Below are 42413 nucleotides of genomic sequence, written 5' to 3' on the forward strand. Positions count from 1 at the left end.
GACGCAGAGCGACACGATTCGCTTGGTCGGCAGCGACAGAGGTGTATAGGAGACAGCCCAACCGCCCTCCACGTCCTGGTCATCGGCTATGTCTGGCCCGAACCCCGCTCCTCGGCCGCCGGCGGGCACATGATGCAGCTGCTGGAGTGTTTTCTGGAGCGCGGCTGGCACATCACCTTCAGCAGCCCCGCAGCCATCGGCGAACACAAGGCCGACCTCGCGAGCCTGGGCATCGCCGAGCAGGCCATCGAGCTGAACAACGCCAGTTTCGACCGTTTCATCGCCGACCTTGCCCCCGACGTGGTGTTGTTCGATCGCTTCATGATGGAGGAGCAGTTCGGCTGGCGCGTCGAGAAGCATTGCCCGGCGGCCCTGCGCGTGCTCGAGACCTCCGACCTGCAGAGCCTGCGCGATGCCCGTCATCAGTTGCTGCGCCGGCGCCTGGCCGAGGGCCTGGACAGCAACGACTTTCGCGCGCTGTTCAACACCTCGGGCCCCGACCTGTATCGCCAGATGGCCGGTGCCGACCTGGCCCAGCGCGAACTGGCGGCGATCTACCGCAGCGACCTGAGCCTGATGATCTCGGATGTCGAGATAGACCTGCTGGTCAATGGCTTCGGCGTGCCCGAGGCGTTGCTGCACTGGTGCCCGCTGATGCTGGCGCCGCCCACCGAAGCCTTCAGGCCGTTCGCGGAACGCGAGCACTTTCTAAGCATCGGCAACTTCCGCCACGCGCCGAACTGGGATGCGGTGCTGTGGATGAAGCACAGCCTGTGGCCGATGATCCGCCGTCGCCTGCCCAAGGCGCAGTTGCACATCTATGGCGCCTACACGCCGCCCAAGGCGACCGCGCTGCACAATGCTGCCGAAGGGTTTCACGTGATGAACTGGGCTGAGGACGCCCTGCAGGTGATGAGCGGCGCACGGGTGTGCCTGGCCCCGCTGCGCTTTGGCGCCGGCATCAAGGGCAAGCTGACCGATGCGATGCTGTGCGGCACGCCCAGCGTGACCACCCCGATTGGCGCCGAGGCCATGCACGGCGACCTGCCCTGGCCAGGCCTGGTGGCCGACACCGCCGAAGGGTTGGCCGATGCCGCGGCGCGGCTCTACAGCGAGCAACCGCGCTGGGAGCAGGCCCAGCGCGACGGGCGCCAGCTGCTGAGCGCCCGCTACGACAGGCGCTGGCACGGCCAGGCCCTGGTGCAGCGCATCGAACACACGCTGGCGCACCTGGATGAACAGCGCCTGTACAACTTCACCGGGGCCATGCTACGCCACCATCACCACAAGAGCACCCAGTACATGGCCCAGTGGATCGAGGCCAAGAACCGGCCTAGCGGCGGCGCAGCAGATACGTGTCCATGATCCAGCCCTTGCGCGCGCGGGCCTGCTCGCGCTGCGCCAGGATCTGCGCCTTGACCTGCATCAGCGGCCCCTCGATCAGCAGCTCGTCAGCAGTGCCCAGGTAGGCGCCCCAATAGATGTGCAGGTGCGGATCGTCCAGTTCGGCAAAGGCGCATTGCCCGTCCAGCATCACCACCACGTTGTCGATGCCTGACTCATCAGCCAGACGTCGGCCCGGCAGGATATGCAGCGGCTCGCCGATACGGTTCAGTGCAATGCGGTGAGCGGCCGCCAGGGCCTGGACGCTGCTGATGCCGGGGATGACTTCAAGGCTGAACGCCGGCTGCGCCACCCGCTCCAGAATGCGCAGGGTGCTGTCGTAAAGCGTCGGCTCGCCCCACAGCAGGAACGCGCCGCATTGCCCCTCGGCAAGCTCGTCGTGCAGCAGGCGCCCATACAGCGCAGCGCGCTGGCGGTGCCAGTCCTCCACGGCACCGACGTAGTCTGCAGCCGCCGCGTCGCGTTGCGGGTCTTCGACCTGCACCAGGCGATAGGGCCGGTTGACGTGGCGCTCCAGCAGCTCCTTGCGCAGGCGCAGCAGGTCGTCCTTGGCGGCGCCCTTGTCCAGCACGAAGAACACGTCGGCGCGGTTCAGGCTGTCGATGGCTTCGAGGGTGATCTGCCGGGGGTTGCCCGGGCCTATTCCAATCAGCAGCAGGTGTTTCATCGCAAGCTCTCCCAGGGGCGCGCGGCCATTGTCCGCCGGCCCGCGCCACTTGGCAAAGCCTGCGCCTACAGTACCGAGAAGTTGTAGCTGACGATCACCCGGGTCTCATCCATGTCGCGGGCGAATTTCTCGTAGTTGCTGCGGTAGGTGGAGTTGCGCAGGCGCACGCTGACGTCCTTGAAGGTGCCGCTCTGCACCTGGTACTTGAGTTCGCTGTCGCGCTCCCATTCCTTGCCCTGTGCCGGGCTGCCCGGCACCTTGACGTGATCGCCGCTGATGTAGCGGGTCAGGAAGCTCAGGCCTTCGAGCCCTACTGCCTTGAAGTCGTAGTCGTAGCGCACCTGCCAGGACCGCTCCTGGGCCGCAGCGAAGTCGTTGACCTGGGCGTAGTTGACCAGGTAGGGGTTGCTGCCATCGAGGTACGGCATGGCGTTCTCGCCGTACATGCGCTGCCAGCCGGCGCTGAGCTTGTGCCCGCCCAGGCTGTAGCCAAGCATGGCGCTGAAGGCACGGTGGTCGATGTCGCCGGCACGGGCACGACCGATGTCGTCGCTCTTGATCAGGCGCAGGTCGGCCGAGAGGCGGCCCACGCTCAAGGGCTGGCTGGCCACCAGCCCGAGGAAATGCTGGCGATAGATGTTTTCGAGCTTGGCCACCTGGTACTGCGCGCTCAGGCGTTCGTTGAAGCGGTACTCCAGCCCGGCCGTGTCGAAGTGGTCGGCGCGGGTGTCGCAGGCATAGCGCTTGTTCTTGCAGTGCACGCGGATGTCTTGCTGGTCGGTCGAATCGCGGGCAGTGTACTTGTCGAGCCGCGCGGCGCTGAAGGTGAGGTTGTCGACCTCTCTGGACGTCAGCATCGCGCCATGGAACATGGTGGGCAACAGGCGCCCGTCGTTGTACTTGAGCAGCGGCATGTCCGGCAGCATGGCACCGTACTTCAATACGGTCTGCGAATAACGCACCTTGCCGGCCACACCCAGTTTTGCGTACTGATCGGCCGAATGGCGCGGGTTGTGGCCGCTGGAAGGCAGCAGCCCGCTGTTGCTGTCGGCCGGGCTGGAATCGAGTTTGAAACCCAGCATGCCCAGCGCATCGATACCAAAGCCCACGGTGCCCTGGGTATACCCGGACTGCGCGTTGAGTATGAAACCCTGCGCCCACTCTTCACGTTTCGACGCGCCCTGGGAGGAGGCGGTGTGACCGTCACGAAAGTCACGATTGAAATACACATTGCGCGCCTCGATGTTGACACTGCTGTCTTGCAGGAAACCACTGGCCTGGGCCGAAACAGTAACGAAGGACAACAACGCGCCGACCACCGGGCGTTGGGCAATGAAGGGAGTTGGGGCACGCATGAAAAGCAGTATCCAGAACGAAGGGCAAGGTATCCATCAGCCCCGGCGGGGCTGGGCAAGGGCCGCTGCACACAACTAGGCAGCGACCGCTTATTGTCTCCAAAGCGCTCTGGCACGGGCCATTGGACCATGGTCTAGAACAGATGCCGATGCGGTAATTAATTCTTTAGTGTGGCGAGCACTGTGCAATAAGAAAGTTCCGTAGTGTGTTGTCGTAAAAGTTTGATGTTTATCGCAGGGCGATTGACTACACTCTTTTTACTGTGTTGTTTGTTTTCTACCCGGTGACGCGGCATCAATAGCGGCCTCAAGCGGTTGCGCCGCGCACGGCCCTTACCGACCAACAGGAGAGATGACAGTGTCCAGACTTGCAGAGTTTCGTGCTGCCGAAAAAGCCCTTCAGGAACAGCTTGCTCAACTGGAGGCACTGAAAAAAGACGCCGGCCTCAAACGGGAAATCGAATTCGAGCAGAAACTTGTCAGCCTGATGAAAACCTATGACAAGGGCTTGCGCGACATCATCAATATTCTCGACCCGGCGGCCACTACGCGCCGGCCTGCCAGCGCGCCGAAACAACGCCGTGCGCGCGTGGTGAAAGTCTATGAAAATCCGCATACCGGCGAGCTGATCGAAACCAAGGGCGGCAATCACCACGGCCTCAAGGCATGGAAGCAGGAGTACGGCGCACAGACAGTCGACAGCTGGTTGCGCAAGTGAAACAGTACTTCACACTTTTTTCACATGTACTGGCTCAGGATGAAGACTGCTAAAGGATTAGCGCCCCATACGCCCGCTTCGGCGGGCTTCTAATTCTTGCGCCCCGTCAGGCCTGGCCGACGGGGCGCAAACCGTTTGCGCAATCGCTTCAGTTCCGTATCATTGCTCCCTGACTGTTTTGCTGGCGCGCCAAGCGCCGGCCCTATCTGCGGAGTGCCCATGAGCCTGCAAAACCTCGACACCCTCCCCGGCGTCACCGCGCAACCGGATGCCGCGACCCACAACTTCGTGTTCAACCACACCATGCTGCGGGTCAAGGACGTCGCCAAGTCCCTGGGCTTCTACACCCGCGTTCTGGGCTTCAGCCTCGTGGAAAAACGCGACTTCCCGGAAGCCGAATTCAGCCTGTACTTCCTGGCGCTGGTGGACAAGGCGCAGATTCCGGCCGACCCGGCCAAGCGTACCGAGTGGATGAAGTCGATCCCGGGCATCCTCGAGCTGACCCACAACCACGGCACCGAAAACGATCCCGCGTTCGCCTACCACAACGGCAACACCGACCCGCGCGGTTTCGGCCATATCTGCATTGCCGTACCGGACATCCGCGCGGCCTGCGAGCGTTTCGAGCAACTGGGCGTGAACTTCCAGAAGCGCCTGAGCGACGGGCGCATGAAGCACCTGGCCTTCATCAAGGACCCGGACGATTACTGGGTAGAGATCATCCAGCCGACCGAGTTCTGACAGCGGCCCCGGGGGCGCGCTCGTCGGCGCGCCGCCCCGGCGCACCTGGCTGTGGTATACCGGAGCTGATACCGGTTGAAGCCACCACAGCGAGGTAGCGCTCATGCACACCCTTGAATGTGTCCACCGCAACTACACGGTCACGGCAAACGTGGTTCCGCATGCCGGCATTCCCCTGCCGTTCGAAGTCGGATGCCGCATCACCTCCCCAGACAAGCACAGCACCCGGCGATTGTGTGCCCACGCGCCGCTGTTTCTGGCCGACCTGGAAAACGCCCAGCGCGCGTCGATTGCACTGGGCAAGTCGCTGGTCGACCAGCAACTGGACAAGGGCCGGTCGCTGTTCGAATAGGCCACGCAAAAGCCCTGACAGGCTGACCTGTCAGGGCTTTTGCGTTGTTGCACCGTCACAGGCCGGCAAGGCCGGCGATGCGCCTCAGGCCGGAGCGCTGGTACGGATCAGGTGGTCGAACGCTGCCAGCGACGCCTTGGCCCCCTCACCCACCGCGATCACGATCTGTTTGTAGGGCACCGTGGTCACGTCACCAGCGGCAAACACGCCCGGCACGCTGGTCTGGCCCCGCGCATCGACAATGATCTCGCCACGGGGCGACAGTTCGAGGGTGCCCTTGAGCCAATCGGTGTTGGGCAGCAGGCCGATCTGGACGAAGATCCCTTCCAGCGCGATGTCATGCTGCACGTCGCTGTTGCGGTCCTTGTAGCGCAGCCCGTTGACCTTCTGGCCGTCGCCCAGCACTTCGGTGGTCAAGGCGCTGGTGATCACGGTCACGTTGGCCAGGCTGTGCAGCTTGCGCTGCAGCACCGCGTCGGCACGCAACTGGCTGTCGAACTCGATCAGCGTGACATGGGCGACGATGCCGGCCAGGTCGATGGCCGCCTCCACACCGGAGTTGCCACCACCGATCACCGCCACACGCTTGCCCTTGAACAGCGGGCCGTCGCAGTGCGGGCAGTAGGCCACGCCACGGCTGCGGTACTCCTTTTCGCCCGGCACGTTCATCTCGCGCCAGCGTGCGCCGGTGGCCAGGATCACGGTCTTGGCCTTGAGCGTGGCACCGTTGGCCATGCGCACCTGGTGCAGCGCGCCGTCCTGGCCCGGCACCAGCGCATCGGCGCGCTGCAGGTTCATGATGTCGACGTCGTACTGCTTGACATGCTCTTCCAGCGCCGTGGCCAGCTTCGGCCCTTCGGTCTCCTGCACGGAGATGAAGTTCTCGATGGCCATGGTGTCCAGCACCTGCCCGCCGAAGCGCTCGGCAGCCACGCCGGTGCGAATGCCTTTGCGGGCCGCGTAGATCGCTGCTGCCGCGCCTGCCGGCCCACCACCGACCACCAGCACGTCGAAGGCGTCCTTGGCGTTGAGTTTCTCGGCCTGGCGCTCGCTGGTGCCGGTGTCGAGCTTGGCGACGATCTCCTCCAGACCCATGCGGCCCTGGCCGAACACCTCGCCATTGAGGTAGACGCTGGGCACTGCCATCACCTGGCGTGCCTCGACTTCGGCCTGGAACAGCGCGCCGTCGATGGCCACATGGCGCACGCTGGGGTTGAGTACCGCCATCAGGTTCAGCGCCTGCACCACGTCCGGGCAGTTCTGGCACGACAGCGAGAAGTAGGTTTCGAAGTTGAACTCACCCTTGAGCCCGGCGACCTGTTCGATCAGCTCGGCGCTCGCCTTGGAGGGGTGGCCACCGACTTGCAGCAGCGCCAGCACCAGCGAGGTGAATTCGTGGCCCATGGGGATGCCGGCAAAGCGCAGGCTGATATCGCCCCCCGGGCGATTGAGCGAGAACGACGGGCGACGGGCGTCGGCACCGTCCTCGCGCAAGGTAATCAGATCCGACAGGCTGGCGATTTCCCGCAGCAGGTCGTGCATTTCACGGGACTTCGCGCCGTCGTCGAGGGAGGCAACGATCTCGATCGGCTGGGTGACCCGCTCCAGGTAGGCTTTCAACTGAGTTTTAAGCGTGGCGTCCAACATACGGGCGATTCCTTTTCAAACGGTAGAAAAAACAACGCCCGGGCAGAGTCGCCCGGGCGTTTTGCGGGGCGGGACAGACTTCAGGTGCGGTGGCCCGCCCTCGGCTGGTTCACGGTCTTAGATCTTGCCGACCAGGTCCAGCGATGGCGCCAGGGTAGCTTCGCCTTCTTTCCACTTGGCCGGGCAGACTTCGCCTGGGTGGGCAGCGACGTACTGGGCAGCCTTGACCTTGCGCAGCAGCTCGCTGGCATCACGGCCTACACCGCCGTCGTTGAGTTCGACGATCTTGATCTGGCCTTCAGGGTTGATCACGAAGGTACCGCGGTCGGCCAGGCCGGCTTCTTCGATCAGCACGTCGAAGTTGCGCGAGATGACGTGGGTCGGGTCACCGATCAGCGGATACTGGATCTTGCCGATGGTTTCCGAGGTGTCGTGCCAGGCTTTGTGGGTGAAGTGGGTGTCGGTCGACACACCGTAGATTTCCACGCCCAGCTTCTTGAATTCAGCGTAGTTGTCGGCCAGGTCGCCCAGTTCGGTCGGGCAGACGAAGGTGAAGTCGGCCGGGTAGAAGAACACCACGGACCACTTGCCCTTCAGGTCGGCTTCGGAAACAGGGACGAATTCGCCGTTGTGGTAGGCAGTAGCGTTGAACGGTTTGACCTGGCTGTTGATGATAGGCATCGGTGACTCTCCTCAGGGTTGAAAAACTTGATGGGAGAATCCTAACCATTCATCGCCGATAGCGCTCATTGGCAAAGCTGATGCTGGTGATTGGTTTTGGCTATAAAGCTCAGTACAGATAGACGATTTATGTTGATGCGATCGCGGGCCAAGCCCGCTCCCACAAAGACCGTTGCAATCGCTGTGGGAGGGGGCTGGACCCGCGCTGGAAGCACCGCTTAGCGCGTAGGCGTACGCAGGGTCACGAACTCCTCCGCGGCTGTCGGGTGCACACCGATGGTTTCGTCGAACTGCTGCTTGGTCGCCCCGGCCTTGAGCGCGATGCCCAGGCCCTGGATGATCTCGCCGGCATCCGGCCCGACCATGTGACAGCCCAGCACGCGGTCGGTGTCGGCATCGACCACCAGTTTCATCAGGGTCTTCTCCTGCACGTCGGTGAGGGTCAGCTTCATTGGCCGGAAGCGGCTTTCGAAGATCTGCACCTTGTGCCCCGCCTCCAGCGCCTGCTCCTCGGTCAGGCCCACGGTGCCGATCGGCGGCTGACTGAACACCGCCGTCGGGATGTTCCGGTAATCCACCGGGCGATACTGCTCCGGCTTGAACAGGCGCCGCGCCACGGCCATGCCTTCGGCCAGGGCCACCGGAGTGAGCTGCACGCGGCCGATCACATCGCCAATGGCCAGGATCGAAGGCTCGTCGGTCTGGTACTGGTCATCGACCTGCACGTAGCCGCGCTTGTCCAGTTGCACTTCGGTGTTCTCAAGCCCCAGGTTGTCGAGCATGGGGCGCCGGCCGGTGGCGTAGAACACGCAGTCGGCAATCAGCTCGCGACCATCCTTGAGGGTCGCCTTGAGGCTGCCATCGGGCTGCTGGTCGATACGCTGGATGTCGCTGTTGAACTGCAGGTCGAGACCGCGTTTTTCCAGCTCTTCCTTCAGGTGCGTGCGCACTGCGCCATCGAAGCCGCGCAGGAACAGGTCGCCCCGGTAGAGCAAGCTGGTCTTGGCGCCCAGCCCCTGGAAGATTCCGGCGAACTCCACCGCGATGTAACCACCCCCCACCACCAGCACACGCTTGGGCAAGGTCTTGAGGTAGAACGCCTCGTTGGAACTGATGGCCAGCTCGCGCCCGGGGATGTCCGGAATCTGTGGCCAGCCGCCGGTGGCGATCAGGATGTTCTTCGCGCTGTAGCGCGTGCCGTCCACCTCGACCTCATGGGGCCCGGTGAGGCGGCCGTGGCCTTCGAGCAGGGTCACGCCACTGTTGACCAGCAGGTTGCGGTAGATGCCGTTGAGCCGCTCGATTTCACGGTTCTTGTTGGCGATCAGCTGTGCCCAGTCGAACTGTGCATCTTCCAGCGACCAGCCGTAGCCTGCCGCCTGCTCGAAGTCATCGGCAAAGTGCGCGCCGTACACCAGCAGTTTTTTCGGCACGCAGCCGACGTTGACACACGTGCCGCCCAGGTAGCGGCTTTCGACCACCGCCACTTTTGCGCCGAAACCGGCAGCAAAACGTGCTGCACGCACACCGCCGGAACCGGCGCCAATCACGAACAGATCAAAATCGTAGGCCATATCAGTCTCCTTGGCAGGCCGCCAGCATACCGCCAGCCAGGCCCATAAACAAAAAAGCCACCCGAAGGTGGCTTTGTGACGCAACCGACCGAGTGAACTCAGTAGGCCTTGCCGGTCTTGTAGAAATTTTCGAAGCAGAAGTTGGTCGCGTCGATGTAACCCTCGGCGCCACCGCAGTCGAAACGCTTGCCCTTGAACTTGTAGGCAATCACGCAGCCGTCCTGGGCCTGCTTCATCAGGGCGTCGGTGATCTGGATTTCACCGCCCTTGCCCGGCTCGGTCTCTTCGATCAGCTTGAAGATGTCCGGGGTCATGATGTAGCGGCCGATGATCGCCAGGTTCGACGGGGCGTCTTCCGGCTTTGGCTTCTCGACCATGTTGCGTACACGGTACAGGTCGTCGCCGATCAGGTCGCCGGCGATCACACCGTACTTGCTGGTTTCCTGCGGGTCGACTTCCATGATCGCAACGATGGTGCAGCGGTACTGCTTGTACAGCTTGACCATCTGCTTGAGCACGCCGTCACCATCGAGGTTGACGCACAGGTCGTCGGCCAGCACCACGGCAAACGGCTCGTCACCGATCAGCGGGCGACCGGTCAGGATCGCGTGGCCCAGGCCTTTCATTTCGGTCTGGCGGGTGTAGGAGAACGAGCACTCGTCGAGCAGGCGACGAATACCGACCAGGTACTTTTCCTTGTCGGTGCCCTTGATCTGGTTTTCCAGCTCGTAGCTGATGTCGAAATGGTCTTCCAGAGCGCGCTTGCCGCGGCCGGTGACAATGGAGATTTCGTTCAACCCAGCGTCCAGCGCTTCTTCAACGCCGTACTGGATCAGTGGCTTGTTCACCACTGGCAGCATTTCCTTTGGCATGGCTTTGGTTGCTGGCAGGAAGCGGGTGCCGTAACCGGCTGCCGGGAACAAGCATTTCTTGATCATAAACGTCCTTAACAAGGGGCTGTGCAGTACGAAATTCGGCGCAGTCTAATCAGGCGGCGATGCGCTTACAATGCCCCCGTGGCCCGGCCGAATGAATGATAGAGAAAAACTCAGTGTAGATAGTTCCCGCAGGTTGCAAATAATCCGCGTATCCAGGCCCGCAGGCAGGCCTGGATACGCGGATGGGCGAGCGTTCTAGCCGCCTGTGCCCTGCCCGATCAGCACCCCATCGACCTTCTGGCCGTAGAGGTTGACGCCGTCATTGGCGTGGAACTTGAGCCGGGTTTTTTCCACCGAGCCTTCGACCAGGCGCGGGTCCTGAGGGCGCTCATGCGCGTTGATGAAGGCCGCCACGTCCCAGGCCTGCTGGTCGGTCAGCGTGCCTGGCTTGCCCAGCGGCATGTTGTGCTTGATGAACGAGGCCGCCGTGTTGATGCGGTGCATGCCGGCACCCCAGTTGTAGGAGTCCTTGCCCCACAGCGGTGGCATCACATAGTCCTTGGCCACCTTCTGGCCCTGGCCGCTGTCGCCGTGGCAGATGGCGCACTGCTGCTGATACACCTGGGCACCGCGCTTGATGTCATAGCCCTGCGCAGGCTTGTCGACCTCCGGGTAGCCACGCCCCGGTGTCTCGACGCCGATCGGTGCCTTGCTCGCCAGCCAGTAGGCATACACCGACAACGCCGTCATCTCGGGGCTGTCGGCCGCCGGCGGCTTGCCGTTCATGCTGAACTGGAAGCAGCCCTGGATACGCTCGGCAAAGGTGTTGACCTTGTCGTTTTTCTTGCGATAGGCAGGGTACATCGGGTAAGCCCCCCACAGCGGCGCCGAATGCGCCAGCCGCCCCTGATCCAGGTGGCAGTTGCTGCAGTTCAGGCCGTTGCCCACATACTCGGGGGCCAGGCGCTTGGTGTCGACGAACAGCGCATAGCCGTCGCGCACCATCTTGCCGAAGGCGTTGTCGGGCAACTCGCTTTCGGCGGGGGGCTTGAAGCTGGCCGGCGTGCTGGCCGGCGCCACCTTCAGTTGCGACTGGTCTTCCATGGCGATCGGGGCCGCCTGAACGCCGCCCATGAACAGGGTCAGGGTAGTGAGTAGCAAGCGATTCATTGAGCGGCCTCCTGGCTGGCGCGGGTGGCAAAGTATTCAGCCAGCGCCTTGACCTCGGTATCGGTCAGGGCTTTGGCGACACCGACCATCAACTGATTAGGGTCGTTGCTGCGCCGGCCGTCGCGCCATGCGTCAAGTTGCCCGGCCAGGTGGCTGGCAGGCTGGTGGGCCAATGGCGGAAAGTGCTCGCCTACCCCCACACCGCCCGGCCCGTGACATTGCACGCACCCGGGGATGCCTCGGCTCCAGTCGCCGTAAAGCGCCAGCGACTCGACCGGGTCGGTTGCCATCTGCTGGCGACGGGTATCAGGGGGGGGCGGTACTGGCATTGCCGCCAGCGTGGCGCTGATGGCGCTGATCTCGGCGTCGCTCAGGGCCTTGGCCAGCGGCTCCATGATCGGCTGCTTGCGGCTGCCGTCACGAAAGTCCTTGAGCTGTTTGCTCACATAGGCGGCCGGCAGGCCAGCCAGGCGTGGGAAGCCGGCGGCGGCCATGCCCAGGCCATCGGGGCCATGGCAGCTCATGCAGGCCATGGCAGAGGGGTTCTCCCCTCCCTGGGTGAATATTTTCTGGCCATCGGCGGCAGTGGCGGCTTGCATTGAAAGCAACAGCAGGCTGCCTATCAGGATTCGATCCAGTGGGATCATCACGGACTCCATTTTTCTTGTTATAAGCTTAGACTTATAAAATATAAGCCTACCGATACTAGGCCTATCCGGCCAGCGCTACAACGCGGGCAGGCACAGAAAAATGCAGGGACAACCACTGAATCGTTTAAACGCGGCTCACGCAATCACTTGGAGATGCACACGCTCACAGCCGCTTTGACATCCCCCGGGCGCAGGGGAAAATTGCTCAACCGCTCATGCAACTTGACCGCGCTGCCACTCGAGCGCTCGCTGATCTCCAGCACTGCAGCCGGGGACTTGTCCGAGAGCTTCTGCGGAACCACCACGCGCAGGCCGCTACCCCGCTCCTCGATGGTCAGCGGGCCACGGCTATCGGCCAGTTTTTGCTGAACGCAGGTGGCAAACTCGCGTGGCGACTTGCCCGAGATCACGCTCATGGTCTCGGGGCTCTGTTCGATTTCGGCTACATTGGCACAACCGGTCAGCGCAACTGCCAGCGCTGGTACAACCCATTTCATCGGTACCCCTCCATAAAAAACCGTTGGACCATGGCCAGGCCGATTTGCTCCCTGGATTGGCAGTTTTATCTCTGGCCTTGGCACTCAGCCCCACAGTGTAACCCGACATCGTGCTATCGTTTTGATTTGCCAAAAGATCCCTTGCGGAGAGCGACATGAAATTCGTACACCAGCGCGAGCACCTCAATGAAGACGACATCGTCGTCATCCACTGCTCCCAGCGCTGCAATATCCGCCTGATGAACGATGCCAACTTCCGCAGCTTCAAGAATGGCGGCCGCCATACCTATCACGGCGGCGCCTTCGTCGACTTCCCGGCGAAGATCACCGTGCCCAGCGACGGCTTCTGGAACATCACCATCGACACCGTCGGCCCGCGTGCCCTGTCGGCGGTAAGCAAGCCGACCTTCACCCACACGATCAAGATCATCCGCCGTTCGTCGTCGAAGCTGAGATAACCCCATGAGCGAAAACATCAAGTACGTCATCAAGTACAACCTCGACGGCGAGCGTCGTTTCGACTTCGCCGTGCTCAGCAGCACGGCACCACAGCAGGTCGAGGAAGCCTTGCGCAAACTGCACGGCGAAGACTTCAGCAAGATCACCGACATCAAGGTAAGCAAGGCGCTGTAACCCACGCCCACACAAGGAGCCCCGCGATGAGCCAATGGCCGGACCCACGTATCCTCGACCTGCTCGGTATCGAGTTGCCCATCATCCAGGCACCGATGGCGGGCGCCACGGGGTCGGCCATGGCCATCGCGGTCAGTAACGCCGGGGGGCTGGGCTCGCTGCCATGCGCGATGCTCACCCCCGAGCAGATACGCCAGGAGATCGCGACTTTCAGCCAGGCCAGTCGCGGCCCGCTCAACCTCAATTTCTTCTGCCATCGGCCACCCGCCACCGATGGCGAACGTGCAATCCGCTGGAAGCAGGCACTCAAGCCGTACTACGAAGAAGTGGGTGCCGACTTCGGCGCCACCACCCCGGTCTCCAATCGCGCGCCCTTCGACGAGGCGGGCTGTGCCTTGGTGGAAAACTGCAAGCCTGCAGTGGTGAGCTTTCACTTCGGCCTGCCTGCGCCCGAGCTGCTGGCGCGGGTCAAGGCCAGCGGGGCCAAGGTACTGTCCAGTGCCACCACGGTCGAGGAAGCACGCTGGCTCGAAGCCCATGGCTGCGACGCGATCATCGCCATGGGCTATGAAGCAGGTGGGCACCGCGGCATGTTCCTGAGCGATGACCTCACCACCCAGATCGGCACCCTGGCGCTGGTGCCCCAGGTGGCCGATGCGGTCAAGGTGCCGGTGATCGCGGCTGGCGGCATCGGCGATGCCCGCGGTGTTGTGGCGGCCTTCGCACTGGGCGCCTCGGCCGTTCAGGTGGGCACCGCCTACCTGTTCTGCCCCGAGGCCAAGGTGTCGGCCGCGCATCGCCAGGCACTGCACAGCGCACAGGCCAGCGATACCGCGCTCACCAACCTGTTTACCGGGCGCCCGGCACGCGGCATCAATACCCGCATCATGCGTGAGTTGGGCCCGATGAGCCCCCTGGCCCCTGCCTTCCCCCTGGCCGGCGGCGCCTTGATGCCCCTTCGCGCCATCAGCGAGCCGCAGGGCAACAGCGATTTCAGCAACCTGTGGGCCGGCCAGGCGCTGCGCCTTGGCCAAGCCCTGCCGGCAGCCGAGCTGACGCGCCAACTGGCAGAAAAGGCGCTGGCATTGATGTCACGGTAAAACAGATCTTTCCGTTTGTCGGGCAATCGCTATATATTCCAATGCATAACGATTACCTCATGCACATGGAGCTGTTTGATGAGAATGCGCGCCCCTCGTTTTGCCCTGACCGCCGTATTCGGCATGCTGACCCTCAACAGCGCCTGGGCCGATGAAGTCCAGGTGGCCGTCGCGGCCAACTTCACCGCGCCCATCCAGGCTATTGCCAAGGATTTCGAAAAGGACACCGGCCACAAGCTGATCGCCTCCTTCGGCGCTACCGGGCAGTTCTACGCGCAGATCAAGAATGGCGCGCCCTTCGAGGTATTCCTGTCGGCCGACGACACCACCCCCGAAAAACTCGAGAACGAAGGCGAAACCGTCAAGGGCTCGCGCTTTACCTACGCCATCGGCACCCTCGCGCTGTGGTCGCCCAAAGCGGGCTATGTGGATGACAAGGGCGAAGTCCTGAAGAAAAACGACTACAAGCACCTGTCCATCGCCAACCCCAAGGCCGCGCCCTACGGCCTGGCCGCCACGCAGGTACTGGCCAAGCTGAACCTGACCGAGGCCACCAATGGCAAGTTGGTCGAAGGCCAGAACATCACCCAGGCGTTCCAGTTCGTTTCCACCGGCAACGCCGAGCTGGGCTTCGTGGCCCTGTCGCAGATCTACAAGGACGGCAAGGTCAGCAACGGCTCGGCCTGGATCGTGCCAGCCGACCTGCACGACCCGATCAAGCAGGACGCTGTGATTCTCAACAAGGGCAAGGACAACGCCGCCGCCAAGGCGCTGGTCGATTACCTCAAGGGCCCCAAGGCCGCTGAAGTGATCAAGTCGTACGGCTACGAACTCTGATGCCACTGGACGCCGGCGACCTGGGCGCCATCTGGCTGACGTTCAAGCTGGCGTCGCTGACTACCCTGATCCTGCTGCTGATCGGCACCCCGATCGCCTGGTGGCTGGCGCGCACGCGCTCCTGGCTGCGCGGGCCGATCGGGGCGATCGTGGCCCTGCCCCTGGTGTTGCCGCCCACGGTGATCGGCTTCTATCTGCTGATCGCCCTGGGCCCCCACGGCTGGCTTGGCCAGGCCACCCAGGCGCTGGGCCTGGGCACCGTGGTGTTCAGTTTCACAGGCCTGGTGATCGGGTCGGTGGTGTACTCGATGCCGTTCGTGGTGCAACCGCTGCAAAACGCCTTCAGCGCCATTGGCGAACGCCCGCTGGAGGTGGCTGCCACCTTGCGCGCCAGCCCGTGGGACTGCTTTTTCAGCGTGGTGCTGCCCCTGGCCCGCCCTGGCTTCATTACCGCGAGCATCCTGGGCTTTGCCCACACCGTCGGCGAGTTCGGCGTGGTGCTGATGATCGGCGGCAATATTCCCGACAAGACCCGCGTGGTTTCCGTGCAGATCTTCGACCATGTCGAGGCCATGGAGTACATGCAGGCCCACTGGCTGGCCGGCGCCATGCTGGTGTTCTCGTTCCTGGTGCTGCTGGCGCTGTACGCCAGCCGCCGCGGCAAGCCGGCCTGGAGCTGACCGATGAGTGCATTGATCCAGGCCCGGTTGCAGGTGGCCTTCGACGATTTCCGGCTGGATGTCGACCTGCAACTGCCCGGGCGCGGTGTCAGCGCCCTGTTCGGCCATTCGGGCTCGGGCAAGACCACCTGCCTGCGCTGCCTGGCAGGCCTGGAGCGGGCCGACCAGGCCTACATCGAGGTCAATGGCGAGGTCTGGCAGGATTCCGCACGCCAGTATTTCATGCCGCCCCACCAGCGCCCCATCGGCTATGTGTTCCAGGAAGCCAGCCTGTTCCCCCACCTGAGCGTGAAGAACAACCTGATCTTCGGCTGGCGACGCATCGCCCAGCACCAGCGCCAGGTCGGCCTGGAGCACGCCTGCGAGCTGCTGGGCATCAGCCACCTGCTCGCGCGCAAGCCGGACACCCTGTCGGGCGGTGAACGACAGCGCGTGGGGATCGCCCGTGCGCTGCTCACCAGCCCCAAGGTACTGCTGATGGACGAACCCCTGGCAGCCCTGGACGGCCCGCGCAAACGCGAGATCCTGCCGTATCTGGAGCGCCTGCACGACCAGTTGCAGATCCCGCTGATCTACGTCAGCCATGCGCAGGACGAAGTGGCGCGCCTGGCCGATCACCTGGTACTGCTCGAACAGGGCAAGGTGCAGGCCAGCGGGCCGATCAGCCAGACCCTGGCCCGCCTGGACCTGCCGCTGGCCCTGCAGGAGGACGCCGGGGTGGTCATCGAGGGCGAGGTGGACGCCCACGACGCGGCCTACCAGTTGCTGGACCTGAAACTGCCGGGCAGCGACCTCAGGTTGCGCCTCACCCACGAGGCGCTGGCCCCGGGGGCGCGCCTGCGGGTCAAGGTCCAGGCACGCGACGTGAGCCTGAGCCTGGCCGACGACAGCCGTTCGAGCATTCTCAACCGCCTGCCGGTGCGCGTGTGCGCGCTGCGCGCCGGTGACAACCCGGCGCAGATGCTGGTGAGCCTGGACGCCGATGGCACAGCCCTGCTGGCGCGGGTGACGCGCTACTCGAGCGACCAGTTGGGGCTGCACGAAGGCCAGCAGTTGTGGGCGCAGATAAAATCGGTGGCATTGCTGGGCTAACTTGCGCGAACGGCTGCTGTCCATCGTCAGAGCCCCTACGCGAGCGCCCAGCATGAGTGTCGACCTGCCCCCTTTGCCCAGTGGCCTGCATTACGTGGATGACAGCCGCCCCGGTTTCCATCGGCGCCTGCTGCGCAAGCACTTCGCCTATTTCGACGCCCACGGCCAGCGCATCACCGCACCGGATACCCTGGCCCGCATCAAGGCGCTGGCCATACCGCCGGCCTATACCGATGTATGGATCTGCGCCGACCCGCGCGGCCACCTGCAAGCCACCGGACGCGACGCACGTGGTCGCAAGCAGTACCGGTATCACCCCGACTGGCGCGAACTGCGCGACAGCCACAAGTACGACCGCATGCTGGCCTTCGCCAAACGCCTGCCGCGGCTGCGCAAGCAACTCGACGAGCACCTGGCGCGGCCCGGCCTGGACCGCGAAAAGGTCATGGCACTGGTGGTCAGCCTGCTCGACAACACGCTGATCCGCGTGGGCAACCGTCAGTATGCCCGCGACAACCGCTCCTACGGGCTGACCACGCTGCGCACTCGCCATGTGCAGGTCGAAGGCAGCGCAATACGGTTTCGCTTTCGCGGCAAGAGCGGCATCGAGCACCAGGTGACCCTCAAGGACCGGCGCCTGGCACGCATCGTCAAGCGCTGCCTGGAACTGCCGGGCCAGGACCTGTTCCAGTGGCAGGACGCGCTGGGGCAATGTCACACCGTCGGTTCGGCGGACGTGAACGCCTACCTGCAGCAATTGACCGGTGCCGACTTCACCGCCAAGGACTATCGCACCTGGGCCGGCAGCGCGCTGGCGCTGGAGTTGCTGCGTGAGCTGCAATGGCAACCGGAAACCGAAGCGCGCCGACAGATCGTGGCCATGCTCAAGCAGGTGGCGTCGCGACTGGGCAATACCCCCGCCGTATGCCGGCGCAGCTATGTGCACCCGGCGCTGCTGGAGCGCTTCGTGCTGGGCGAGCTCCACGCGCTGCCACGGCCACGGGCGCGCCAGCGCATGGAGCTGGCCGAGGTGGCCCTGGCAGGTTTTCTCATGACATTGAATGCATGCGATACGAATGAAAATCATTAACTAGCACATTAAATAACCCTACTTTTTAAACGCCGCCGTTCCATAGAAAAAAGACATATCCCCCATCAGGCAGAGAAATTTCCCATATGCGTTGAAGCCCCCTATGCTTGCGTCCATGGGCGATACCGGTTGTGCGTAATTGCCCATCTGCCCAATCGGAACCTGTGACTAAAGACCTCAACAGAATCTTGTGCTCGGGGAATTAATTTCCATCGAATGCGTCTTTAATGAAGGGAAAGACGGCTGTGCCACCGCGCACACCCGGCCTGTGCAGCTACCGCCTGCAAGGCATTCAAAGTTACCAAGGAGAAGTACATGCTGATACTCACCCGCAAAGTTGGCGAAAGCATCGTCATCAATGATGACATCAAGGTCACCATTCTAGGGGTCAAGGGGATGCAAGTGAGGATCGGCATCGATGCACCCAAAGATGTCCAGGTGCACCGTGAAGAGATTTACAAGCGCATTCAAGCCGGCAGCCCGGCGCCGGAGAAGGGGGATGATCACCAGTAACCAGGGCTAATCGAGTCGCACGGATGCGCTTGGTCCCGGCAACACGGTTCACTGAAGCTCTGGCGTATCCCGCCCGGCCTCCGCCACACCGATGAATGCCCTGACCCTGGCCACCATGCTGGCAGTATCGAACGGCTTGTCGAACACTGCAGAAAACAGGTCAGGTATGGCTTTGCCGATACTTGCCTGGGCCCCGCTCATGAGAATGACCGGTAGGTCCGCAAACTGCGCATTGCTGCGAATCGCTTTGGCCAACTCCTCGCCATTCATTATCGGCATCATGTAGTCGGTGATGACCAGGTCGATTCGCACCTTCTCCAGCACGTCCAGGGCCGTCTTGCCATTGGGCGCCTTCTCGACCTTGTAGCCGGCATCCTCCAGGGCATACCCCAGGATATCGGCGATTACATACTCGTCGTCCACGACCAGAATCGTGCTCATGGCTGCCAGCCCAGGGCTTTCATGCCCCTTGCGCCGATGAAGCGGTGCCCGACATCACCGCGCTCGCCTGAACGAACGCCTTGTCGAGCTCGATGCCTGTCGAACGGATGACCAGCTCCAGCAGGGCCGGATCGTATTCACTGTCGCGCACCTTGAGGATCGACAGCAAGCGTTTGAGCTCGGCGTCCAGCTCGACGAAACGCATCAGGAACAGGTTGTCAACGATCGACGACAGCTCCGACGCGGGTGCGTTGATTTCAGAGCCGAACAGGTCGCGCATCTCCCAGGTCGCCAACACCGTCACATCCTCGGCACGCAGCTCGCCCATCAGCGCACGGAAGAACTCGTTGAGCCGCCCCTGGTTGGTGGCGAGCCGGGCAAACGCGCCCAGGCTGTCGATCAGCACCCGTTTGATGCGGTGCTTGCGTACATGGCTGAGCAAACGGGCGCCCACGCCATCGAGCAACCCTTCGGTAGTGGGCTGCCAGGCCAGGTGCACCGCCCCGCTTTTCTCCAGTGCCGGCAGATCGATACCGATGGCCCTGGCCTTGATGCGCAAGCGCTGCGGGGTCTCGTAGAAGCCGAAATGCAGGCCCGGCTCGGCCACTGTGGCACCGGCCAGAAAACTCAGGCCCAGGGAGGTCTTGCCAATACCCGACGGCCCCATCGCCAGCGAGACCGAAGCGCTGGGAAAGCCCCCGCCCAGCAAGCCATCGAGACTGGCCAGGCCCGTGCCGACGCGGGTCAACACCTCGCTGCCCGGGCTGGAGGGGTGGCTGTAGAGTGCTTCAAGGCGCGGATACACCTTCAGCCCCTGCTCGGTGATCTCGCATTCGTGCACCCCGGACAGCGCCCCGCTGCCGCGGGTCTTGCGCAACTGGATGCGTCGCACCGAACGTGCGCCGTACAGGTCCTCGCCCAGTTCGATGACGCCATCGACCATGGTGTGTTCCGGGCTGCCGTCATCCAGGCGCGAACTGGTAAGCAGCAGCAAGGTGCAGCCGGCAAACGCGGCATGGCCTTGCAGCTCTGAAATGAACTTCTTGGTGTCGAGCACGTTTTCGGCGCGTGAACGTGCATTGAGCAGGCCGTCGACAATCAGCAGGGAGGCGCCCTGGCGGCCGATTTCACCGCGCAGCAGCTTGACCACCGCCTCCAGCCCCTCGCTTTCGAGGGTATCGAAGGCACTGACGAACTGCAGCTGGTTGCCCACCAGCGCAGGGTCGAAAAAGCTCAGAGTGGACAGGTACTGGAACAGACGCTCATGGGACTCGCTCAGCAGCGTCGCCACCAGCACCCGCCCGCCCGTGGCCACATGGTTGAACGCCAACTGGTTGGCCAGGATGGTCTTGCCCGAGCCCGGGCGACCCTGGACGATATAGGACGAGCCGGCCACAAGGCCGCCCTTGAGCAGGTCGTCCAGACCTTCGATGCCTGTAGCAAGACGCTTGAGCTGCTCCACGATAGGTTCACTCGCTTTGAAGGTTGTCGGGCTGGGGTGGCTGCCATGCCGGCAGGCACAGGGTCATGCAGGTGCCGCGACCGCTTTCGCTCTCGACCCTGATGCAACCGTTGCTCTGCTTGGCAAAACCGTAGGCCTGGCTCAACCCCAGGCCGGTTCCCTTGCCAAAACTCTTGGTGGTGAAAAACGGTTCGAAGATGCGCGGCAACACCGCAGCATCGATACCACGTCCGGGGTCGCGGACGCTGATGAGCACATGATCGCCAACCAGCCCGTCCCACTCCCCCTGCAGCACCTGGTTGCGTGCAACCAGTTCGATGCGCCCCTCGGCATCCATGGCGTCACGGGCGTTGAAGATCAGGTTGAGCAGCACCATCTGCAACTGGCCGCTGTCCACCTCGATATCCGATACCTCGCCCTGGATATCTACCTGCAATTCGATGCCCTTGGGCAGCGCCTGGGACAGCAACGCCTGGCTCGCCCGGACCAACTGCGCCACATCGACCCGGCTTGTGCTTTGCACCTTGCGCCGGGCAAACCCGAGCAACTGCTGGGTCACCTGGCTGCCGCGTTCGCCGGCATCGACGATATGCTGCAACAGGCGCTCGGTACGCTGCGGGTCGCGAGAGGTCATGGCCAGCTTGGCCGAGCCGATGATGATCGTGAGCAGATTGTTGAAATCGTGGGCCATGCCCCCGGTAAGCTGGCCGAGGGCTTCCAGCTTCTGCGACTGGAACAGCTGCGCACGCATGGCGTCCAACTGTAATGCGGCTTCCCGACGATCGGTGATGTCGCGGGTGATTTTCGCCAGCCCCACCACCTCGCCCTGCTCGTCCCGAATCACATCCAGTGCCGCCAGGGCCCAGAACTGCGTGCCGTCCTTGCGCATGCGCCAGCCTTCGTCCTGTGCCCCGCCGGTGCTCAGCGCACGATTGAGCAACCAGCCAGGCCGGCCTTCGGCGCAATCCTGCGGCGTGAAGAACATCGAGAAGTGCCGACCGATGACCTCGTCGGCGTTGTAGCCCTTGATGCGCTGGGCCCCCAGGTTCCACGACACCACATGGCCCTCGAGGTCGAGCATATAGATGGCGTAGTCCGCAACGGTCTGCACCAACTGCTCATAGCGGCTGGCGTGCATGGTTTGAAGGTCAGAGCGCTGGGAAGAATCCATGGCAAACCCGCAGGCACCGCAGTGAGGACAATGAGAAGGTAGACAACCGGGTGCCTCTGCAATTCCGTAATTTCGAAACAGTCGTATCGACCTGCAGGACGTGAACGATAAATCACTGGCGGAACAGTGGCGCAGTGATTGCCCGGTGTCAACGGGTGCTCACCTATCCGGGCAGTGCCCGGGGAAATCGTTCCGGGCCGGGGGGCAACTTGTTATAGTCCACAGGTGCAAGCGCAACCGGGGGAAGGACGTTGACCACAGATGCAAGGATGAAAGGCATTCACGATGACCTGGAGCACACCGCCGCCGATCTGGAGCAGATCGCGCGCGAAATGGCCGGGCATGCGCGCTACCTGCAGCACTCGGCCCACCCGCAGGATGCCCTGGAAGTGCAGCGCAGCATCAATGGGCTGCAGGCATCGATCGACCAGTTGCGCAGCGTGGCCGACCGCATCGAACCCTAGCCCCGGAGACGCCCATGCTGCCAGAGCGCCCACAGGGCCAACGCGGGCCGCTGACTACCCTCGTCTACAAGCGCCGGGGCCGCGTCGGGTTGTTTTTCGTCGCCGCCCTGTCGGTGCTGGCGGGCATGACCGACGCCATCGGCTTTCTCGCCACCGGCGATTTCGTTTCATTCATGAGCGGCAACACCACGCGCATGGCCGTCGCCCTGGGCGATGCGCACTGGGCACTGGTGGCCCGCCTGGCCCTGCTGATCGGCGCCTTCATTGCCGGCAACGCGCTGGGGGTGATCATCGCCCGCCTGAGCGCCAAGCGAGCATGGCCGCTGCTCGCCCTGTCGGCGGCACTGCTGCTGGGGGCAGGCCTGTGGGGCGCGCAGGCGCAGTTGCCGGCGCTGCTGGGCGCGATCATCGCCATGGGCATGCTCAATGCGGCGGTCGAAGAGGTGAACGGGCTGCCCATCGGGCTGACCTATGTAACCGGCGCCCTGTCGCGCTTTGGCCGCGGCCTGGGCCGCTGGCTAATGGGGGAGCGGCGTCCGGGCTGGCGCGTGCAACTGGTGCCGTGGTCCGGCATGTTCGGCGGCGCAGTGCTGGGCGGGCTGCTGGAGCACCGCTACGGCCTGGCGGCGCTGATGGCCTGCGGTGGCTTCGCCCTGGCGCTGGCCATCGTGTCACTGCTGATTCCCCGCCGCTGGCTGCGGCGTTACATGGCAAAGTAGCGGGTGCGCGAGTTGACTCGAATATAACGATGAGTTATAAAGCCGCCTTGATCCGGAAGGTAAAGTGTCGCACACACCCTGTGCCTGACCTTGCAGCCGGATGATCCGTGCGAGTGTGGTGGAATTGGTATACACAGCAGACTTAAAATCTGCCGGCGTGAGCCTTGCGGGTTCGAGTCCCGCCACTCGCACCATCTTCTGAAAAGCGCCCCTTGGGGCGCTTTTCTGCTTTCTGCGTCCTGCGTTCTCCCCCGCCTTGCCCCTGCCCCTGCGTCCATCTCCCTGCAGCAAAATCTGCAGGGATGAATTGACTTGTACAAATTTCCCTCTAACCTGCAAATATCTTGTACAAATAACAATACGTGTACAACTAAATGACCACAATGGTCATGGGTGCAGGCAATGTCCGAGTATCTCAAACGCTTTGCAGAGCGATTCTGCGCCATCGACGCGCACAACCTGGGTGTGCTGCGCGAGTTGTACAGCGACGATGTCCAGTTCCGCGACCCGCTGCATCAGATCCACGGCATGGCCGCGCTGCAGGATTATTTCGCTCAGCTGTACGCCAACGTCGATCAGGTGCGCTTCGAGTTCCACGGTTATGACCAGGTCGACGACGGGAAGGGCTACCTGCGCTGGACCCTGCACTACCGGCATGCGCGCCTGAACGGTGGGCGCCCGGTTCAGGTACAGGGTTGCTCGCACCTGATGTGGCGCGACAAGGTCTACCTGCACCATGACTACTTCGACGCCGGGGCGCTGCTGTACGAGCACCTGCCGGTGATGGGCAGCGTGATCGGCTGGCTCAAGCGGAGGCTGGCATGAGACGCATCTGGCTGACCGGCGCCAGCAGCGGCATTGGTGCGGCACTGGCCCCCCTGCTGCTGGCCCAGGGGCATCGCCTGGCGGTCAGCGCGCGCAATGTCCAGCCCTTGCAGGCATTGGCGCAGCGCTACCCCGACCAGGTACTGGTGGTACCGGGCGACCTTCGCGAGGGTGACCAGGTGCGCGCGATCGCCCAGCAGATCGCCCAGGCCTGGGGTGGCCTGGACCAGGTGATACTCAACGCCGGCACCTGCGAGTACCTGGACAGCGAAGCCTTCGAAGCCGCCATGGTCGAGCGCGTGGTGGCTTCCAACCTGTTCAGTGCCAGCCACTGCGTGGAGGCTGCCCTGCCCCTGCTGCGCCAGGGCCGACAGCCGCACCTGGTGGCCGTGGCCAGCGCCGTGACCTTTCTGGCGCTGCCCCGCGCCGGTGCCTATGGCGCCTCCAAGGCCGCGGTGCGCTACCTGTTCGAATCGCTGCGCATCGACCTGGCCCGCGAAGGCATTGCCGTGACGCTGGTCAGCCCGGGCTTCGTCGACACCCCGCTGACCCGGCGCAACGACTTCCCCATGCCGCTGTGCTGGCCCGCCGAAAAGGCCGCACGCCATATTGCCCGGCGCCTGCACAAGCGCCCGTACACCATTGCCTTTCCGCTCCTGTTCATCGCCGGCCTGCGCCTGGTCGCGCTGCTGCCGGTGAGCCTGCAACTGGCACTGGGCAAGCACCTGTCACGGCCACTGCGCCAGGAACCCCACCCATGAAGATAGCCATCATCGGCAGCGGTATCGCCGGGCTTACCTGCGCCCACCTGCTGCAGCGCCAGCACGCCATCACGCTGTACGAATCCAGTGACCGGATTGGCGGGCACACCCATACCGTCGACGTGCAGCTTGGCGAGCGACACTACGCGGTGGATACCGGGTTCATCGTGTTCAACGACTGGACCTACCCCAACTTCATCCGCCTGCTCGATCAGCTGGGCATCGCCTCGCGCCCTACCGAAATGAGCTTTTCGGTCCACGACCCGCAGACCGCCCACGAGTACAACGGCAACACCCTCAACAGCCTCTTCGCGCAGCGCCGCAACCTGTTGTCGCCGCCCTTCTGGGGCATGCTCTACGACATCCTGCGCTTCAATCGCCAGGCCCTGAACGACCTGGAGCAGCAGCGAGTCAACGACACCCTTTCGCTGGGCGACTACCTGTACATGAACGGCTACGGCGAGCGCTTCATCGACCACTACATCGTGCCGATGGGGGCCGCCATCTGGTCGATGCCGCTGGCGCAGATGCTGGGCTTCCCGCTGCAGTTTTTCGTGCGCTTCTTCAAGCACCACGGGCTGCTGTCGGTCAACGACCGCCCGCAATGGCGGGTAGTGGAAGGCGGCTCGCGCAGTTACCTGGCCCCGCTGTGCGCACCGTTTGCCGAACGCATTCGCCTCAACTGCCCTGTACTGGGCGTGACCCGCGATGCCGACGGTGTCAGCCTGTTCAGCCGAGCAGGCATGGAGCGTTACGACAAGGTGGTGTTCGCCTGCCACAGCGACCAGGCGCTGCTGATGCTGCATGATCCCAGCCAGGCCGAGCGCGAGATTCTTGGCGCGCTGCGCTATGCCGACAACGATGTGGTCCTGCACACCGACACCCGCCTGCTGCCGCGTCGTCCCCTGGCCTGGGCCAGCTGGAACTACCGCCTCGGCGGCTCGCAGTCCCAGCCGGCCGCCGTCACCTACAACATGAACATTCTGCAGGGCATCGATGCCCCGCAGACCTTCTGCGTGAGCCTCAACCAGACCGGCGCCATCGACCCCGGCAAGGTCCTTGGCCGCTACACCTATGCCCACCCGCAGTTCAGCCTTGCCGGGGTACGGGCCCAGGCGCGTCACGCCGAACTGTGCGGTGCCCGACACAGCTACTACTGCGGCGCGTACTGGGGCAACGGCTTTCATGAAGACGGCGTGGTCAGCGCGCTGCGCGTGGCCGCCCAATTTGGTGAGCAGTTGTGAACAGTGCGCTCTACCAGGGCTGGGTCAGCCACCGCCGCCCCGCCAGGGGGGATTTCGGCTTTGCCTACCGCATCGGCCTGCTGTACCTGGACCTGGACGAGCAGGCGCAGCTGCCAGCGCTGTCGAGGCTGGCCGGCGGGGGCCGGTGGAGCGCCTTTGCCTTCGACGAGCGGGACTATCTGCCAGCCGCCACTCACCAGGGCACGCCCCTCAAGAGCGCCGTGCTGGACCTGCTCGAACAGGTGCTGCACCACCGCCCCCAAGGGCCGGTGTGCGTACTGACCCAACCCCGCAGCTGGGGCCTGGCCTTCAACCCGGTGAGCTTTTTCTACTGCTTTGAAGGTGACGGGCGTCTGGCTGCGATTCTCTGCGAGGTCACCAACACGCCCTGGCGCGAACGCTTTCACTACGTGTTGCCCGCCGGCGGCCCGGGGCCGTGGAACTTCAGCGTGGCCAAGGCGTTTCATGTGTCGCCGTTCCTGCCCGCCGACCTGGAATACCGCATGCACTTCTGCACACCTGCAGCGCGTATCCGTGTGCGCATGGAGGACTGGCAGGCACACACCCGGGTGTTCAGCGCCGTGCTGAACCTGGCGCGCATCGAGTTGGACCGACGCAGCCTGCACCGGCACCTGCTGAGCTTCCCGTGGATGACCGCCAAGACCCTGCTGGCCATCCATTGGCAGGCCTTGCGCCTGCTGCTCAAGCGTCATCGCCTGTTCGACCACTTCGCCGCCCGGGGCACCTGGCGGCGAGCCAAACCGATCAATGCACCCGACAGCGCAAAGGACACCCCCCATGAAAAGCCCTGAGGCAATCCCGGCAAAACGCTTCGCGTCCGCCGGCAACGGCATCGGCGTGATGCTGCTGCGGCGCGCTGTGCTGCGCCAGCTCGAACGCCTGCGCCACGGCGCACTGGTGGTCATCGAAGCCAATGTGGTGCACCACTTCGGCGACGCCGGCGCGAACCTGCAAGGGCATGTCCAGGTAGTGGACGACGCGCTATGGGGCCTGATGGCCAGCAACGGCTCGATTGGCGCGGGCGAAGCCTACGTGCACGGCTACTGGACCAGCCCGGACCTCACCGCCGTGGTCCGCGTGCTGGTGGCGAACCTGGAGGTACTCGACGGCCTGGAAGGCGGGCTGGCACGCCTGGGGCGCCCGCTGCTGCCTGGCCTGCACTGGCTCAACCGCAATACCCGGCGCGGCGCCAGACGCAACATCGCCGCCCATTACGACCTGGGCAACGAACTGTTCGAGCGCCTGCTGGACCCGAGCATGATGTACTCGGCGGCCATGTTTCAGGGGGCCGACGATACCCTGGAACAGGCCCAGCACTACAAGTTGCAGCGCATCTGCCAGAAGCTCGCCCTCACCCGCGACGATCACCTGCTGGAGATCGGCACCGGCTGGGGCGGCCTGGCCATTTACGCGGCACGCCACCACGGCTGCCGGGTAACCACCACCACGGTGTCGGCCGAACAGTTCGCCTATGCCCGTCGACGCATCGACGAAGCCGGCCTGCAGGACCGCATCACCCTGCTGCTGGAGGATTACCGCGACCTGCAGGGCCAGTACGACAAGCTGGTTTCCATCGAGATGATCGAAGCTGTCGGCCATCGCTACCTCAGCAGCTACTTCAGGCAATGCGCGCGGCTGCTCAAGCCCGATGGCCTGATGCTGCTGCAGAGCATCACCATCCGCGAACAGCGCTACGCACAGGCGTGCCGCTCGGTCGACTTCATCCAGCGCTACATCTTTCCGGGCGGCGCCCTGCCTTCGGTAGGGGTGATGCTGCAGGTGATGGGCCGCGACACCGATCTGAACCTGCACCACATGGAAGAATTCGGCCTGCACTATGCGCGCACCCTGCGCTGCTGGCACCAGAACCTGCAGCAGGCGCGCCAGCCGTTGCAGGCGTTGGGTTATGACGACACGTTCTACCGCTTGTGGGAGTTCTACCTGTGCTACTGCGAGGGGGGCTTTCTGGAGCGTGCCATCGGCACCGCCCAGCTGTTGCTGGCCAAGGCCGGCGCACGGCCCGCACCGCTGCTGGGGCAACCAGGCTGAACCGGCGGACAGCGCATTGGGCAGCGGTGCTGGGCAATGCGCTGCTGTTTCAGCTTGGCTGGTTCGCCTGCGTGCTGGGTGCTCGCCACCCCGCCTTGCTGGCAGTGGCAGTGGCCTGCCTGGTGACGCACCTGAGCTGCCTGGCCAGGCCCGGCGAGGTGCGCCTGATCGTCGCCGTCAGCCTGTGCGGGTGGCTGACCGACAGCCTGCTGCTGGCGCTCGGGGTGTTCGAGTTTGGCGGTCATCGCTGGCTGCCGCCGTTCTGGCTGCTGTTGCTGTGGCCGGTGTTCGCCTGCACCTTGCGCCACAGCCTGCACTGGACCGCCAACCCCTGGTGGCGGGCCAGCCTGCTGGGCGCGGTGGGCGGCCCGTTGTCCTACTGGGGCGGTGTGCAGCTTGCCGGTGCCGGGCTGCCATTGGGCACCTGGCCGAGCCTGCTGGTGCTTGCCGCCGTGTGGGCCTTGCTGCTGCCGGTACTGCACCGTCTCGGCCGGCCTACTGCACCTGCTTGCGAAAGAACAAGGTGACCTGCCCGACTTCGATGCCGAACTTGGTCATGTAGGAGCGGTTGGCCAGGGTGTTATCGTCCAGCAGGTACATCCAGTCGTCGAAGCGGATGGCCCAGGTCTTGCCGTCCACCGGTACGTCGAGCACGTACTGCCAGCGCAAGGCGAAACCGGCGTTCTGCCCGCGCGCCTCTTCCACCACATCCCCGGCCGTGCCGCGCCAACGTCCCGGGCCGTCCGGGCGAATGGTCCAGGTGCGTTGCTGCCGGGTGCCGTCGCTGTAGGTGAAGTGCTCGTTCAGCACCACGTTATCGCCTTCGCTGCGCCCTTCGATCAGCACGTGAAAACGCTTGATGACCTCGCCGGAACGCTTCTGCACGATGCCCCAGCCGTCGACGCGGCCGTTGAAGTACTGGCGCAGGTCGAACGCCGGTGACTGGTTGCGGTAAGCCTCGACATCGACATTGCCGCAGCCGGCCAGCAGCAGGAACACCAACAGGTACCAGGCTTTCATGGGGAAGCTCCAAGGAGTTGCCGACGCAAGTCGGGGTAGCGGCTGCGAGGGTCCAGCCAGATGGCGAAGAACGCACGGGCGAATGCCTGGTCACGCACTTCGTGCTGCAGGCGCTCCCCCACATAGAAGCGACAGCCAAGCCCGGGAACGTACACGCCCGTGATGCGCATACCCGCCTCGACATCCACGAACGCCTGCTGCATCTGCGCCTGCCACTGGTCCCGTTGCGCTGCCGTCAGCGGGGTGGCAGACAGACGCTGGATCTCCTCGAGGCTGACCTTGACCAACCGCTCGCGACTGACCGCGCGCCGGTAGGTGATCTCGAGGGCGAAGCCATCGCCCTCGTTCAAGCGTGCACCGGGGGCCCACAATCGCGCCGTATAGATATCCAGGCCCCAGGTCCTGAATTCAGCACTGCCTACCAGAAGCGCATCCGGCAGGTCGGCCCGCCACCCCGCCTGGGCGTAACCGCAGGCCAGCACACCGATCAGCAACAGCAGCCTGCACAGCGCGATGGGTGGCGGTCGCATGCGGTACTCCCTGGCAGGCCCTTGGGCGGGGGGTTGCGGCGATACTTGCACATGGAAAATTTTATGTACAAGTTAATTGCCGTATCTGTACACGCTAGCACAGCCTGCAGAAGTCACTGCTTGACGAACACTACCCACGACGGCGAGGAGTCGATGATCTGCTCCTTGAACTCGATCTGGACCTGCCCTGCCCCGAACAGGCTGATGTCCTTCAGGCCCAGGCCACCCTGAACCACCACCCGTGCATCCTGTGGAAGCCGCGACAAGGCTGCCACCAGCTCGCCAACGGTCTTGTACTGCGCCATATCAACCTCACTGTGCAAAAGCCAATCGGCCATCTTCGCCGAGGCCCGCGAAGCCTCGCAAGGGCGCACCACGTTTTTAAATGGCGCGACGGGAAACCAAACCTTCAGCGCGCGGTCTGAACAGCACCAAAAAATCATCTTGCAGATCAAGTACCTGAGGTTCACATCATGCGTTTCACCCTGCCTACCCTCGCCCTGGGTATCCTGCTGCCCCTGACTGCCGTTGCCGGCGACGGCACCACCGCCATCGGTGGCGGGCTGGGCGGCGCACTGGGCAATGTCGTTGGCCAGCAGATCGGCGGCAGCACCGGCGCCGCCATCGGTGCCGGGCTGGGTGGCGCTGCAGGTAGCGCGGCTGGTGCGCGCAAGGGCAACCGCACCCAGGCCGCCGTGGGCGGTGGCCTGGGGTCGGCTGGCGGCTCACTGATCGGCAATGCGCTGGGCGGCTCCACCGGTTCGACCGTCGGCGCCGGCCTGGGCGGCGCGGCCGGGGGCGCGGTGGGCAATCATCTGGCAGATGACAACAGGCACAGCGCCAGCAAGCACAAGCGCAAGCACCGCCACCGTTAAGTCGCCTGCCACTACGCAAACGTCCGGCCATGTGCCGGACGTTTGCGTTTTGCATTGCAGCACAGTTGCAGTCAAACCACGCTGTACCACAGCACAAATGCCGCCATTGCGATGCCCTGCACGATCAGCAACACCCGAGCACCATCAGGCCGGAACGCCAACAGCCAATAGGCAAACACCAGTGGCAGGCACAGCAGGTTGGTCAGTGCCAGCGCGAAGATCGCCAGCACCGGGCCCAGCGAGGGGAACATGCTGGCCGGGCTCAACAGGCAGTACAGGGAAGCACAGAGACCAACCGCCGCAATGATGACTGCACAGACAACGCAGAAACGACGCGCGACGTCGCGCTCATCCAGCTCCCCAACCATGCAGCACTCCCTTTACCCGATCCGATCGCACGGATCCTACCACTTTTGCTCCCTCGCGCCGGTGCCTGCAACTGTCGATCAGTCGCCGCGATGGGCGAGCGCCTGCAGCACCTGGTTCACCTTGAGGCTGGCGGTCTCCATGCTGTCCAGCGAGGCCACCACCGCGCTCCAGTCCTTGTGCTGCGCCTGGTGCAGCGCATGGCTGGCCGATTCGTGGCAGATACGGTGGGGGTCGTCGAGCTGGGCGAATGCCCGGTCGTGCTGGTAGATCTGCTGGGTTTCCGGCATCAGGTACCACTTGCCCAGGCGGCAATGCTTGTGGTCCGACAGCTCAAGGTTAGGGTCCTGATTGAACAGGCGCAGGTACACCATCAGTTTGAACAACAGGTGGTCGAGCTTGACCGCCTCGCAGAACGAACTGAGCGCCATGTTCTCGATCAGGGTGGTCATGTGGTCCCCCATCACCACCATTTCGTCCAGGGTCTGCGCCGAGGTCGACACGTCGCCAGCCAGGCGCGTGGCTTCATTGGAGAGGTTGCCGATCGAGTTACTCGCCGCCGTGGTATCGACATTGATGGCGTCCACCAGCACGCTGATGTCCTGGGTGGCCTGGTGGGTGCGCTGGGCCAGGGCCCGTACCTCGTCGGCCACCACCGCAAACCCGCGCCCCTGCTCACCGGCCCGCGCCGCCTCGATGGCGGCGTTGAGTGCCAGCAGGTTGGTCTGGTCTGAAATGGCCTTGATCAAGCCCACGATGCTGCTGATTTCGCTGACCCGCGCCTGCAGGTGGGTCACGCTCTCGACACTGCTCACGCCTTGACCGGCCATGTGCGTGAGCGAGGTAGAGAACGACGAAAGCAGTTCGGACGTCTCGCTGAACACGCCGCTGTTGGCCTTGAGGTGGTCGACCTCCCCGCGCAGGGTTTCGGCCTGGCTGACTACCCCATCACGGGTCTGCTTCATCGACTCGTCGAACATGCCCATCTTGCTGTGCAGATCACATTGGTAACGGCTGTAGGCATTGAGCTCGGCCTGCTCACCCTGGGTTTGCGCCAGCAAATCGGTCAGTTGCTGGTTTTCCTGCTGGAGCGCCAGATTCTGCTGCTTCAGCTCCTGCAACTCACGCGCCTGTGCGTTGACCTGTTCTCGCCACTTTCTACCAAACATTGCCACAACTCCCCGGCACGCAACGCCTATCGATATGTGCCTCGATTTTAAAGGCGCAGCAGGGAGGCAACATTGACATCAATCAGCCATCATGCATGAATTGGCCCCTTGCGCACTGCCGCAGAGCGTCTGCATCGCGTTTTTCGCGTCCTTGAAAATGCCCGTGACCATGGCACAGTGCGTGGGCTGCAGTGTTTTCTCTTCGTTGTCGCAGGTAGCTGTATGGACAAACTCACCACCTTTCGAATGGGCCTCACCCTGGCTGCCGTACTGGGCCTGATGCCCCTGACGCTGCTGTTCATTGCCGGGTGCATCGGTTTTTTCTTCCCGATGTTGGTCATCAGTGAGCAACCGCTGTTCGCGATACCCATAGCCATGGGCCTGATGTCGATTTCGTTGTTCGGCCTCTGGTCGTGCTGGAAGATCTACCTGCTGGCGATGGCTGAAATACCCGTGGTACCCAACCGCCGCCTGCTGATCTGCGGGGTGGCAGTCACACTGATATGGGGCGGCGTGCTGGCCGGCTTCACTCACAAGTTCCCGCAGCTCGTGTATATCTTCATGATGCCCGGCCTGCTGTCGGCCGCCCTGTTGTGGCATACACTGCGGCGGGAACGGCAGGCGGGGTGACGCGCCCCTTCATCCCCCCTTGGTCAACGGCTTAGCGCTGGTCAGCCTCCAGCGACCTATCGGGCCTGCGCCGCTCGAGGGCGACCGCAAGCCCCGCCAGCAAAATGGCCAGCGCGTAGGCAAAAAGACCAAGGTTGACGCCCAGGATCATCTTCTCCGAACCGTCTGTGAGTACCATCGAGCCGCCGTAGCCATCGCGCAGCCAGTACGCCATCAGGAACCCGCCGGTGACGAACAGGGTCAGCAGGCTCGCCAGCCTCAGGTTATCGCGCCCCCACACCAGCCAGACGCTGTACGCACCAATGGCGGTATTGGTGAAGAGCTGCCAGGTTTCATGCAGGCGCGCGTGTGGCTCCCAGGCCTGATTGAAGACGTGGGTATCATTGATTTCGAGGATCGGTACCACGACGGCGTAAAACACGATACCAACGGTGACCATCAACTTCGCTATCATCGCAAACTTCCTTGTTCAGACCATGACGGGACTATTCGGCACTGTAGCGCCAAGTTGCGTATATCGCGACTTTTATGGATTCAGTGTCCCTGAAGTACACTTCGCGGCATCAAATCGACAAGGCGAGACCATGAGCCTATCCATCAGGCAAGCCCTGGCAGAAGACATCCACCACCTGACAGGCATTGACGCTGTTGCACGCAACGATGAACGCCGCCGCGAGCAGCTTGCGCAGGCCATCCGCGCACGTGAGTGCTGGATTGCCTGCAAAGCGAACGACGCCGCCACCCCCTTGGGTTATGGTTGCCTGGACCGAAGCTTTTTCGGTGAGTACTTCATTCCCCTGGTGGTCGTTTCAGATGCATCCAGGCGCACCGGTGTCGGCCGCCAGCTGATGACACACCTGGAGCGAGTCGCCTCGGCGCAGAAGGTGTTCACATCCACCAACACCTCCAACCTGCCGATGCGCCAACTCCTGGCACAGCTGGGCTATCAACACAGCGGGACAATCGAAAACCTCGACCCGGGCGACCCGGAACTGGTGTTCGTGAAGTTCATGCGTTGAGTGGGCTTGTCGCCAGGCTTCTACAGAACAGAAAAGGATTTCATCGATGGCATTTTCCCCGACAGAACGTACTGCCCTGCTGGCGCTCAAGGGCGTAGGCCCCACCGTTATCACCCGGCTCGAGCAGATGGGCATCGATTCCCTGGCCGAGCTGGGCAGATCGGATGTCACTGACATCCTTGCCCAGGCATCTGCCGCATTGGGCTCGACCTGCTGGAAGAACAGCCCCCAGGCCAGGGCCGCCATTACCGCAGCCGTGGACCTGGCCAGAGGGCTGGCCGACGGTGAGCCCGCGCGCTAGCGAACTCCCCATCGATGGCGGAACCGCCCGGCGCAGCACTGGTATCGCCCGGGCGAATCTTTCAAAACGAGACTCAGTGCAGGGTAATGAAAACCCTCACCCTGTAGTCTGCAGCGCTAACGCAACAATGATGCAACTACCAGGACCCGTGACCATGAAGTGCAAGTACCTGTTGCCCCTGGTGCTGCTGGCCGGCTGCACCACCCAGCCCAATCATCAGCCCAATCATCAAGGCATCGACTGGGGCCAGGGCACTTGCCCGGCCCCAGACCCGCAGAGCATCTCGCCCAACCACCAACTGGTGATCGAAGATGGCAAGACGCTCAAGTGCCAACTGCGCCCCTACGTGTCGAACATGGCATGCCAGGGCATCGTCGACAGCCAGAATGAAGGCGTCATCTGCCAGGACAACGTGGGCAACCAGATCATCTTTCTGTTCGACGACAAGGGCGTGCTGAGCCTGCATCGAAGCCTGAGATCACGCTAAGCCACCCGGTGCAATGGAACCGCAAATGACCGTATGGAACGCCCTGGGCGCCGCCCTGCTTGTCCTGGCCAGCAGCCACGCTGCGGCTGCCGAAAACGCCAATCCGTTCGACAAGGCGCTGATGTACACCACGTTCGTGCCGAGCATCCTGGTGGCGGGCACCACCGCGCTGACCTTCAATGCGCCCGATCTGTTCAAGTCGGCCAGAAGCGACGCGCTGGCCTTCGTTGGCTCGGATGGCCAGATACGCGGCGCACAGTTCGAGCAGGCGTCTCGGCATTATCGTGCGACCACCCAGCCACCTTTGATGACAGATCGGCAGCTGGCTCAGGCGATCACAGCCACCTACTGACCAGGCGAGGGTTCAGGCACCGGACTCAGGATCGCTCGCAGGCACGTCGCGCGTCTCCTTTCTCCCATCGCCCTGCTCGCGCAATGGCGAGCCCGCATGCGGGTGGTCGTCGCGACTGTGGTTTCCTGCCTCGGGATGCTCGCTCAGTACCGAGTTGCCGGCCTCCACATCGGTCATGTCTTCTTCGACCGCCGCTTCGTCGTCAGGCGGCAGTGGCACCTCTGGCGCCTCGCGCCTTGGATCGTGACCGGTTTCGTTGTCGGTGGTGCGCGTAACGCCCTGCTGTGACCTGTTGCCAGGTGCGTTCTCGTCGATGTCCATGGTGCTTCTCCAGGCTGCTGCACGGGATGCCCGCGCATAAGCGTGAGAAGCCTCGCAGGGTGTGGGAGTGCCGGGCATTGGACGAACGGTGCGCACAAGCGCAGGGCACCGGCACCCCCACCGCGCAGTACGGGCTAGAGTTCAGCGCTCGATCGAATGGAGTCAATGAGATGCAGGTACAAGGACGATGTGACGCTGCTTTTGAACCGGTCCGCCAGGCCTTCGCCGCCATCCTGGATGAGCCCCACGAGCGCGGTGGCGGTGTCTGCATACAGGTCGGCGGCAAGACCGTCGTAGACATCTGGGGCGGCGTGAAGGATGCGCACGGCCATGCCCCCTGGCAGCGCGATACCCTGGTCAACGCCTATTGCACCATCAAGCCGATCACCGCTGTGGCGGTACTCATGCTGGTGGAACGGGGCCGACTGGGTCTGGATGATCCCGTGGCCAAACACTGGCCTGAATTCGCTCGACACGGCAAAGAACGAATCACCCTTCGCCAGGTGTTGAGCCATACCAGCGGCTTGCCTGCGCTGCGCCTGCCGGATCGCACGCCCCACATGTACGACTGGAACCACATGGTCCAGGTGACAGCAGACGAACAGCCGTGGTGGTCGCCAGGCACACAGGTGGGGTACGGCGCGACCACCTATGGCTGGATCATCGGTGAGCTGATCCGCCGCGTGGACGGTCGCGACGCCGGGGTTTTCATACACCAGGAGATCCTCGAACCCCATGCGCTGGATGTGTTCCTGGGCGTGCCTGCCGATCAGTTCAAGCGTATCGCTCACTTCGAGCATGCGCCCGGTCGAGTGGGTGACCGGTTCGCACAGGACCTGCGCAGCCTCATCCTCAATGAGCCTGCGCATGTGGCGACCCTGGCATTCACCAACCCCAGCCTTTCACCCACCCGTACGGGTAATCCGCGCTGGTGGGGCTACCACCAGCCGGGCGTCTGCAGCCATGGCAACGCCCATGGCCTGGCGGGCTTCTACAGTGCCCTGCTGCAAGGCAAGTTGTTGGGGCCACAACTGTTGAAGGCGTTCGGCACAGAGCAAAGTGCAGGGTTCGACCAGACCCTGCGGCGCCCCATGCGCTATGGCCTGGGTTGCATGATGGAACATGCCGCCGACCCTGACGCGTCCTATTGCATGGGGCCGCAGGCATTCGGTCATGTTGGGCTGGGCGGGCCGGTGGCGTTCGCAGACCCAGACCGGGAGATGAGCTTTGGTTTCGTGACCACCACCATGGGCAGCCATGTGCTGATGGACCCTCGCGCCAGAACGCTTGCGGCACTTGCCTTCGCAGCGGTTGAGTGACGCATCGTGCCAGCGCTTACCGGGCGCTGGCGTTTCAGTCCTGATCGGCCAGTTCGCAGACGCCATTCGCACGATTCTTGCCGGTGTACGACACATCCGGCGAGCCGTCGGGCCTGATGGTGAGCGACACGGTTATCCCGCTGCCCTTGGCTTCGAAATAGTTGTCGTTGACTTTCTTCAACGTAGCCTCTTTGCCATTGATATAGATCGGCCCGCCTTCATCGGCGTGAACCTCGATGTTGCCTGGGCAGGTGGCGTTAAGCAGCGGGATGTCCGCATGGGCAATGCCGGCAGCGCTCACCAGCAAGGCGCCCAACAGTAGCTGTTTCATCGAATTGTCTCCTGAGTCGGCCAGGTGCCGAAACATCAGCAATAGCTCACTTCAACGGTGCACGCCACCCTGGTGCAGGGGCGGATGAATCGAATGCGCTACCACAGCGATGGATTCAAGATGAAAAGAGCCCCTCTCGGTCAACCAGCAAAGTGGCTGCAAGCAAAATGCCACCAAGTGCAAGAATGTTCGGAGCTGTTTTAAAATGCGCACTTTGTCATTTCAAAGGAATGAACTAGTGGTAAGTCACAATGCCGTCGCGTGCCCACACTGTCACGGGCAAAATGTTCAACTGCTGTCCGTTATCCATGCCGCAGGCACCTCCCGCATCAAAACCACTCATCAAGTGCAATCCGGAGTAGGGCCAAGTGTTACGGTCGAGACGACGGGTAAACATCAGACTGACCTGGCCGCCAGCGTCTCTCCCCCACCAGGCAAACGCTTGCTGGGGCCCGTCATACTTACGATCGTGGGCTCCATCATCCTGTATGACGGCCTTAAACTCATGAACACCTGGTGGGGAGTCGATTGGACCAGGTTCTTCATTGGCGTTGCGTTCATTGCAATCGGCGTGATCGGTTTTGTTCGCCATTGGCGGTTCAACGTCGCGCAATACGACAAGTTGGAAGTCTGGCGCCGTAGTTGGCTTTGTCATGCTTGCGGCACCCGATTTCAGCCCTCATAACGTGTGAGGCCACTGTCCCGACGCGTACTTGAGCCCGTCTAGCGCGGGCTTTTTTTGAGCCATTTTTCTGCATGAGCATAATTTAAGGGCCGCCAGCTTCTGGTTGTACTCGTCGAGGCTCATGCCGCAGGCGCTGTCACCGTACTGGTTGGCCAGGTTCAGCTTTTGCTGGTTGATCCGGTCGGCGATGGTGGCGGCATCGGTCTGCTCATCACGCCCCCTGGACATTGAAATAATGGTGGGTTGCCGGTATTGGTGAACATCAAGTCATCCGCAAGGCAAATCATGCAGCTAACGTTCCGACATCTCAGCGATGTTTCAACCGATGACATCATGGCGCTTAACAACAATCCAGATGTCTTACGCCAGATGCCCTTGGGCCGCCCCGACTTTGACGAAAAAAAATGCAAGGCATGGGTCGCCCAAAAAGAGGCCCAATGGGTCCTTAACGGATATGGGCCCTGGGCCTTCTTCGTCGAGAATGAATTTGCCGGTTGGGGTGGGCTGCAGAAAGAGGGCGACGACGCCGATCTTGCCTTGGTGCTCCATCCACACTACTGGGGATTGGGAAAGGTAATTTTCAATGAAATCGTACGGCGCGCTGTTCAGGAGTTGAGGCTGGAGTCGATTACCCTACTGCTTCCACCAACCAGAGTTCGAATCAAAGGTGTCCTGCGCCTAGGGTTTCGCCCTGACGGAGAAGTTGATATCGATGGTACGTACTTCAGGCGCTATCGGCTCCTTGTCGGGCCAAGCGCACAGCACCCGTAACCCTTCAACTCGCATCCAGAGGAGCAGGCGCGCCGCCTGAAAAGCCTGATGCGAGCTTCTAATAGATCGAGCTTAATCCAGCACTCCATTTATCACTTCGTAGATGATGCCAGTGGCAATAGCAACGAGAATCAAGTCTGTGCCAGCTTGTTGCCACTCATAGCCATCGTAGCGCGGTAGATGGCCGATAAGTCTTGCGTCGAGCTTTTTCGCGATGCCAGGAGGGAGCGGTTTTCCTCGTGCCAAGTTCTTCTGGATGCCAGGCGGTAGTGCTGGGCCTGGGGCCCAATAATTGCGGTAACTGTTCAGTACATTCAGGACGCTGCCACGATCAATGTTCGGGCCGTGGTCCCAGTCATTTTGCCCTGAACGCGTTCCCTTCGCCCCGCTCCCCTGGTTGCCGTGGCCTTGAGCATTGTGGGCGTTACCCTTTCCGTTGCCTTGCCCTTTTCCATTACCGGGGTCAGCGCATGCGCCGACCGAGCCTGTAACTAAAACAAGGCTTGATAGCACTGAGATCAACGTTTTCGATTTGAGCATGGCCGTACTCTCAGAAAGGGGATAGCCCCTCCAATGTAGACGACGCTGTATGAAAAGGTTCATTCACCACCATGCCGCATCCGGCCACGGAGGGCCACCAGAGTCACCATCTGCCTGCCAGGTAGAACATGCCTCCTGCAAACACAGTCAAGATGATGCCGTCCAGTACATCGCCAAATGCGGCGTTATCTGAGCGCCATGCTTCGAGCTGTGCGGCCAGAAAGAAGACCGCGATGAACAAGACGACGCCCGCGATGCGCCGCTGAACCTTGAACCTGGCTTTGTCGGTTCCGAACCACAGCATTCACGCCTCCTTCAGTAATCCATCCATAACCGCACGATAACTTGCGTAGGCGCCCAGGTCACAAAGGGCGGCGCATGCCGCCGCGGAGCATTACGTCTTGCCCCACCTGAATGCGCTCCCGCATTGACCCTGTTCCGACCGGTTGATGTTGATATTTGGGCCTCACTACACGGTGCAGGTGCTCGATGAAGATCGACCCGCGACCTTCGCCGAATTTATCAAGGCCGGGGACTACGGCCTGATGGAAAGCTTCACTGCGCACAAGCGCACCCTGAACCAGTTCAGGCGCTACACCGGTCGAGCAGAGGGTTTGTCGATCAGCTTCGAGCCTCACTTGCTCGGCTCCAAGATTGAGTTCGACCATGACAGCAGCAGCCTGACTATCCGCAACCTGCCAACGCAGCTTACTGATCAACTGAAGCGCCGCGCGGCCTGCCCCTTCGGCGCCGCCCGCCAGTGCCTCAGCGCTTGTCATGGAGCTCGGGAGGCCAAGCGCTCATGAACCACATCATTCCGGGAATCATCACGTAGATCCAGTGCTTGCCAGGGTAAACGCAGATGCCGACAGTCCAGATGACGAGCAACGTACCGCCCGCTCGCCGACGCCGCCGCGGCGTGAACCATTCCTGAAATACCTTATGCTTTTCCCGCAGTTTCACTACCACTCTCCCTGTTTGGTAAGCGGCGAAGCATAACACCAGCAGCGCTGCCCGCCAGCGCCTTCCCCCCATACGAAAACGCCGCCTGATGAGGCGGCGCTGACTGTAACGGACGTTACCAGGTCTTTGGCTCTGACTTTTTGTACGAGCCACCAGTCATGCACTTCTCGACCAGGTCTTCGCGAGCCTTGTTGTCTGGAAGCGACTTCAGGTAGTTGGGCTGGCAGTGTTCGGTAGTCGGCTCGTAAGCGGCAGTATCTACGGCGTCTTCTTTGCAGCCAGCCGAAATGGCTGCAGAGGCTGCTACGAGGGAAAGAAAGAAGACGGATTGGCAACTGACCCAGGCGTGCAGCGTAAAGCGCCAAGAACAGTTATCCGGCGGGCAGAAGGCCGCGGCCGGAGGAACAAACAACGATGTGCACCCGGCCTGTCGCCAGTAGCGAGGCCGGGATGGTTTCACCGACTGGCCTTGGCCACAGGGCCAGACGGGAAATCAACAGGAGGGTCGCCATCATGAAGTAGGAAGCGAAGTGCCTCGCCCAGCCATGGGAATTGGCAGCTCCTGGCCGCTACAGAGCCAGGCGCTGGCAGGCCGAGAGAATAGCCTGCCCGGAGCGCGCTGGAGCCACCAGCCCCGATAGCCAGAAGGTCTTCGGACGGTCCTGAACCAGTCGCGGTCGATGGCAACGACGCCGGAAACATAACCGGCCCAATCACCTGGTACTCCCCAGCACCAGGCTGCATTGGTCGTGACGCTCGCCCTCCCCTGGTCCGGGAGTTTTGCGGCGGCGAGCGTTACGACCAACGCAGCCACACACCGAGGCAAATCATGGAATCGACAATCGTCAGCGGCCAGTGGAACGGTCACCTCGGGCGCGGCCTAGCCCCGCGCGAGCTTCAATGCCTGCTCGCTGTTGCCCAGGGCATGACCGCGAAAGAGATCGCCCGCTCTATCGACATTGCACCGGGCACGGTTGCGAAGCGGCTGTCGGCGGCGATGTTCAAGCTCGGCGTGCAGCGCCGCGCCGCGATGGTAGCCGAGGCCATGAAGCGCCAGATCATCAGCCCGATGTGCTTCGTGCTCGTCGCGCTGATCGCGATGCACTCACTTGCCGCCGGTGGCGGCGACCCGATGCGGCGCGACCGCCGGGCACCTGAACGACGCATCGCCCAGGTTCGCGTGCTGCGCCGCGCCGAGAGCGTGGAGCTGCACTCATAGGTGGCCACTGCCTTCCCAGCGGCGAACAACGGAGGATGCCGCCATGTAACCGCCAGCCCTTGCCGGACCGCCATAAGCGGCCTCGGTAGCTCACGTGAGGTGGTACTTACTGAGCCAGCCCGGTACGCCGGGCTTTTTCTTGCCCGTCCCTTGGAGATCACCATGCACCCATCCATGCAGCAGCGCGTCGACGGCCTGGCCGCGATGCGTGCACGAACCACCCTGCCGCCGGCAAACCTGCACGTCATCCTCGGCCTGGCCGCGCCGGTCCAGTCTGTGCGCTACCAGGTCGTAGCCAAGGGCAAGGCCTACCACATCATTGAGTGCGCCACGGGCAAGACTCGGGTGTTCTGCTTCAACTACAAGGTCGCGGTCAACACCGCCCAGGCGCTGGAAGCTGCGGCTGATCGCAAGGCGGGCCGCCAATGAACATCGGCAGCCCTATTCCCGACCCACGGCTGCAGGTGATGGCCGACCTCAGCGCGCAGACCGACCAGTTCTTCGCGGCAGGCCGGCGCCCCGCTGTGATCCCTTCCGGCGTGAGTGGCGAAGGCTGCGGCACGAAGAGCCCGCACCAGCGCAAGCAGCGAGCTGCGCGTGACGCAGCGGCGCCCATGGTGCGAGAGCTGGCAGCCCAGGGCCTGAATGCCCAGGAGATCGGCGAGGCGATGCAGACCAGCCACACGCGCATCAGGCTGATCGCCCAAGAGAACAGCATTACCCTCGGCGGGTTGGCATGATCCGGCGAGTACTCAACCGCGCGCGGCATGGCCGGCGCCAGCAGCAGATCACTTTGCCGCCCAGCGGCTTGGGAGGTACCGGCCATGGCCGAGAAGAAGACCGGTGCAGCGAAGCACTCGGCGGATTATCGCGACAGGAAGAAGGCCGAGGCCGAGCGCCTGGGCATAGAGACGCTGCCTGTGGAGTCGGCTGCCGGGACGCGTGCGGAAATGGCCAAGGCGATGAAAGCTCACGGCTACACCCAGCTGCAGGAGCTGCTGCAGGACCTGCACCGGGCGTTCATTGCTGTTGATCATCGAGAGCAAGCGCGCCGCCTGAAAAAGCCTGACGCGCCAGCTTTTAAGATATCGCCAAAACTAGCGCGACGGTTTGAGACGGCCAGTCGGGCCGATCTGAAGCGCGACCCGGGCTATGAAGCTCAATAGGCCGCTACACATGGCCGGCCCGAGCGCTGAGGGTAGCTGCAACCCGCCGGAGAGCTTCTTCGTCTGCCTCACCATCAACTAAGATGAGCAACTGATTTGCTACAGGAGTTCCTTTTCCTTGGGTGCTCGAAAAAGGAGCCAGCTGCCTGAAGTCATAAACCAGAATCCCTGCTGTATCATTTGGATCGCTTAGCAACAAAGCTTCGCAATACCCACGGAGATCTACGGTAAGCAGTTCTACTTCAGTAACGAATCTACGCATTATTTCCCTCTCAAACATTTGAAAACCAAAAAATCACAGCTGTGGAATTTCCTACTCAGAGCCAGACATTATCAATGTTTGTTTTTTAATCGTAAGACCTAGCCTCTGACATAGTTCTCGAACCTGCAAATTTGTTAGGCTGTTTCCGTCACGGACAAATATAGAGTAGTTACCTGTAACGGCATTACCTCTTACGCGCTCAGCTTGATAGCTCATAGATTGCAACATACTTACTAATTGCTCTACGGACTCGAAGCTACCCGAGATATCCCAGCGCACTCCTTGCGTCTCATTGTGATTCTTTATATACCGATCAGAGACATTTATCTGCCTGAGCAAACCTTCGATATTCTCGAGCCTATCGATCAAGATATTCTTAGCGTCACCTTGATCCAAAGAATCAATCAGGGCACGATGCTGCCGCACCCTTGTAATGGGATTATCTTGATCCGGCCTCTCCGCACTCTCAGTGATTGCGGATCTTAATGCCGGGCTAAGCTCAGCCACTCCCCGCATATCGTTAGGGAAATCCTGAAAAAGGCTTCCTGATTTGGCAAAATCCCCGGACACCAATCACCGAGCTTTTCGATGATGAAGCAAATGACCTTCGCCGACGCCGAGTACGCCGGTAAGCGCAAGCAGACCCGCAAG

Annotated in this window: 56 protein-coding genes, 1 tRNA gene and 3 pseudogenes; 34 read left to right on the forward strand and 26 right to left on the reverse strand. The window is 62.7% G+C overall.

Going from position 1 to position 42413, the window contains the following annotated elements:
- Positions 1 to 129: 129 nt before the first annotated feature.
- Entirely contained in the window at positions 130 to 1365 is a 1236-nt protein-coding gene (locus MF6396_RS25785; RefSeq protein ID WP_078481833.1) for a glycosyltransferase family 4 protein, read from the forward strand.
- Here MF6396_RS25785 and cobF read toward each other — a convergent pair.
- Together cobF and MF6396_RS25795 are read right to left on the reverse strand one after the other, a co-directional pair.
- The gene (cobF, locus tag MF6396_RS25790) at positions 1334 to 2071 is read right to left on the reverse strand and encodes a precorrin-6A synthase (deacetylating) (RefSeq protein ID WP_078481834.1); all 738 of its coding nucleotides are present in this window, start codon (positions 2069 to 2071) and stop codon (positions 1334 to 1336) included. The genes MF6396_RS25785 and cobF overlap by 32 nt on opposite strands.
- A 65-nt stretch (positions 2072 to 2136) precedes the next feature.
- Complete coding sequence (locus MF6396_RS25795; protein ID WP_054914311.1) at positions 2137 to 3426, reverse strand: OprD family porin; 1290 nt, start codon at positions 3424 to 3426, stop codon at positions 2137 to 2139.
- A gap of 358 nt (positions 3427 to 3784) precedes the next feature.
- Between MF6396_RS25795 and MF6396_RS25800 the strand changes: the two genes are divergently transcribed.
- The 3 genes from MF6396_RS25800 (at position 3785) to MF6396_RS25810 (ending at position 5237) form a co-directional block, all read left to right on the forward strand.
- Entirely contained in the window at positions 3785 to 4144 is a 360-nt protein-coding gene (locus MF6396_RS25800; RefSeq protein ID WP_043861747.1) for a histone-like nucleoid-structuring protein, MvaT/MvaU family, read from the forward strand.
- 219 nt (positions 4145 to 4363) lie between these two features.
- Positions 4364 to 4885 (forward strand): lactoylglutathione lyase, encoded by a 522-nt coding sequence (gloA, locus tag MF6396_RS25805; protein ID WP_078481835.1) that lies wholly within the window; start codon positions 4364 to 4366, stop codon positions 4883 to 4885.
- Between the two features lie 103 nt (positions 4886 to 4988).
- Positions 4989 to 5237, forward strand: a complete 249-nt coding sequence (locus MF6396_RS25810; protein WP_054914310.1) for a hypothetical protein — start codon at positions 4989 to 4991, stop codon at positions 5235 to 5237.
- 84 nt (positions 5238 to 5321) lie between these two features.
- Here MF6396_RS25810 and ahpF read toward each other — a convergent pair whose 3' ends face one another.
- The 7 genes from ahpF to MF6396_RS25845 form a co-directional block, all read right to left on the reverse strand.
- Positions 5322 to 6884 carry an alkyl hydroperoxide reductase subunit F gene (gene ahpF, locus MF6396_RS25815; RefSeq protein WP_078481836.1) on the reverse strand — a complete coding sequence of 521 codons (1563 nt, stop codon included), beginning with the start codon at positions 6882 to 6884 and terminating at the stop codon, positions 5322 to 5324.
- Between the two features lie 117 nt (positions 6885 to 7001).
- Positions 7002 to 7565 carry an alkyl hydroperoxide reductase subunit C gene (gene ahpC / locus MF6396_RS25820; RefSeq protein WP_043861743.1) on the reverse strand — a complete coding sequence of 188 codons (564 nt, stop codon included), beginning with the start codon at positions 7563 to 7565 and terminating at the stop codon, positions 7002 to 7004.
- A 218-nt stretch (positions 7566 to 7783) separates the two neighbouring features.
- Complete coding sequence (gene gorA, locus MF6396_RS25825) at positions 7784 to 9139, reverse strand: glutathione-disulfide reductase (protein ID WP_054914308.1); 1356 nt, start codon at positions 9137 to 9139, stop codon at positions 7784 to 7786.
- 98 nt (positions 9140 to 9237) lie between these two features.
- Positions 9238 to 10077 (reverse strand): UTP--glucose-1-phosphate uridylyltransferase GalU, encoded by an 840-nt coding sequence (gene galU, locus MF6396_RS25830; protein WP_043861741.1) that lies wholly within the window; start codon positions 10075 to 10077, stop codon positions 9238 to 9240.
- Positions 10078 to 10272: 195 nt separating this feature from the next.
- Complete coding sequence (locus MF6396_RS25835) at positions 10273 to 11121, reverse strand: c-type cytochrome (protein WP_370409331.1); 849 nt, start codon at positions 11119 to 11121, stop codon at positions 10273 to 10275.
- Between the two features lie 62 nt (positions 11122 to 11183).
- A complete protein-coding gene (locus tag MF6396_RS25840; RefSeq protein WP_078481837.1) occupies positions 11184 to 11834 on the reverse strand; it encodes a c-type cytochrome in 651 nt (216 codons plus the stop codon).
- A gap of 146 nt (positions 11835 to 11980) precedes the next feature.
- Positions 11981 to 12334, reverse strand: coding sequence for a hypothetical protein (locus MF6396_RS25845; protein ID WP_043861738.1), 354 nt, complete (start codon positions 12332 to 12334; stop codon positions 11981 to 11983).
- A 155-nt stretch (positions 12335 to 12489) separates the two neighbouring features.
- Here MF6396_RS25845 and MF6396_RS25850 point away from each other — a divergent pair, with 155 nt between their 5' ends.
- The 8 genes from MF6396_RS25850 to csrA all read left to right on the forward strand — a co-directional run bounded on the left by MF6396_RS25850 (position 12490) and on the right by csrA (position 18279).
- Complete coding sequence (locus MF6396_RS25850; protein ID WP_043861737.1) at positions 12490 to 12792, forward strand: DUF1883 domain-containing protein; 303 nt, start codon at positions 12490 to 12492, stop codon at positions 12790 to 12792.
- A gap of 4 nt (positions 12793 to 12796) precedes the next feature.
- Positions 12797 to 12967, forward strand: coding sequence for a hypothetical protein (locus MF6396_RS28850; RefSeq protein WP_088514404.1), 171 nt, complete (start codon positions 12797 to 12799; stop codon positions 12965 to 12967).
- 26 nt (positions 12968 to 12993) lie between these two features.
- The gene (locus tag MF6396_RS25855) at positions 12994 to 14067 is read left to right on the forward strand and encodes an NAD(P)H-dependent flavin oxidoreductase (protein ID WP_078481838.1); all 1074 of its coding nucleotides are present in this window, start codon (positions 12994 to 12996) and stop codon (positions 14065 to 14067) included.
- Between the two features lie 78 nt (positions 14068 to 14145).
- Positions 14146 to 14904 (forward strand): molybdate ABC transporter substrate-binding protein, encoded by a 759-nt coding sequence (gene modA, locus MF6396_RS25860; RefSeq protein ID WP_078481839.1) that lies wholly within the window; start codon positions 14146 to 14148, stop codon positions 14902 to 14904.
- Positions 14904 to 15584, forward strand: a complete 681-nt coding sequence (gene modB / locus MF6396_RS25865; protein ID WP_043861734.1) for a molybdate ABC transporter permease subunit — start codon at positions 14904 to 14906, stop codon at positions 15582 to 15584. Before modA ends, modB begins: the two co-directional genes overlap by 1 nt.
- Before the next feature lie 3 nt (positions 15585 to 15587).
- On the forward strand, positions 15588 to 16676 hold the full coding sequence (gene modC, locus MF6396_RS25870) for a molybdenum ABC transporter ATP-binding protein (protein ID WP_078481840.1): 1089 nt from the start codon (positions 15588 to 15590) through the stop codon (positions 16674 to 16676).
- Between the two features lie 52 nt (positions 16677 to 16728).
- Positions 16729 to 17766 carry a DNA topoisomerase IB gene (locus MF6396_RS25875; RefSeq protein WP_078481841.1) on the forward strand — a complete coding sequence of 346 codons (1038 nt, stop codon included), beginning with the start codon at positions 16729 to 16731 and terminating at the stop codon, positions 17764 to 17766.
- A gap of 315 nt (positions 17767 to 18081) precedes the next feature.
- A complete protein-coding gene (gene csrA / locus MF6396_RS25880; RefSeq protein ID WP_043861731.1) occupies positions 18082 to 18279 on the forward strand; it encodes a carbon storage regulator CsrA in 198 nt (65 codons plus the stop codon).
- Between the two features lie 48 nt (positions 18280 to 18327).
- On the opposite strand, the gene MF6396_RS25885 is transcribed toward csrA, so the two are convergent.
- The 3 genes from MF6396_RS25885 to MF6396_RS25895 are packed head-to-tail and all read right to left on the reverse strand — an operon-like array spanning position 18328 to position 21353.
- A complete protein-coding gene (locus MF6396_RS25885; protein ID WP_054914301.1) occupies positions 18328 to 18720 on the reverse strand; it encodes a response regulator in 393 nt (130 codons plus the stop codon).
- A 19-nt stretch (positions 18721 to 18739) separates the two neighbouring features.
- Entirely contained in the window at positions 18740 to 20185 is a 1446-nt protein-coding gene (locus MF6396_RS25890) for an ATPase domain-containing protein (RefSeq protein ID WP_043861729.1), read from the reverse strand.
- 4 nt (positions 20186 to 20189) lie between these two features.
- Positions 20190 to 21353, reverse strand: coding sequence for a two-component system sensor histidine kinase NtrB (locus tag MF6396_RS25895; RefSeq protein WP_043861728.1), 1164 nt, complete (start codon positions 21351 to 21353; stop codon positions 20190 to 20192).
- Positions 21354 to 21622: 269 nt separating this feature from the next.
- Between MF6396_RS25895 and MF6396_RS25900 the strand changes: the two genes are divergently transcribed.
- The 9 genes from MF6396_RS25900 (at position 21623) to MF6396_RS25940 (ending at position 27963) form a co-directional block, all read left to right on the forward strand.
- Positions 21623 to 21817 (forward strand): hypothetical protein, encoded by a 195-nt coding sequence (locus tag MF6396_RS25900; protein ID WP_043861727.1) that lies wholly within the window; start codon positions 21623 to 21625, stop codon positions 21815 to 21817.
- A gap of 14 nt (positions 21818 to 21831) precedes the next feature.
- Positions 21832 to 22536: a YoaK family protein gene (locus tag MF6396_RS25905; protein WP_043861726.1), complete on the forward strand. Its 705-nt coding sequence runs from the start codon at positions 21832 to 21834 to the stop codon at positions 22534 to 22536.
- A gap of 109 nt (positions 22537 to 22645) precedes the next feature.
- Positions 22646 to 22730: transfer RNA gene (locus MF6396_RS25910), tRNA-Leu, on the forward strand.
- A 208-nt stretch (positions 22731 to 22938) separates the two neighbouring features.
- A complete protein-coding gene (locus MF6396_RS25915; RefSeq protein ID WP_043861725.1) occupies positions 22939 to 23361 on the forward strand; it encodes a nuclear transport factor 2 family protein in 423 nt (140 codons plus the stop codon).
- Positions 23358 to 24122, forward strand: coding sequence for an SDR family NAD(P)-dependent oxidoreductase (locus tag MF6396_RS25920; protein ID WP_043861724.1), 765 nt, complete (start codon positions 23358 to 23360; stop codon positions 24120 to 24122). Before MF6396_RS25915 ends, MF6396_RS25920 begins: the two co-directional genes overlap by 4 nt.
- On the forward strand, positions 24119 to 25366 hold the full coding sequence (locus MF6396_RS25925; protein ID WP_043861723.1) for an NAD(P)/FAD-dependent oxidoreductase: 1248 nt from the start codon (positions 24119 to 24121) through the stop codon (positions 25364 to 25366). The genes MF6396_RS25920 and MF6396_RS25925 overlap by 4 nt, the downstream gene beginning before the upstream one ends.
- Positions 25363 to 26178, forward strand: coding sequence for a DUF1365 domain-containing protein (locus MF6396_RS25930; RefSeq protein WP_078481842.1), 816 nt, complete (start codon positions 25363 to 25365; stop codon positions 26176 to 26178). The genes MF6396_RS25925 and MF6396_RS25930 overlap by 4 nt, the downstream gene beginning before the upstream one ends.
- A complete protein-coding gene (locus MF6396_RS25935; protein ID WP_078481843.1) occupies positions 26165 to 27436 on the forward strand; it encodes an SAM-dependent methyltransferase in 1272 nt (423 codons plus the stop codon). Before MF6396_RS25930 ends, MF6396_RS25935 begins: the two co-directional genes overlap by 14 nt.
- Positions 27437 to 27462: 26 nt before the next feature.
- Positions 27463 to 27963, forward strand: a complete 501-nt coding sequence (locus MF6396_RS25940) for a DUF2878 domain-containing protein (protein WP_058540367.1) — start codon at positions 27463 to 27465, stop codon at positions 27961 to 27963.
- Here MF6396_RS25940 and MF6396_RS25945 read toward each other — a convergent pair.
- The 3 genes from MF6396_RS25945 to MF6396_RS25955 all read right to left on the reverse strand — a co-directional run bounded on the left by MF6396_RS25945 (position 27932) and on the right by MF6396_RS25955 (position 29291).
- The gene (locus MF6396_RS25945; RefSeq protein WP_043861719.1) at positions 27932 to 28456 is read right to left on the reverse strand and encodes a DUF3833 domain-containing protein; all 525 of its coding nucleotides are present in this window, start codon (positions 28454 to 28456) and stop codon (positions 27932 to 27934) included. The two genes, MF6396_RS25940 and MF6396_RS25945, sit on opposite strands and share 32 nt — an antisense overlap.
- Positions 28453 to 28986: a chalcone isomerase family protein gene (locus tag MF6396_RS25950; RefSeq protein WP_078481844.1), complete on the reverse strand. Its 534-nt coding sequence runs from the start codon at positions 28984 to 28986 to the stop codon at positions 28453 to 28455. The genes MF6396_RS25945 and MF6396_RS25950 overlap by 4 nt, the downstream gene beginning before the upstream one ends.
- 113 nt (positions 28987 to 29099) lie before the next feature.
- The gene (locus tag MF6396_RS25955) at positions 29100 to 29291 is read right to left on the reverse strand and encodes a hypothetical protein (RefSeq protein WP_043861717.1); all 192 of its coding nucleotides are present in this window, start codon (positions 29289 to 29291) and stop codon (positions 29100 to 29102) included.
- 168 nt (positions 29292 to 29459) lie between these two features.
- On the opposite strand from MF6396_RS25955, the gene MF6396_RS25960 reads away from it, so the two are divergent.
- Positions 29460 to 29861, forward strand: coding sequence for a glycine zipper domain-containing protein (locus tag MF6396_RS25960; RefSeq protein WP_043861716.1), 402 nt, complete (start codon positions 29460 to 29462; stop codon positions 29859 to 29861).
- Positions 29862 to 29932: 71 nt separating this feature from the next.
- Here the strand turns inward: MF6396_RS25960 and MF6396_RS25965 are convergent, their stop codons facing one another.
- The 3 genes and pseudogenes from MF6396_RS25965 to MF6396_RS29655 form a co-directional block, all read right to left on the reverse strand.
- Entirely contained in the window at positions 29933 to 30229 is a 297-nt protein-coding gene (locus MF6396_RS25965) for a hypothetical protein (RefSeq protein WP_043861715.1), read from the reverse strand.
- A 78-nt stretch (positions 30230 to 30307) separates the two neighbouring features.
- On the reverse strand, positions 30308 to 30700 hold the full coding sequence (locus tag MF6396_RS29650) for a CZB domain-containing protein (protein ID WP_370409334.1): 393 nt from the start codon (positions 30698 to 30700) through the stop codon (positions 30308 to 30310).
- Positions 30701 to 30703: 3 nt separating this feature from the next.
- Positions 30704 to 30979 (reverse strand): annotated as a pseudogene (locus MF6396_RS29655) (methyl-accepting chemotaxis protein); the annotation flags it as partial.
- A gap of 525 nt (positions 30980 to 31504) precedes the next feature.
- Here MF6396_RS29655 and MF6396_RS25975 point away from each other — a divergent pair.
- Positions 31505 to 32026: a hypothetical protein gene (locus MF6396_RS25975; RefSeq protein WP_153046123.1), complete on the forward strand. Its 522-nt coding sequence runs from the start codon at positions 31505 to 31507 to the stop codon at positions 32024 to 32026.
- Between the two features lie 31 nt (positions 32027 to 32057).
- Here MF6396_RS25975 and MF6396_RS25980 read toward each other — a convergent pair whose 3' ends face one another.
- A complete protein-coding gene (locus MF6396_RS25980) occupies positions 32058 to 32480 on the reverse strand; it encodes a hypothetical protein (protein WP_058540370.1) in 423 nt (140 codons plus the stop codon).
- 130 nt (positions 32481 to 32610) lie between these two features.
- Here MF6396_RS25980 and MF6396_RS25985 point away from each other — a divergent pair, with 130 nt between their 5' ends.
- From MF6396_RS25985 to MF6396_RS26000, 4 genes are all read left to right on the forward strand, one after another.
- Entirely contained in the window at positions 32611 to 33045 is a 435-nt protein-coding gene (locus tag MF6396_RS25985; protein ID WP_058540371.1) for a GNAT family N-acetyltransferase, read from the forward strand.
- 46 nt (positions 33046 to 33091) lie between these two features.
- A complete protein-coding gene (locus tag MF6396_RS25990) occupies positions 33092 to 33346 on the forward strand; it encodes a hypothetical protein (protein ID WP_054914290.1) in 255 nt (84 codons plus the stop codon).
- A 154-nt stretch (positions 33347 to 33500) separates the two neighbouring features.
- Positions 33501 to 33833: a hypothetical protein gene (locus tag MF6396_RS25995; protein WP_043861710.1), complete on the forward strand. Its 333-nt coding sequence runs from the start codon at positions 33501 to 33503 to the stop codon at positions 33831 to 33833.
- Between the two features lie 25 nt (positions 33834 to 33858).
- Complete coding sequence (locus MF6396_RS26000; RefSeq protein ID WP_078481847.1) at positions 33859 to 34185, forward strand: DUF2388 domain-containing protein; 327 nt, start codon at positions 33859 to 33861, stop codon at positions 34183 to 34185.
- Between the two features lie 129 nt (positions 34186 to 34314).
- On the opposite strand, the pseudogene MF6396_RS29325 reads toward MF6396_RS26000, so the two are convergent.
- Positions 34315 to 34506: pseudogene (locus MF6396_RS29325) on the reverse strand (hypothetical protein); the annotation flags it as partial.
- 170 nt (positions 34507 to 34676) lie between these two features.
- Between MF6396_RS29325 and MF6396_RS26010 the strand changes: the two are divergent.
- Complete coding sequence (locus MF6396_RS26010; protein WP_078481848.1) at positions 34677 to 35825, forward strand: serine hydrolase domain-containing protein; 1149 nt, start codon at positions 34677 to 34679, stop codon at positions 35823 to 35825.
- A gap of 34 nt (positions 35826 to 35859) precedes the next feature.
- On the opposite strand, the gene MF6396_RS26015 is transcribed toward MF6396_RS26010, so the two are convergent.
- The 3 genes from MF6396_RS26015 to MF6396_RS26025 all read right to left on the reverse strand — a co-directional run bounded on the left by MF6396_RS26015 (position 35860) and on the right by MF6396_RS26025 (position 37069).
- Positions 35860 to 36156 (reverse strand): hypothetical protein, encoded by a 297-nt coding sequence (locus MF6396_RS26015; protein ID WP_078481849.1) that lies wholly within the window; start codon positions 36154 to 36156, stop codon positions 35860 to 35862.
- Positions 36157 to 36391: 235 nt separating this feature from the next.
- Positions 36392 to 36811 (reverse strand): hypothetical protein, encoded by a 420-nt coding sequence (locus tag MF6396_RS28550; RefSeq protein WP_153046124.1) that lies wholly within the window; start codon positions 36809 to 36811, stop codon positions 36392 to 36394.
- A gap of 24 nt (positions 36812 to 36835) precedes the next feature.
- Positions 36836 to 37069 carry a hypothetical protein gene (locus MF6396_RS26025; RefSeq protein ID WP_078481851.1) on the reverse strand — a complete coding sequence of 78 codons (234 nt, stop codon included), beginning with the start codon at positions 37067 to 37069 and terminating at the stop codon, positions 36836 to 36838.
- Between the two features lie 57 nt (positions 37070 to 37126).
- Between MF6396_RS26025 and MF6396_RS26030 the strand changes: the two genes are divergently transcribed.
- Complete coding sequence (locus MF6396_RS26030) at positions 37127 to 37612, forward strand: GNAT family N-acetyltransferase (protein ID WP_043861704.1); 486 nt, start codon at positions 37127 to 37129, stop codon at positions 37610 to 37612.
- A gap of 72 nt (positions 37613 to 37684) precedes the next feature.
- On the opposite strand, the gene MF6396_RS26035 is transcribed toward MF6396_RS26030, so the two are convergent.
- Together MF6396_RS26035 and MF6396_RS26040 are read right to left on the reverse strand one after the other, a co-directional pair.
- Positions 37685 to 38152 (reverse strand): anti-virulence regulator CigR family protein, encoded by a 468-nt coding sequence (locus MF6396_RS26035; RefSeq protein WP_078481852.1) that lies wholly within the window; start codon positions 38150 to 38152, stop codon positions 37685 to 37687.
- Between the two features lie 103 nt (positions 38153 to 38255).
- The gene (locus tag MF6396_RS26040; protein ID WP_043861703.1) at positions 38256 to 38456 is read right to left on the reverse strand and encodes a hypothetical protein; all 201 of its coding nucleotides are present in this window, start codon (positions 38454 to 38456) and stop codon (positions 38256 to 38258) included.
- A 175-nt stretch (positions 38457 to 38631) separates the two neighbouring features.
- On the opposite strand from MF6396_RS26040, the pseudogene MF6396_RS26045 reads away from it, so the two are divergent.
- Positions 38632 to 38958: pseudogene (locus tag MF6396_RS26045) on the forward strand (nucleoid-associated protein); the annotation flags it as partial.
- Between the two features lie 272 nt (positions 38959 to 39230).
- Here MF6396_RS26045 and trbK read toward each other — a convergent pair.
- Positions 39231 to 39575, reverse strand: a complete 345-nt coding sequence (gene trbK / locus MF6396_RS26055; protein ID WP_238596478.1) for an entry exclusion lipoprotein TrbK — start codon at positions 39573 to 39575, stop codon at positions 39231 to 39233.
- 369 nt (positions 39576 to 39944) lie between these two features.
- On the opposite strand from trbK, the gene MF6396_RS26060 reads away from it, so the two are divergent.
- The 4 genes from MF6396_RS26060 to MF6396_RS26075 all read left to right on the forward strand — a co-directional run bounded on the left by MF6396_RS26060 (position 39945) and on the right by MF6396_RS26075 (position 41500).
- The gene (locus MF6396_RS26060) at positions 39945 to 40334 is read left to right on the forward strand and encodes a response regulator transcription factor (protein WP_078481854.1); all 390 of its coding nucleotides are present in this window, start codon (positions 39945 to 39947) and stop codon (positions 40332 to 40334) included.
- A gap of 162 nt (positions 40335 to 40496) precedes the next feature.
- Entirely contained in the window at positions 40497 to 40763 is a 267-nt protein-coding gene (locus tag MF6396_RS26065; RefSeq protein WP_078481855.1) for a hypothetical protein, read from the forward strand.
- Positions 40760 to 41074, forward strand: a complete 315-nt coding sequence (locus MF6396_RS26070; protein WP_078481856.1) for a hypothetical protein — start codon at positions 40760 to 40762, stop codon at positions 41072 to 41074. The genes MF6396_RS26065 and MF6396_RS26070 overlap by 4 nt, the downstream gene beginning before the upstream one ends.
- Before the next feature lie 84 nt (positions 41075 to 41158).
- Positions 41159 to 41500 carry a hypothetical protein gene (locus MF6396_RS26075; protein WP_078481857.1) on the forward strand — a complete coding sequence of 114 codons (342 nt, stop codon included), beginning with the start codon at positions 41159 to 41161 and terminating at the stop codon, positions 41498 to 41500.
- The last annotated feature ends 913 nt before the right edge of the window (positions 41501 to 42413 follow it).

It is taken from the genome of Pseudomonas sp. MF6396, assembly GCF_002018915.1.
In the GTDB taxonomy this organism is placed as follows: domain Bacteria; phylum Pseudomonadota; class Gammaproteobacteria; order Pseudomonadales; family Pseudomonadaceae; genus Aquipseudomonas; species Aquipseudomonas palmensis.

Excerpts from the sequence above, each read along its gene's own strand:
- MF6396_RS25785 (WP_078481833.1), top strand. The coding sequence starts at position 130 with ATGATGCAGCTGCTGGAGTGTTTTCTGGAGCGCGGCTGGCACATCACC.
- cobF (WP_078481834.1), bottom strand. The coding sequence starts at position 2,071 with ATGAAACACCTGCTGCTGATTGGAATAGGCCCGGGCAACCCCCGGCAG.
- MF6396_RS25795 (WP_054914311.1), bottom strand. The coding sequence starts at position 3,426 with ATGCGTGCCCCAACTCCCTTCATTGCCCAACGCCCGGTGGTCGGCGCG.
- gloA (WP_078481835.1), top strand. The coding sequence starts at position 4,364 with ATGAGCCTGCAAAACCTCGACACCCTCCCCGGCGTCACCGCGCAACCG.
- MF6396_RS25810 (WP_054914310.1), top strand. The coding sequence starts at position 4,989 with ATGCACACCCTTGAATGTGTCCACCGCAACTACACGGTCACGGCAAAC.
- ahpF (WP_078481836.1), bottom strand. The coding sequence starts at position 6,884 with ATGTTGGACGCCACGCTTAAAACTCAGTTGAAAGCCTACCTGGAGCGG.
- ahpC (WP_043861743.1), bottom strand. The coding sequence starts at position 7,565 with ATGCCTATCATCAACAGCCAGGTCAAACCGTTCAACGCTACTGCCTAC.
- gorA (WP_054914308.1), bottom strand. The coding sequence starts at position 9,139 with ATGGCCTACGATTTTGATCTGTTCGTGATTGGCGCCGGTTCCGGCGGT.
- galU (WP_043861741.1), bottom strand. The coding sequence starts at position 10,077 with ATGATCAAGAAATGCTTGTTCCCGGCAGCCGGTTACGGCACCCGCTTC.
- MF6396_RS25835 (WP_370409331.1), bottom strand. The coding sequence starts at position 11,121 with ATGGAAGACCAGTCGCAACTGAAGGTGGCGCCGGCCAGCACGCCGGCC.
- MF6396_RS25840 (WP_078481837.1), bottom strand. The coding sequence starts at position 11,834 with ATGATCCCACTGGATCGAATCCTGATAGGCAGCCTGCTGTTGCTTTCA.
- MF6396_RS25845 (WP_043861738.1), bottom strand. The coding sequence starts at position 12,334 with ATGAAATGGGTTGTACCAGCGCTGGCAGTTGCGCTGACCGGTTGTGCC.
- MF6396_RS25850 (WP_043861737.1), top strand. The coding sequence starts at position 12,490 with ATGAAATTCGTACACCAGCGCGAGCACCTCAATGAAGACGACATCGTC.
- MF6396_RS28850 (WP_088514404.1), top strand. The coding sequence starts at position 12,797 with ATGAGCGAAAACATCAAGTACGTCATCAAGTACAACCTCGACGGCGAG.
- MF6396_RS25855 (WP_078481838.1), top strand. The coding sequence starts at position 12,994 with ATGAGCCAATGGCCGGACCCACGTATCCTCGACCTGCTCGGTATCGAG.
- modA (WP_078481839.1), top strand. The coding sequence starts at position 14,146 with ATGAGAATGCGCGCCCCTCGTTTTGCCCTGACCGCCGTATTCGGCATG.
- modB (WP_043861734.1), top strand. The coding sequence starts at position 14,904 with ATGCCACTGGACGCCGGCGACCTGGGCGCCATCTGGCTGACGTTCAAG.
- modC (WP_078481840.1), top strand. The coding sequence starts at position 15,588 with ATGAGTGCATTGATCCAGGCCCGGTTGCAGGTGGCCTTCGACGATTTC.
- MF6396_RS25875 (WP_078481841.1), top strand. The coding sequence starts at position 16,729 with ATGAGTGTCGACCTGCCCCCTTTGCCCAGTGGCCTGCATTACGTGGAT.
- csrA (WP_043861731.1), top strand. The coding sequence starts at position 18,082 with ATGCTGATACTCACCCGCAAAGTTGGCGAAAGCATCGTCATCAATGAT.
- MF6396_RS25885 (WP_054914301.1), bottom strand. The coding sequence starts at position 18,720 with ATGAGCACGATTCTGGTCGTGGACGACGAGTATGTAATCGCCGATATC.
- MF6396_RS25895 (WP_043861728.1), bottom strand. The coding sequence starts at position 21,353 with ATGGATTCTTCCCAGCGCTCTGACCTTCAAACCATGCACGCCAGCCGC.
- MF6396_RS25900 (WP_043861727.1), top strand. The coding sequence starts at position 21,623 with ATGAAAGGCATTCACGATGACCTGGAGCACACCGCCGCCGATCTGGAG.
- MF6396_RS25905 (WP_043861726.1), top strand. The coding sequence starts at position 21,832 with ATGCTGCCAGAGCGCCCACAGGGCCAACGCGGGCCGCTGACTACCCTC.
- MF6396_RS25915 (WP_043861725.1), top strand. The coding sequence starts at position 22,939 with ATGTCCGAGTATCTCAAACGCTTTGCAGAGCGATTCTGCGCCATCGAC.
- MF6396_RS25920 (WP_043861724.1), top strand. The coding sequence starts at position 23,358 with ATGAGACGCATCTGGCTGACCGGCGCCAGCAGCGGCATTGGTGCGGCA.
- MF6396_RS25925 (WP_043861723.1), top strand. The coding sequence starts at position 24,119 with ATGAAGATAGCCATCATCGGCAGCGGTATCGCCGGGCTTACCTGCGCC.
- MF6396_RS25935 (WP_078481843.1), top strand. The coding sequence starts at position 26,165 with ATGAAAAGCCCTGAGGCAATCCCGGCAAAACGCTTCGCGTCCGCCGGC.
- MF6396_RS25945 (WP_043861719.1), bottom strand. The coding sequence starts at position 28,456 with ATGAAAGCCTGGTACCTGTTGGTGTTCCTGCTGCTGGCCGGCTGCGGC.
- MF6396_RS25950 (WP_078481844.1), bottom strand. The coding sequence starts at position 28,986 with ATGCGACCGCCACCCATCGCGCTGTGCAGGCTGCTGTTGCTGATCGGT.
- MF6396_RS25955 (WP_043861717.1), bottom strand. The coding sequence starts at position 29,291 with ATGGCGCAGTACAAGACCGTTGGCGAGCTGGTGGCAGCCTTGTCGCGG.
- MF6396_RS25960 (WP_043861716.1), top strand. The coding sequence starts at position 29,460 with ATGCGTTTCACCCTGCCTACCCTCGCCCTGGGTATCCTGCTGCCCCTG.
- MF6396_RS25965 (WP_043861715.1), bottom strand. The coding sequence starts at position 30,229 with ATGGTTGGGGAGCTGGATGAGCGCGACGTCGCGCGTCGTTTCTGCGTT.
- MF6396_RS29650 (WP_370409334.1), bottom strand. The coding sequence starts at position 30,700 with ATGGTGGTGATGGGGGACCACATGACCACCCTGATCGAGAACATGGCG.
- MF6396_RS25980 (WP_058540370.1), bottom strand. The coding sequence starts at position 32,480 with ATGATAGCGAAGTTGATGGTCACCGTTGGTATCGTGTTTTACGCCGTC.
- MF6396_RS25985 (WP_058540371.1), top strand. The coding sequence starts at position 32,611 with ATGAGCCTATCCATCAGGCAAGCCCTGGCAGAAGACATCCACCACCTG.
- MF6396_RS25990 (WP_054914290.1), top strand. The coding sequence starts at position 33,092 with ATGGCATTTTCCCCGACAGAACGTACTGCCCTGCTGGCGCTCAAGGGC.
- MF6396_RS25995 (WP_043861710.1), top strand. The coding sequence starts at position 33,501 with ATGAAGTGCAAGTACCTGTTGCCCCTGGTGCTGCTGGCCGGCTGCACC.
- MF6396_RS26000 (WP_078481847.1), top strand. The coding sequence starts at position 33,859 with ATGACCGTATGGAACGCCCTGGGCGCCGCCCTGCTTGTCCTGGCCAGC.
- MF6396_RS26010 (WP_078481848.1), top strand. The coding sequence starts at position 34,677 with ATGCAGGTACAAGGACGATGTGACGCTGCTTTTGAACCGGTCCGCCAG.
- MF6396_RS26015 (WP_078481849.1), bottom strand. The coding sequence starts at position 36,156 with ATGAAACAGCTACTGTTGGGCGCCTTGCTGGTGAGCGCTGCCGGCATT.
- MF6396_RS28550 (WP_153046124.1), bottom strand. The coding sequence starts at position 36,811 with ATGACAAAGCCAACTACGGCGCCAGACTTCCAACTTGTCGTATTGCGC.
- MF6396_RS26025 (WP_078481851.1), bottom strand. The coding sequence starts at position 37,069 with ATGTCCAGGGGGCGTGATGAGCAGACCGATGCCGCCACCATCGCCGAC.
- MF6396_RS26030 (WP_043861704.1), top strand. The coding sequence starts at position 37,127 with ATGCAGCTAACGTTCCGACATCTCAGCGATGTTTCAACCGATGACATC.
- MF6396_RS26035 (WP_078481852.1), bottom strand. The coding sequence starts at position 38,152 with ATGCTCAAATCGAAAACGTTGATCTCAGTGCTATCAAGCCTTGTTTTA.
- MF6396_RS26040 (WP_043861703.1), bottom strand. The coding sequence starts at position 38,456 with ATGCTGTGGTTCGGAACCGACAAAGCCAGGTTCAAGGTTCAGCGGCGC.
- MF6396_RS26060 (WP_078481854.1), top strand. The coding sequence starts at position 39,945 with ATGGAATCGACAATCGTCAGCGGCCAGTGGAACGGTCACCTCGGGCGC.
- MF6396_RS26065 (WP_078481855.1), top strand. The coding sequence starts at position 40,497 with ATGCACCCATCCATGCAGCAGCGCGTCGACGGCCTGGCCGCGATGCGT.
- MF6396_RS26070 (WP_078481856.1), top strand. The coding sequence starts at position 40,760 with ATGAACATCGGCAGCCCTATTCCCGACCCACGGCTGCAGGTGATGGCC.
- MF6396_RS26075 (WP_078481857.1), top strand. The coding sequence starts at position 41,159 with ATGGCCGAGAAGAAGACCGGTGCAGCGAAGCACTCGGCGGATTATCGC.